Annotated in this window: 39 protein-coding genes and 3 pseudogenes (1 of these 42 running past the window's edge); 18 read left to right on the forward strand and 24 right to left on the reverse strand. The window is 70.4% G+C overall.

Going from position 1 to position 57,671, the window contains the following annotated elements:
* Positions 1-1,088: 1,088 nt before the first annotated feature.
* The 3 genes and pseudogenes from AOK09_RS09460 to AOK09_RS09470 all read left to right on the forward strand — a co-directional run bounded on the left by AOK09_RS09460 (position 1,089) and on the right by AOK09_RS09470 (position 6,447).
* Complete coding sequence (locus AOK09_RS09460) at positions 1,089-1,370, forward strand: helix-turn-helix domain-containing protein (protein WP_245687204.1); 282 nt, start codon at positions 1,089-1,091, stop codon at positions 1,368-1,370.
* A gap of 241 nt (positions 1,371-1,611) precedes the next feature.
* A pseudogene (locus tag AOK09_RS09465) lies at positions 1,612-2,888 on the forward strand (PP2C family protein-serine/threonine phosphatase).
* A gap of 430 nt (positions 2,889-3,318) precedes the next feature.
* Complete coding sequence (locus AOK09_RS09470; RefSeq protein ID WP_107101285.1) at positions 3,319-6,447, forward strand: WD40 repeat domain-containing serine/threonine protein kinase; 3,129 nt, start codon at positions 3,319-3,321, stop codon at positions 6,445-6,447.
* 33 nt (positions 6,448-6,480) lie between these two features.
* On the opposite strand, the gene AOK09_RS09475 is transcribed toward AOK09_RS09470, so the two are convergent.
* The 7 genes and pseudogenes from AOK09_RS09475 to AOK09_RS09510 all read right to left on the reverse strand — a co-directional run bounded on the left by AOK09_RS09475 (position 6,481) and on the right by AOK09_RS09510 (position 15,939).
* On the reverse strand, positions 6,481-6,918 hold the full coding sequence (locus AOK09_RS09475; protein WP_245687197.1) for an HflX-like GTP-binding protein: 438 nt from the start codon (positions 6,916-6,918) through the stop codon (positions 6,481-6,483).
* A gap of 73 nt (positions 6,919-6,991) precedes the next feature.
* A protein-coding gene (locus AOK09_RS37525; RefSeq protein WP_407675381.1) for an IS5 family transposase occupies positions 6,992-7,866 on the reverse strand; the annotation gives its coding sequence in 2 pieces (ribosomal slippage) (positions 6,992-7,509 and positions 7,509-7,866; 876 coding nt in all).
* A 170-nt stretch (positions 7,867-8,036) separates the two neighbouring features.
* Positions 8,037-11,267 carry a WD40 repeat domain-containing serine/threonine protein kinase gene (locus tag AOK09_RS09490; RefSeq protein WP_079062888.1) on the reverse strand — a complete coding sequence of 1,077 codons (3,231 nt, stop codon included), beginning with the start codon at positions 11,265-11,267 and terminating at the stop codon, positions 8,037-8,039.
* A 221-nt stretch (positions 11,268-11,488) separates the two neighbouring features.
* Positions 11,489-11,973, reverse strand: a pseudogene (locus AOK09_RS37530) (transposase); the annotation flags it as partial.
* Between the two features lie 431 nt (positions 11,974-12,404).
* Complete coding sequence (locus AOK09_RS09500) at positions 12,405-13,841, reverse strand: M1 family metallopeptidase (RefSeq protein ID WP_055586686.1); 1,437 nt, start codon at positions 13,839-13,841, stop codon at positions 12,405-12,407.
* Positions 13,834-14,232: a M28 family peptidase gene (locus AOK09_RS09505; protein WP_245687198.1), complete on the reverse strand. Its 399-nt coding sequence runs from the start codon at positions 14,230-14,232 to the stop codon at positions 13,834-13,836. Before AOK09_RS09505 ends, AOK09_RS09500 begins: the two co-directional genes overlap by 8 nt.
* Before the next feature lie 198 nt (positions 14,233-14,430).
* Positions 14,431-15,939: an outer membrane protein assembly factor BamB family protein gene (locus AOK09_RS09510; protein WP_055586688.1), complete on the reverse strand. Its 1,509-nt coding sequence runs from the start codon at positions 15,937-15,939 to the stop codon at positions 14,431-14,433.
* 637 nt (positions 15,940-16,576) lie between these two features.
* On the opposite strand from AOK09_RS09510, the pseudogene AOK09_RS37535 reads away from it, so the two are divergent.
* Positions 16,577-16,873 (forward strand): annotated as a pseudogene (locus AOK09_RS37535) (transposase); the annotation flags it as partial.
* A gap of 7 nt (positions 16,874-16,880) precedes the next feature.
* Here the strand turns inward: AOK09_RS37535 and AOK09_RS09515 are convergent.
* Entirely contained in the window at positions 16,881-17,360 is a 480-nt protein-coding gene (locus AOK09_RS09515; protein WP_055586729.1) for a nuclear transport factor 2 family protein, read from the reverse strand.
* 398 nt (positions 17,361-17,758) lie between these two features.
* On the opposite strand from AOK09_RS09515, the gene AOK09_RS09520 reads away from it, so the two are divergent.
* On the forward strand, positions 17,759-18,613 hold the full coding sequence (locus tag AOK09_RS09520; RefSeq protein WP_055586689.1) for a polysaccharide deacetylase family protein: 855 nt from the start codon (positions 17,759-17,761) through the stop codon (positions 18,611-18,613).
* Between the two features lie 253 nt (positions 18,614-18,866).
* Here AOK09_RS09520 and AOK09_RS09525 read toward each other — a convergent pair whose 3' ends face one another.
* Positions 18,867-19,553 (reverse strand): response regulator, encoded by a 687-nt coding sequence (locus tag AOK09_RS09525; RefSeq protein WP_079062890.1) that lies wholly within the window; start codon positions 19,551-19,553, stop codon positions 18,867-18,869.
* Positions 19,550-20,869: a sensor histidine kinase gene (locus AOK09_RS09530; protein WP_055586690.1), complete on the reverse strand. Its 1,320-nt coding sequence runs from the start codon at positions 20,867-20,869 to the stop codon at positions 19,550-19,552. The genes AOK09_RS09525 and AOK09_RS09530 overlap by 4 nt, the downstream gene beginning before the upstream one ends.
* 132 nt (positions 20,870-21,001) lie before the next feature.
* Between AOK09_RS09530 and AOK09_RS09535 the strand changes: the two genes are divergently transcribed.
* Positions 21,002-21,568, forward strand: coding sequence for a class I SAM-dependent methyltransferase (locus tag AOK09_RS09535; protein ID WP_055586731.1), 567 nt, complete (start codon positions 21,002-21,004; stop codon positions 21,566-21,568).
* Positions 21,569-22,827: 1,259 nt separating this feature from the next.
* Positions 22,828-26,472, forward strand: a complete 3,645-nt coding sequence (locus AOK09_RS09540; RefSeq protein ID WP_079062891.1) for a glycoside hydrolase family 3 C-terminal domain-containing protein — start codon at positions 22,828-22,830, stop codon at positions 26,470-26,472.
* A gap of 528 nt (positions 26,473-27,000) precedes the next feature.
* On the opposite strand, the gene AOK09_RS09545 is transcribed toward AOK09_RS09540, so the two are convergent.
* The 6 genes from AOK09_RS09545 to AOK09_RS09570 form a co-directional block, all read right to left on the reverse strand.
* A complete protein-coding gene (locus AOK09_RS09545) occupies positions 27,001-27,570 on the reverse strand; it encodes a DUF488 domain-containing protein (RefSeq protein WP_175609279.1) in 570 nt (189 codons plus the stop codon).
* Complete coding sequence (locus AOK09_RS09550; RefSeq protein WP_055586691.1) at positions 27,567-27,896, reverse strand: cupin domain-containing protein; 330 nt, start codon at positions 27,894-27,896, stop codon at positions 27,567-27,569. Before AOK09_RS09550 ends, AOK09_RS09545 begins: the two co-directional genes overlap by 4 nt.
* A gap of 218 nt (positions 27,897-28,114) precedes the next feature.
* On the reverse strand, positions 28,115-28,867 hold the full coding sequence (locus AOK09_RS09555) for an ABC transporter ATP-binding protein (RefSeq protein WP_055586692.1): 753 nt from the start codon (positions 28,865-28,867) through the stop codon (positions 28,115-28,117).
* Positions 28,864-29,979, reverse strand: coding sequence for an ABC transporter ATP-binding protein (locus AOK09_RS09560; protein ID WP_063795901.1), 1,116 nt, complete (start codon positions 29,977-29,979; stop codon positions 28,864-28,866). Before AOK09_RS09560 ends, AOK09_RS09555 begins: the two co-directional genes overlap by 4 nt.
* A 2-nt stretch (positions 29,980-29,981) precedes the next feature.
* Positions 29,982-32,231, reverse strand: a complete 2,250-nt coding sequence (locus AOK09_RS09565) for a hypothetical protein (RefSeq protein ID WP_157875844.1) — start codon at positions 32,229-32,231, stop codon at positions 29,982-29,984.
* Positions 32,232-32,237: 6 nt separating this feature from the next.
* Complete coding sequence (locus AOK09_RS09570; protein ID WP_055586694.1) at positions 32,238-35,402, reverse strand: FtsX-like permease family protein; 3,165 nt, start codon at positions 35,400-35,402, stop codon at positions 32,238-32,240.
* A 1,467-nt stretch (positions 35,403-36,869) separates the two neighbouring features.
* On the opposite strand from AOK09_RS09570, the gene AOK09_RS09580 reads away from it, so the two are divergent.
* Positions 36,870-37,454, forward strand: a complete 585-nt coding sequence (locus tag AOK09_RS09580) for a hypothetical protein (RefSeq protein ID WP_055586696.1) — start codon at positions 36,870-36,872, stop codon at positions 37,452-37,454.
* A 54-nt stretch (positions 37,455-37,508) separates the two neighbouring features.
* Here the strand turns inward: AOK09_RS09580 and AOK09_RS09585 are convergent, their stop codons facing one another.
* The 4 genes from AOK09_RS09585 to AOK09_RS09600 all read right to left on the reverse strand — a co-directional run bounded on the left by AOK09_RS09585 (position 37,509) and on the right by AOK09_RS09600 (position 41,200).
* Complete coding sequence (locus tag AOK09_RS09585; protein ID WP_055586697.1) at positions 37,509-38,519, reverse strand: DUF2278 family protein; 1,011 nt, start codon at positions 38,517-38,519, stop codon at positions 37,509-37,511.
* Positions 38,520-38,668: 149 nt separating this feature from the next.
* Positions 38,669-38,938: a protealysin inhibitor emfourin gene (locus tag AOK09_RS09590; RefSeq protein WP_055586698.1), complete on the reverse strand. Its 270-nt coding sequence runs from the start codon at positions 38,936-38,938 to the stop codon at positions 38,669-38,671.
* Between the two features lie 44 nt (positions 38,939-38,982).
* Positions 38,983-40,074 carry a M4 family metallopeptidase gene (locus AOK09_RS09595; RefSeq protein WP_079062896.1) on the reverse strand — a complete coding sequence of 364 codons (1,092 nt, stop codon included), beginning with the start codon at positions 40,072-40,074 and terminating at the stop codon, positions 38,983-38,985.
* 220 nt (positions 40,075-40,294) lie between these two features.
* Positions 40,295-41,200 (reverse strand): DUF6424 family protein, encoded by a 906-nt coding sequence (locus tag AOK09_RS09600; RefSeq protein ID WP_055586699.1) that lies wholly within the window; start codon positions 41,198-41,200, stop codon positions 40,295-40,297.
* Between the two features lie 563 nt (positions 41,201-41,763).
* Here AOK09_RS09600 and AOK09_RS37545 point away from each other — a divergent pair.
* Together AOK09_RS37545 and AOK09_RS09610 are read left to right on the forward strand one after the other, a co-directional pair.
* Positions 41,764-42,387, forward strand: a complete 624-nt coding sequence (locus AOK09_RS37545; RefSeq protein WP_079062892.1) for a lasso peptide biosynthesis B2 protein — start codon at positions 41,764-41,766, stop codon at positions 42,385-42,387.
* Position 42,388: 1 nt separating this feature from the next.
* Positions 42,389-44,209 (forward strand): asparagine synthase-related protein, encoded by a 1,821-nt coding sequence (locus AOK09_RS09610; RefSeq protein ID WP_055586700.1) that lies wholly within the window; start codon positions 42,389-42,391, stop codon positions 44,207-44,209.
* On the opposite strand, the gene AOK09_RS09615 is transcribed toward AOK09_RS09610, so the two are convergent.
* A complete protein-coding gene (locus tag AOK09_RS09615; RefSeq protein WP_107101288.1) occupies positions 44,196-45,389 on the reverse strand; it encodes a hypothetical protein in 1,194 nt (397 codons plus the stop codon). The genes AOK09_RS09610 and AOK09_RS09615 overlap by 14 nt on opposite strands.
* A 1,104-nt stretch (positions 45,390-46,493) precedes the next feature.
* Here AOK09_RS09615 and AOK09_RS09620 point away from each other — a divergent pair.
* The 4 genes from AOK09_RS09620 (at position 46,494) to AOK09_RS09635 (ending at position 51,073) form a co-directional block, all read left to right on the forward strand.
* The gene (locus AOK09_RS09620; protein ID WP_055586702.1) at positions 46,494-47,831 is read left to right on the forward strand and encodes a chloride channel protein; all 1,338 of its coding nucleotides are present in this window, start codon (positions 46,494-46,496) and stop codon (positions 47,829-47,831) included.
* A gap of 165 nt (positions 47,832-47,996) precedes the next feature.
* On the forward strand, positions 47,997-48,428 hold the full coding sequence (locus AOK09_RS09625) for a DMT family transporter (protein ID WP_265736711.1): 432 nt from the start codon (positions 47,997-47,999) through the stop codon (positions 48,426-48,428).
* Between the two features lie 316 nt (positions 48,429-48,744).
* Positions 48,745-49,623, forward strand: coding sequence for a universal stress protein (locus AOK09_RS09630; RefSeq protein WP_055586704.1), 879 nt, complete (start codon positions 48,745-48,747; stop codon positions 49,621-49,623).
* A 388-nt stretch (positions 49,624-50,011) separates the two neighbouring features.
* Positions 50,012-51,073 carry a sulfite oxidase gene (locus tag AOK09_RS09635; protein ID WP_175609280.1) on the forward strand — a complete coding sequence of 354 codons (1,062 nt, stop codon included), beginning with the start codon at positions 50,012-50,014 and terminating at the stop codon, positions 51,071-51,073.
* Positions 51,074-51,188: 115 nt separating this feature from the next.
* Here AOK09_RS09635 and AOK09_RS09640 read toward each other — a convergent pair whose 3' ends face one another.
* The 3 genes from AOK09_RS09640 to AOK09_RS09650 all read right to left on the reverse strand — a co-directional run bounded on the left by AOK09_RS09640 (position 51,189) and on the right by AOK09_RS09650 (position 55,058).
* The gene (locus tag AOK09_RS09640; RefSeq protein WP_055586705.1) at positions 51,189-53,699 is read right to left on the reverse strand and encodes a CehA/McbA family metallohydrolase; all 2,511 of its coding nucleotides are present in this window, start codon (positions 53,697-53,699) and stop codon (positions 51,189-51,191) included.
* A gap of 388 nt (positions 53,700-54,087) precedes the next feature.
* Positions 54,088-54,489 (reverse strand): hypothetical protein, encoded by a 402-nt coding sequence (locus AOK09_RS09645; RefSeq protein WP_055586737.1) that lies wholly within the window; start codon positions 54,487-54,489, stop codon positions 54,088-54,090.
* Positions 54,490-54,551: 62 nt separating this feature from the next.
* Entirely contained in the window at positions 54,552-55,058 is a 507-nt protein-coding gene (locus AOK09_RS09650) for a hypothetical protein (RefSeq protein WP_055586706.1), read from the reverse strand.
* 270 nt (positions 55,059-55,328) lie between these two features.
* On the opposite strand from AOK09_RS09650, the gene AOK09_RS09655 reads away from it, so the two are divergent.
* The 4 genes from AOK09_RS09655 to AOK09_RS09670 form a co-directional block, all read left to right on the forward strand.
* Entirely contained in the window at positions 55,329-56,270 is a 942-nt protein-coding gene (locus tag AOK09_RS09655) for an ADP-ribosylglycohydrolase family protein (protein ID WP_245687199.1), read from the forward strand.
* Positions 56,267-56,884, forward strand: coding sequence for a hypothetical protein (locus AOK09_RS09660; protein WP_055586708.1), 618 nt, complete (start codon positions 56,267-56,269; stop codon positions 56,882-56,884). Before AOK09_RS09655 ends, AOK09_RS09660 begins: the two co-directional genes overlap by 4 nt.
* A 267-nt stretch (positions 56,885-57,151) precedes the next feature.
* Positions 57,152-57,472: a hypothetical protein gene (locus tag AOK09_RS09665; protein WP_055586709.1), complete on the forward strand. Its 321-nt coding sequence runs from the start codon at positions 57,152-57,154 to the stop codon at positions 57,470-57,472.
* A 66-nt stretch (positions 57,473-57,538) separates the two neighbouring features.
* Positions 57,539-57,671, forward strand: partial view of a DUF4240 domain-containing protein gene (locus tag AOK09_RS09670; RefSeq protein WP_055586738.1) — the 5' portion only. Its footprint extends 350 nt past the window's final position; the window shows 133 of its 483 coding nt (coding positions 1-133); it begins with the start codon at positions 57,539-57,541; the stop codon falls past the right edge of the window.

Here is a 57,671-nt window from a genome sequence, read left to right on the forward strand (position 1 = left end):
TCTGCTGACCGCGGTGGTGCCGGGAGCCAAGGGCGTCGCGAAGGGCGTAGAGATCGCCGATGGTGGCCTCCTCGGCGAAGCGGGCCAGGAGCCGGCGAACGGTGCGGTCGTCACCGCCCCGGACAGCCTCGGCGATGGCTTCGACCAGGGCCGACTGCCCACTCGGCGTCACGGACGCACCTCCCAGCTCTTCCCCAGCAGCCTCCTGCGCGGTGCCCCACGCCTTCCGCTGGGCGCGGCGACGGCCGGGGGCGCCGCCACGGCACCAGGAAGATTACCTGCTGGCCCGACACGCCAAAATCTATACCCGCCGAAGTAGACATAGCTTCCGTGCGGGGTTAGTGTTTCTCTCGTAGACAGCAGTCGGCGAGACCGGCCAGACACGAACTGGCCGGGTAGTTGGACAGAAGTTCGCAGTACGGTCCGGCAGTGGAGCACCGAAGCCAGGAGTTACAGGTCGGCGACGGGGCTGACTGCCGGACCAGGCGGCCCGCAGGTATCAGGGGCCGCCGATCAGCAACACCCTCGGCAGTGCACCGTTCCGTGGTGCACTGCCGGCAGCCGCAGAAGAGGCAGGATCTCGGCAAAGGCGTCCAGGCTGCGGCGCGCGTGCCGAGAACTCGTGGCAGTGCGGTTCCGAGCCAGTGAAAGCCCACAGGCGACGGGGTCGGCTGCCGGACCGGTGAACCCTCACGGACACCGGGCAAAGGATGCGGTTCAGCAAGCGCCGCACCTGCAGTACCCGTTGAAAGATCAGTCCAGAGGATGAATGGAGGGCGGAAACGCCATCAGGATCGCCCGGCCCGTGAAGTCCTGCCCGGGCGGACACCGCAGACCCCAACGCAAGGACGGTGGTTTCCGGTCACGCATACGCGATCCCCGCACGCCCCCTCGCCTGGGGCGGTGCGACAGTAGAGGACCGGCTCAGACCGGTGGATGGTGTAATTCCCCTTCGGGGCCCCGGAGCCGACCAGGCACCGGGGCCCCTCGACGCGTTCTCCACGAGAACCCAGAGAGGTGCAGTGACCAGTCCGACCAGCCCCCGCACACCCGACAAACTCGACGACGACGACTACCCCGCCTACACCATGGGCCGCGCCGCCGAGATGACCGGCACCACCCCCGCCTTCCTACGAGCCCTGGGCGAACACCGCCTCATCACCCCGCTGCGCTCCGAAGGCGGCCACCGCCGCTACTCCCGCTACCAACTGCGCCTCGCCCAGCGCGCCCGGGACCTCGTCGGCCAAGGCACCCCCATCGAGGCCGCCTGCCGCATCATCATCCTCGAGGACCAACTCGAAGAAGCACTGCGCATCAACACAGAACTGCGCCGGCACGCCGGGGAGCCGAAGCCGGAAGCGGACACCTGACCTCTGCCCCGCCCCCGAGACCGGGCCTCCACCCGACGGGCCACTCCCGGACCGCAAAGAGCGAACGCATCAGCGGAAACACCGGGCCGCCCTTCACCGCGCACATCCCACGACAGCCCCACCAGACAGGTCGTCTCGTCGAGGCCGCCAGCGGTGCAACCAGTGGATCAACGGCGGCGCCATCAACTCGTGATGCCTACGGTTGAGACAGGAGGGGGTGCCCGGTCCGAGGGAGACCGCCATGGAGCATGATCGGCTCGACATGGGTGAAACCCTCGCCGCAGCCGAGGACGCGGCGCCCGTGGAGTCCATCGATGTGGTCGCCCGCAATCTGCGGGAGCGGTTCGCTGCCAGGGAGGTGTCGTTCCTGTTCCTCGACGTCACGGGCCAGCAGGTGGTGCGGTTCGTCGGGGAAGCCACACCGTCCAGGGACCGCGCCCAGCAGATTCCTCTGGCCGACAGCCTTTACGAGCAGGTACTACGCACGCAGCAGCTGACACGGGCACCCGCCAGCGGACAGAGAGAGCGGGTGATCGCCCCGGTCACGAACCGGGGCGACACCGTCGGCGTGCTGGAGCTGACGCTGCCCGAGGCCACCGACGAGGTACTGGAGCAGGTCGGCGAGGCCGCCCACGCGCTGGCGTACATCATCGTCACCGACCGCCGGTTCACCGACCTCTACCACTGGGGGCGGCGCACCACGCCGATGAGTCTGGCCGCCGAGATCCAGCACCAGCTCCTGCCGTCGGCCAGTTGCTGCGAAGCCGCCCAGTTCACCGTCGCCGCAGGCCTGGTGTCGTCCGACAGCATCGGCGGCGATACCTACGACTACTCTCTCGATCGCGACACGCTCCACCTGTCCATCACCGACGCCATGGGCCACGACCTCGACTCCGCCCTGCTGGCGACCCTCCTGGTCAGCGCCTCCCGCAGCGCCCGCCGGGCCGGGTGCGACCTGGCCGAACAGGCACGGAAGACCAACAAGGCCATCCTGGACCACGCCAGCGAAGCCCTGGCCACCGGCCAGATGCTGCGCATTCGCCTGGACGGCACCCGCACCGAGCTCGTCAACGCGGGCCATCCTTGGCCTCTACGCCTGCGCGACGGCCAGGTGAAGGAAGAGTCCATGAACATCGACTTGGCCTTCGGAGTCTCCTCGGCCACCACCTACCGCGTGCAGCACCTCGACCTGCGCCCCGGTGATCGCATCGTGTTCTACACCGACGGCATGAGGGAACGGCAAGCCGAGACCCTCGACCTGCCCGCCCTCATTCGCAATACCGCGTCCGACCATCCCCGCGACGTCGTGCGGGCACTGTCCGGCGCAGTTATCGACGCATGCGGCGGCCACCTGAGGATGACGCCACCGTCCTGTGCCTGGACTGGCACGGAGCGAATTTGGGTGGCCGCCACCCACGCGCAGGAGCTGACACGTCCCCGCTCTTCGGCATCTCCAAGTCCGCTGCCGACCGAATCGTTGACCACACCGGCATGTTGCTCGCCCTCAGGCAGCGGTAGCGGTGCCACAAGAGCACCATCCTGATTGTGGAGCAGCACCCTGGTGCCCACACACAACCACAGCATCGCCGAGCAGGTGTACGCAGTTCCACCTGACCCCGGGGGCTTGCTCCCGGTGACGGTCGTGGCGCCCGAATGTGAGACGGCCGTCGACTGATCCTTCGGATTGTCGAGATCACGAAGGGGAGATCAGCACAATGACCCCACCCGACAGTCTGCCGTTCGCCGTCCGCCCTGGAGCGCGGAGCACTTCGGGAGTACCGGTCGTCGTGGAGATCGGGGCAGGTACCCGGGGCGAGCGACCACTTGGCGATGGCGAGTCTCGGCCGGTCGTTGAGTTTTGCCGCTTCCTGGGCTTGTCCCCGTACCTACCGCCATAATCGCGTGAGGCCGACTGCGCGGAGGCTCGGCTCTTCGGGGAGGTCCGCTGGTGAAGGCTTTGGAGCCGGATGATCCGGTGAACGTGGGGCCATACCGGATCACGGCGCGGCTTGGTGTTGGAGGGATGGGGCGTGTCTACCTCGGCGAGTCAAGGGCTGGGCGGGCGGTCGCCGTCAAGGTGGTGCGGTCCGAGTTAGCGGCGGATCAGGAGTTCCGTCGCCGGTTCGCCCGCGAGGTTGCCGCAGCCCGGCGTGTCAGCGGGGCCTTCACCGCCCCTGTGCTCGCGGCCGACCCGGACGGTGAGCCGCCGTGGCTGGCTACCCAGTACATACCCGGCCCGTGCCTGGCCGATGTGGTCAGCACACACGGTCCTCTGCCCGAGAGCGCGGTCCGGGCACTCGGGGCTGGCCTCCTGGAGGCCGTCGATGCGATCCACTCCGCCGGTGTCGTGCACCGCGACCTGAAGCCGTCGAACGTTCTGATCGCGGAGGACGGGCCGCGGGTCATCGACTTCGGCATATCGTCGGCCGCCGAGTTGAGCGCGATCACCCGCGCTGGATCCGTCGTCGGTACGCCCGGGTTCATGTCACCCGAGCAGTTGCTCGGTGAGTCGATCGGTACGGCGAGCGATGTCTTCTCTCTGGGCGCCTTGCTGGTGTACGCGGCCACCGGTGAGGGCGCGTTCGGGCAAGGACCTGCCCATGCGCTGATGTACCGCATCGTCCACGAGGAGCCGGATCTTCACGCCGTACCCGAGCTCTTGAGGGCACCACTGGCCGGCTGCCTGGCCAAGGACCCGAGCGCGCGGCCCGACGTATCGTCTCTGCTCGCCCTCCTGGCACCGTCCGAGCCCCTGGGTCCGCACAACCCGTCCTGGCCGCCACCGACCGTCGTCGCGACTCTGTCTACCCATGCTGCTCCCACCATGACCGCCCCCGGCAAGAACAGTGCAGAGCGAGGTGCGAGGGCTCTGTTCGCCGGCCGTATCCGCCTCGGCCGGATCCTGGGCTTCGGGCGCCATCCCTCGGCTCCAGTCGGCCCCGCGGAGATGGCGGGGCAGCCAGCGGTTCGGCAGTCGGCGCAGGCTGCAGCGTCCCGCTCGGCGCGGCCCGCGCCGACGCCCACCCGGCCGGCCTCCGCGCCGCGTGCTCCAGTACCCGAGGCGTTCACGCTCGAGGCCTCCGCCTCGCTCCTCGACTGCATCGTGCATGGCGACCGCACCCTGGCCGTGACCGTCGCAAACGAGGCGACCGACCCAATCGTCTGGGACCTTGCGGAACGCAAGTTGCTCAGAGTGCTGAAGGGCAATCAAGGCCCCGTTCGAGGGTTGTCCTGCGCACGTGTGGACGGCAGGAGCGTCGCCGTCACGGCCAGCATGGACAACACCATTCGCGTATGGGACCTGCAGTCCGGGGCCGTGCTGCGCACCATCGAGCATCCCTCGCATCCGATCTTCGCCGACGAGGTGCGCTGCGGCGAACTCGACGGACGGCCCGTGGTGCTCGCCGTGTTCCGCGGCGACGGCGCGGTGCACACCTTCGAGCTTGAGAGCGGCACCGAGATCGAATCACTGGGGCATCGCATCGATGCGAACCGAGTGGATTCCCTGCGGTGCATCACGATGGCGGACGGCCGCTCCGTGGTGCTGACGTTCGGGTCCGGAAAACACGTGGGCGTCTGGGATCTCCGCACGAGGGAGCGCATCGCCGACCTGGATGCGCCGCTGCAAGAGGCGTGGGCCGCAGTATTCGCCGAGGTCCACGGGCGTCCGGTAGTCCTGGCCGGTGGACGAGGCCCAGGTCGGGAAGTACTGCACGTCTGGGACTTGGCCGCGTCTGGTGGTCCGACGCTCTGCTCCCTGCAGACTGGTGGCGACATCTGGGATGCCGCCACGGCGTCGGTGGATGGGCGGCCCGTCGCCGTCACGGTCGGTCATGCAGGGGTGCAGGTATGGGACCTGGACACTCTCAGTCTGGTGGCAGATCTCACGCTTCCCGACAACGCCCAGTTCGTCGGGAAGCTCCTGTGCACGCACCTGCACGGCCATCCGTGCGCCGTGCTGGCCACAGACGCGGGCACCCTGCGCGTCCTGCCGTTGGCAGGCGAACTCCGGGCGCCGAACTGGCCGGCGACCACTCGAGCACCAGCCACCAGTGCGGGCGCGACCCCACAGCCGCTGCGCCCGGCCTTCGTGCAGTCATCGAGCGGCGGTGCGCGCGTATCCGCCCGCATCACCGCACGGCACACGCTGACCGAGCCTGGCCCGCAGTTCTCGGCACTGACCTGCACGGTTGTGGGCGGCCGCCCCCTTGCTGTGATCGCGACCCGGGAGGGACTGCGGATCTGGGATGTGGCGACCGGCTCCCATCTCGGCCTGTTGATCGAGGGCTACCGGTTTCAGACGGTGGCACTGGCCTGCGGAACCCTGCGGGGCCGTCCGATCGCTGTAGCCGGCGACGACGACGGAATGGTGCGCGTCTGGGACCTCGAACGCCACCAGGAGCGGATGGCCCTGCAGTGCCAGAAACGCGGTGTCCTCTCCATCGCCTGCACCACCCTTGAAGGCCGGACACTGGCCGTCGTCGGCGGCAGGGACGACGTGGTTCGAGTCTGGGATCTGGCCGTACAGAAGCAAATCGCCTCCTTCGGCGTCCGGGACGTGGTGTCGCTCGAGGTCGCCCACATCGACGGTCAGTCCGTCGTCCTGGCCGGTGACGAAGACGGCCGACTGAGCCTGTGGGACCTGGCATCCGCAAGCCCTCGCATGGCCACGCTGCGCAGCGCGAGCGGGCCAGTCGAGTCGATCGCCTGGGCCGACACCCCCCAGGGCCCCGTAGCCGTGCTGGGCGGTCCCCTGACCCATCTGTGGGACCTGACCACCCTGCAGCGCATCGGCTCCCTCGGCGACGGCCGGGACTACCCCCACGCCGCCTGCTGCACGTTGGTCGAGGACTGGTCGCTCACGATGGTGGCGACCCGTCAAGGGCAACTGAAAATCTGGGACCTAGCGTCCCGGCACCTGATCGGGCAGGAATCCTTCCTCGTCGAGGAGGCGGCCTCCAACCAGGACCTGCGTGCGGTGGCAGCAATTCCCCGGCGGCTCGGCGCGATCCTGGTCGCTGCCCGGGCCGACGGAATCGTCGGCACCTTTGACCTCACCCTGGAACCCAACCACTAGGGCCTGTTTCAAAAGCTTGCTTCGAGTGAGCGGTCAGTCGGCGGTGAGGATGTCGGAAAGGCTCACGGCGGGGCGCCCAAGCATTGCTGTCAGCACGCGCTGCTGGCGCTCGGTCAAAGAGGCAACGAAGATCACTGCGTCAGCATTGGCCTGGTCACAGGCCTGGGCCACCTCGCGGACCTTTCCGTAGCTCAGCAAAGTCCGCGACGAGTAGGGCAGACCCATCTTCTGGACCCCGCCGTCCGAGACGCCTCGTCGCTGCACAATCTGCACGACGACCCGAGCGCCCCGCGCTGTCAGTTCTACGGCTGCCGACGCCATGAGCGTTTCGAAGTCCTTCTGCTTTGCCGAGAAGTAGCCGACCAGGACCACATCAGCCCCCGCAGCCGTGAGCTGCGAGGACTGGCGCCGGGCCCGCTCCGGCGGCACGCGGCGAGCAATGCGGCGGTCGCGCCTTCTGGGCTGATGCATGGACCACAGGCTAGAAGCCTGGCCACCTGCAGCGATACCACGTTTCTCGTGGGCCGAGGGTCGGCCAGGAAGATCAGAGCCACTCGTTGATGACGGCGATCGTGACGGTGGCCTCGTAGCGGACGGCCAGCTTGTCGTACCTGGTGGCCACCGCTCGATGGCGCTTGAGGCGGTTGATCCCACACTCGACCGCGTGGCGCTCGCGGTAGTCGGCCTTGTCGAACTTTGGCGGGCGGCCGCCGCGAGCGCCCAGCTTCTTGCGGTTGCGGATCTGGTCGGACTTCTCCGGGATCGTGCAGCGGATCCCACGTCTGCGCAGGTAGTCGCGGTTGGCTCGCGACCCGTAAGCCTTGTCTGCCCGCACCCGACCCGGTCGCCGGCGCGGCCTGCCAACGCCGGCCCGAGGCACCCGGATGCGCTCCAGGACGGGCTGGAACTGGGGACTGTCGTGCCGCTGACCGGCGGTGACCAGGAAGGAAAGTGGTTTTTGGCCGTGCTCGACCGCCAGGTGCACCTTCGTCGTCAGTCCACCGCGTGAGCGTCCGAGCCCGTGGTCGGCGGGCTCGACTGCGACTCCGCCTGGTTTGTCCTGCTGCAGGTCCCCCTTTTACGAGCGCCCGCCGCATGCTGATGCGCCCGCGCGACCGTGGAGTCCACGCTCACGTCCCAGATGATCAGGCCCTTCGCGTCAGCCTCGGCCTGCAACTGGGAGAGGATCCGACTCCAGGTGCCGTCGCGCTGCCAGCGCCGGAAGAGCCCGTAAACGGTCTCCCACTCACCGTAGCGGGCGGGAACGTCTCGCCAGGGCGCACCGGTCCGCGTCCGCCAGCGTATGCCGTTGATCAGCTGCCGCTTCGACCAGACCGGAGGCCGCCCCGGCTTCTTGCCTACCGGCAACAGCGGCTCCAGCCTGGCCCATTGCTCGCTCGTCAGATCCCCACGTCCCACGAGTGGATCATGACAGACCTTGATCCACTTTTGAAACAGGCCCTAGTACTCCAGTGGCGGTTCTCCAGCAGCAGCGACTCCAGTTCCGCCGCCCACCAGACGGCCTCGACATCTGACTTCACAACCGACCAACACCGCATGGGCCGGGAACGCCCGTGCCGTGGGCGAGCCTACTCGTGTCGGACGAGGGTGAGATCGTAGGTGGCGGCTGCACCGTCCCCTCGGACGGCCACCAGGATCGTGCCGCGCAGTCCGGGCACCGTGGTCAATGCGCACAGGCCCTCTCCCATGTGGTCCGCCTCAACGGACTCCAGCAGGGCGGCTTCGCCGATCGGTTTCCGAGCGGCCAGGTTCCACACTTGCAGGACCCCCTTGCCGGGGGTGGCCAGCACCAGCGGCACATCCTCGACCCGTGTACCGTGGACGGTGCGGTATTCGGCGCGGGACAGGTCGCCGACAGAAGCTCTCCGCCGCAGGTCCGTCAGGTCCCACAGATGCAGGCGAGTACCGCCAAGGACCGCTATGTGGTGCCGACCGGCAGTGCTGTGGGCCAGAGAGCCAACGGGCCAGTCTTCGGAGCGCAGGGTGGCTGTGCGTGAGCCGTCCCGCAGGTCCCACAGGGTCAGTCTGCCTTCCTCGTCGCAGGCAAGGACCGTGGGATGACCGCCGATTTCGGCAATTGCAAGGGAGACCACGTCGCGGGCGCCGAACGCCATCGTCTGCTGCTGCGTCGCGAGGTCCCAGACGCGCACCTCGTCGTCCCGGCCACCCACGATGGCCAGGGGCCGGTCCGCGAGGTTTGTGCAGATCAGAGAGAGCACCTCGTGCCGTTGACTCTGCAGGGACAGGTGTTCCTGTCGCTCGGCCAAGTCCCACACCCGCATCAGGCCGCTGGCGTCACCCGCCGCGACGACCGGCCGCCCACTCAGGGTGGCGCACGACAGCGCGTGAGCCTGGAAGAGGCTCCCTGACGTGCTCAGGGAACCCAGGCGGGCCCCTGCTGCAACGTCCCACAGTCCCATGCCACCGGGCCCGCCGAGCACCGCCACGGCACGCCCGTTCACCAGCGACCAGTCCATGCACGTGATCCGGGGGCCGCGCCCAGTGAGAATGTGGCGCTGAGCGACCTCAACGGCGAGCCCCTTGGTGGCAGGCACCTGGGCCACCTGTACTCCGCGGCTTTGCCTCCCTTTCTGAATCGCGGGAGAGGCGATGGCGGGCCAGTCGAGTGTGCTCAGGGCTGCGGTCAGACTGAGCACGTGCACGCGATGTATCCACGGCTCGCCCGGTCCTGTGGGCACCGTTCCCACCGCGGCGACCACACAGGAGTGACCGCCGATCTTGATACAGGCGAGGTCGCGGACGGAGGCGGCACGTCCGGGAAGGGACAGGGTTGCCACCTCGCTGAAGGTTTCCGCATCCCAGACCCGGACATGATCATCGCCTGTGACAGCAACAGGGCGGCCGTCGACCCATGCGGGCCGTACTGCACCCGTGGCGCGGTAATTGCCATCTTGCAGGAGGATCTGCGGCCGCTTTCCCGCAGTCAATGCCCATACCGGCAGTTGGCCGCCCTCGCCACGCCCGCCGCAGATCACGAGCGTGCGGTCGCCGACCTCGATGCAGCATGCATCCCACGTATCTTCCAGCGGAGAGATCAACCTGTGCACCGGAGCGTGGGTGGTCAGGTCCCATACCCGAACCATGCGATCCGCCGCAATGGTGAGCACGACCGGCCGGCCATCGATCCGTGTGCAGCCGATGAGGTCGGCACGAGAGCCGTTGAGCATCGGGCCAGCAATGGGGATCTCGCTGAACGTCCGCAGATCATAGACGCGCATGAGGCGAGAGCCCCCCGTTCCCGCAACAACCGCAGGAATGCCGTCCAGTTCGGTGCAGAAGACTTTTTGGACTGGGAAAGAGTCACGCGGATACAGGATCGTGTTCAGCAGAGTATGGTCGGCCAGACTCCAGACGCGGATCGTCCCGTCGTCTCCTGCCGTGACAGCGGCACTCCGGCCCTCGAGAGTCACGCAGCAGACGTCTCTCACCGCATCGGTATGCCCGGCGAGTACGCCGGTTTGCGCCTGCGCGTTGAGGTCCCAGACGGTGGGCGTGGCGCTGTCCGGTGACACCACCACGGCTAGGGTCCGCTCACCGTCGACAAGGCAGTCGAGGGAGACAGCGTCGGTGTCGAGGACGAAGCCTTCGAACGAGGCAGCCGCTGGCTTGACCCGGGTCGCGACTGGGCCGGGGGGTGTCTGCGTCAATACGGGCGGCACAATGATGTTCTGGCGGGGATCGGGAGCGGCGCCTGGGGCGCCTGCCGGTGGCGCAGGCGGGGCCGCGACGTCCTCAGGAGCTTCCATAGCGCCGGCGGGAGACTCTGCAGGTGGCACGGGCAGCGACGGGACTGTGGGAAGGCGTCGACGAATGCCCAGGACCCGGCCCAGCCACGTGCCCTGCTTCTCCTCACCACGCTCCGGCGCGCCGCCTTCGATACTGATGACCGTAGCGGCATCGGGCCGCGACAACGTCGCAGCAATCGCCGACGGCAGCCACCGCCGCTCACCAAGGCCACCGAGTTCGCTCTGCGACACCCCGTGCGGCAGCAACTCTGCCAATAGCTGAGCCACGCCTGGACGGTCATCAGGGTCCTTGGCCAAGGCGCGGCCCAGCGGAGTGCGCAAGGCCTCGGGCACCGCATCGAGACGAGCCTGGTCATGAACGATTCGGTACATCAACGCTGGCGCCGCGGCTTGACCGAACGCTGATGCACCAGTCGCTGCGAAGACCAGCAAAGCACCCAGAGAAAAGATGTCGCTCGCCGGCCCCACCGGCTTGCCTACCAACTGCTCCGGCGACATGAACCCTGGAGTTCCCACAATCGAGCCCGTCCGGGTGAGCGCACTGAATTCGGGCGCAACCGAGATCCCGAAGTCGATGACCCGCGGCCCGTCCGCCGCCAGCAGCACGTTGGACGGCTTCAGATCGCGGTGCACCAGCCCAGAAGAGTGGATCGACTCCAAAGCCTCCAAAAGGCCGGCACCAAGCAGCCGCACGGAACCTTCCGGCAGGGCACCATGCGCGCTCAGCACATCGGACAGACAGGGCCCTGGGACGTAGAGCGTGGCAAGCCACGGCGGATCGCTGTCCGGGTCCGCACCCAACACCGGAGCAGTGAACGCCCCGCTCACCCTCTGCGCGGCGGCGACCTCACGTGCGAACCGGCGGCGGAACTCCGCGTCTTCGGCCAATTCCGAGTGGACCACTTTGACCGCGGCCCTCCGACCAGCTCTCGAATGACCGACGTAGACACGTCCCATGCCTCCAGCGCCCAGACGTGCAGTGATCCGATACGGTCCCACCTGCTCGGGATCTCCCGGCTCCAGTGCCTGCATCCCACTCACCCCCACGTCTGGACGTCGTACGCGCCAGCATCCATTGTCTTGAGACGCGCAAGATCGTGGCGACAGTTGCAGGCAGAGGCCCGCACCCGCGTTGGCGGCAAGAGCAGTCGGCGACGGCGGGATGGGCGCAATGCAGCAGCTATGCGGACTGATCGCGGGTCACACCCGCTGGAGTGCTGTGTGAGTCGGCCACTCGGTGATCCGTGTTGGGGTTATGCGGTCAGTTCAACGGGTGCCGCACTGTCGTCGTCGGTTCCGTCGATCGGGTGCAGGCGGGCTTTGGCGAGGAGGTCGAGGCCCATATAGCGGCCGCCCTCGGTCCCCTCGTCGTTCTGCTCGGCCAGCACCGCCCCGACCAGGCGAATGGTCGCAGAGCGATCAGGGAAGATCCCGACGACGTCCGTGCGGCGCCTGATTTCCTTGCCAGCCGCTCCTGCGGATTGTTCGACCAGATCGACTTCCAGACGGTGCGCGGGAGCGCGGTGAAGGCCAGGAGGTCTTCTCGGGCGCCCTCCAGGTGCCCGGCCAGCGCCGGGAACTTCTCGTCCAGGGCGGCCGCTCACGGTGGCCATCTGTGCGCGGACAGCGGCGGCGTCCGATTGCTCGAAGATCGTCTCAGCAGTATGGCCACTCAGGGCTGTGCGGACTCCGGCGCCTGGTTGATCAAGTTCCGGGCGCAGTGGGTGTGACAGCGCCGGGATCAGGGCGGTGGCCTGGGCCGCCGCAGCGGTGAGCATGGCGGTGCCCCCAGGAAGCTGCAGACGGCGTTCCAGGCCAGGGGACGGCCACCGTCGTCCTCCGGCTTCGGCCTGGAGGCAGGCGTGGAGCGGCAGTTGGAGGACTCCGGGGACACCCGCACCCGACTCACCTGGGGCCCTTTGCCCGGGTCTACAAGGAGAACGACACCTCGGCGTTCAAACGGTGGCGACCTTGAGCCGGCGGATCTCGGACCGTCCGTGCCCGGTGCCGCGCGTGCGGCCCTGGGGTGGGATGCCTTGCATCAAAGGCGGGGCCAGGTCGGATCCGTCATGACCATGGTGCGGGCACTGGGCGGTTGATCCGTCTCGCGGCGCCCACTGAGGGTGGGCCCGACCGGGGTGGCGGTGCGTGTCCCGGTCGGGTCCTCCCTCAGTGGGCGCCGGGCCTGAGCTTGGCCAGGCTGCCCGGGTACAGATACTTCTGGGGCGGAATGACCGTGCTGTGTGCCCAGGCGCGGAAGAAGCCGTTGAGGTCCTTGCCCGAGACCTGCGCCGCCAGCTTCTCGAAGGCCGGCCAGGACGCGTTGCCGTAGGCGTGATCGGCGGTCCACCGCTTGAGGGTGGCGAAGAAGGTGTCGTCACCCACGTACCGGCGCAGCGCGTGCATCATCAGGGAGCCCTTGTCGTACAGGGCGGGGTCGAGTTCCGTGCCGGGGCCCGCGTCGTAGAGGGGGACGTCCCAGAAGGTCGGGTTGTCCCGGTTCCCTTCGAGTACCCACTGGTAGAAGCCGGTGTCCAGATCAGCGCCCAGGTGCTCGTCCCAGAGCTGGTTGGCGTACTGCGCGAAGCACTCGGCGATGCAGCCGTCCCGCCAGTCCGTGAAGGAGACGCTGTCCCCGAACCACTGGTGGGTGATCTCGTGGACCATCGACACGTCGAAGAGGGCGCCGGAGTAGGTGGGACGGCCCTGGGTCTCCAGGGCGAGGGGCGTGCCCTCGTCGGTGATGCCGTTGATCGCGATGCCGCCCGCCGAGTCGAAGGGGTAGGGCCCGAACTTCGAGGAGAGGAAGGAGATGATCTCCGCCTGGAGCGCGGGGGTGGCCGGATCGGTGAGCGCGCCGGGGCTGTACGCGTCGATCACCGGCGTGCCGTCCGGCAGCGCGTACTTCTGCACGGTGAACCTGTCGATGGCGACGGTGGCCAGGTAGGTGGCCATCGGGCGGTCCTCGGACCAGCGGTACGTGGTGCGGCCGCCGCCGGAGGTGGTCCTGCCCGGGACGCCGTTGCCGATCGCGGTCCAGCCGTCCGGCACGGTCACGGTCAGGCCGAAGGTGGCCTTGTCGGACGGATGGTCGTTGGACGGGAACCAGGAGGTGGCCCCGTGGGGCTCGCCGATGGCGTCGGCGCCGCCGTCCTGGAGTGTGTGCCAGCCCTCGTGGTCGGGTGTGCCGGCGTAGGTGACGCGGACGGTGAACGGGCGACCGGCGGGCAGGCGCCCGGCGGGTGTGACGACCAGTTCATGGGCGCCGCTGCGGGTCACCTCACGGGCCGGCCGGCCGTTGACGGTGACCGTGCCGATCCGGAATCCCTTCAGGTCCAGGTCGAAGCGGTCCAGGTCCTCGGTGGCCCGTGCGGTGACCGTGGTGTCGCCGTCGAGGTGATCGGGGTGCGCGGGGTCGTAGCCCAGGTGCACGTCGTAGTGGGTGACGTCGTAGCCGGAGTTGCCGTCGTCGGGGAAGTAAGGGTCGCCGACGCCTGCTCCGCCGGTGATCGCCGCGGCCGGGAGCGCGGTCAGCAGCAGCGAGCCGGCGGCAGCCAGCGGGGCGACCACCGTGAGGCGGCGGCGGAAGCGGCGGGCGTCAGGCATGGTGGGCGTCCTTGCGGGGGTCGGTGGTGGCCAGTTGCCAGGTCACGCCGAGAACGGCGTTGGCGCTGGCGGTCTCGGTGGGCGGGTCGACGTTGGTGATGTCGTCGCAGGGCTCGTGGATGCAGTCGGAGATGCCGGTGCTGAACCCGCCCACGGGGATGCCGGCGTCGTCGAAGGACTCGTGGTCCGAGCCCCCGGCCCCGACGTCGAAGGTGGGCAGGCCGTGCGCGGCGAAGTAGGCCTGGTAGGCGTCGTACGTCTCCGGGTCGCCCTTGGTGACCAGCCAGAACTGCACGTTCTTGGAGCCGGCCTGGTCGAAGTTGGAGTACACGCAGGACCAGCAGGCGGCGGCGACGGCCCAAAACACCGCGCGGGCAGCGGGAGCGCCCACCTGCCTTCTCACGGCCGGGAGCTGGCGGGTCCGGTCGCCGGCGGATCCGCTGTGGGAGTGGTACGTGGGGCACACCGCCTGTCCTGGCGGTGTGCCCCACGGTTCGCTTCACGTTCGAAGCGTTCGAGCCCCCTGGGCGCGCCCTGGCCCACGCCCCACCGCGTCACCGTCGTCCAGCGACGCGGTCACAGGGGTCACTTACTTTCCGTCGAGCGAGAAGGCATAGAGCTTGTCGTTGTCGCCCTTGTAGCCGAGACCGAGCCCGGCGGTGCGGTAGCCGCTGCCCCAGTAGACGGTTCCGTTGACGACCGACGCGCCGGCCCACACGGAGCCCCCGCTGGGGAAGGCCCACTTGATCTGACCGGTGTCGGCGTCGAAGGCATACATGTTGTTGCCGGTGGGTGCGCTGGAGTCGGCGTACATCACACCGTTGGCAGCGGAGACGAACCCGTCGTCGATGTAGGAGCCCTGCGGGTCGGCGACCTGCCAGAGGATCTTACCGGTGGCCGCGTCGAGGGCCGCCCACAGGCCACCTGTCGTCGTCGTCTTCTTTCCGTCGTACGACGTCAGCGTGTAACTCCTGTGCGAGCCGTTCGCGATCGCGACGAAGATGTGCTTCCCGTCAGTGGCCGACCCCCACTCGATGCCGCCGAGCGCTCCGCCCGGTCCGGCCTGGCTCTTCCAGACCACCTTGCCGGTGGCCGGGTCGAGCGCCCAGTAGATGCCGCTCTTCTGGCCGATACCGAGCAGGTCGGTGCGCTTGCCGTTCACCGTGGTGGTGTACAGGTTGGGCGCGCTGCCGAAATCGTAGTCGGGTGCGTCGTTCGGGACGGGTACGGTCCAGGTGTCCGCGGTCAGCGTCGGGCGGGCCCAGTCGATCTTGCCGCTCTTGAGGTTGAGCGCCAGGATGCTGTCGATGTGGTCCTCGGCGACCGGCGGGGTGCAGTCAGCCTCTCCGGGGTCGGTGCAAACACCGGGCGGAGTGGTGTAGTTGTTGCCGGTGGCCACATAGAGTTCGCCGGTCTTGTGGTCGACGACCGCCTGGCTGCCCCACATGGCGCCGCCCGTGTAGCCCTTGGGAATGGTGTAGGTCTTCCACAGAATCCTGCCGGTGGTGGCGCTGGCCGCGATCACCGATCCGCGGAAGGTCTGCGGCCCGCTCAGGGTCTCGCCCTTCGAGGATGTGCCGAAGTAGACCACTCCGTTGTCCACGGTCGGCGAGCTGGTGACGATGGTGGCCGGGTCCTCGTCGACCTTGGTGCGCCACAGCATCTTGCCGGTGCGGGCGTTGATGCCCACGATGTAGGCGCTCTTCATCGCTGAGACGCCCTGCGCTCCGGTGCCGATCACGAGCTCGCCGTGCCAGTACGCCGGGCTCGTGCGCGAGACGTCACCGGTGATGCCGTCGTAGGAGCTGATGTCGCGGGACCAGATGGCCTTGCCCGTAGTGGCGTTGATCGCCCAGAGCTTCCCGCCCCAGTCCGGTACGTAGACCACTCCCTTGACCACGGTCGCGGTGGCCGAGATGTCACCGGCGGTGGTGAAGGTCCACTTGGGCTTCAGCTTGCCCACGTTCGCCGAGTTGATGGTGTGTTCGGTCGCCGCATACCGGGTGTTGTGGTTGTTCTGCCCGGCGCTGGCCCAGTCCGGCTGCACGGAGACACTTGCCTTGGCCTGACCGCCCGGAGCCGTGCGGTCCCCGAGCACGGCCGCTCCCGCAGGCCAGCCGGCAAGGGCTCCCATTGCGAGCGCGCCCGTGGCCCCTATGGCCCACAGCTTTGAACGCCGGCTGCGTTGACTGGTTCTGGTCGACATACGGATCGCTCCTTCAACGGGCCCACTCCTGCTCCTGCGAGCACCGCTGTAAGCACTCGGGTGGGCAAGGCTCCGCAGCAGATGCGAATGTCTGCTGCTGTACTGACGGCGAGCCTAGGTTTTGCACAGCCGATGGAATGACTGCGAGTGCACAGGGATTAGCCCAGGAGCGATGGCGTTTCGTCGTTCCGTGAACCTTGGCCACAGCGACGGCCAACACCGTTTGGACAATGTTGTTCGAGATCGCTCGGTTCGCGGCACGAGCTGGACGGTTGCTGGGCCTGCGTCGCGGACACCCCGGGTGGAGGGTGGCATTCGCGGTGGCTGCTGCGCTTGGTCCGCTCCGAATGGCCTGCAGGAAACCCGATGCAACCTGACGTATGCCCAAATCCTGTGGGGCGGTGCCGGGACGGCATGCGGAGGGCGCAGCTCTGAGGGCTGCCTGGTCTACCCGCACCCGGAGGACCCGAAATGACGCCACCCCCCTCGCCGGCACCGGATTGCTCCCTAGCCCCCGCAGCCGGGCCGGTTTGGGCGTCCGCCCGTGCACGACCTGCGCCGCCTCATGGACGCAGTTCTGTACGTCGACCGAGCGGGCATCCCCTGGCGTTACCTGCCGCACGACTTCGCGCCTTGGGAAACCGTCTACGGGTACTTCGCCGCCTGGCGGAAGGACGGCGTGTTCGACCAGCCAAGCGGCCTGCTTCGCCGCCGGGTACGCGAAGCCGAAGGCCGCCGAGCCGAACCAAGCGCCTGCGTACTCGACTCCGAGAGCATCAAGACCTCCGCCAATGTGCACCGCACCGGCCAGGGCCTCGACGCGGGCGGTGTCGTCAGGGCTGTGATGCATCCGCGATGGGAAGTCGGTCAGTTTCGCGGCCGAAGGGGAGGAAGACGGTGCGGCTGGCGAGCAACCAGACGCCGTCCACCCTGCGGAAGACATCCTCGTAGTGGCCGACGTTCACCGGGAGCCTGGGCTCGATCATCCCACCTGAGTAGCCGTCGATCCGGTATGTCGTCAGATACGAGACGGACCGCGCTGTCGCTTCGGACTCCACCGTGACCAGGATGTTCGTCATCAGACGGCGCGAGAGCCTGTCCGCCGGGCGTGAGGCGAAGTAGGCGCGCAGGGCCTCGCGCCCCTCGATGCGCCGGTCCCCGAAAGGCCAGTGCCACACACCGTCGGGCGTGAACAGCTCGGCCACCGAACTCGGGTTGCCGAGGTCAAGGCGGTGGATGAAGTCCACGATGATGCGCTCACAGGCGCGTTCGGCGAGCATCCGCGCGACCGGGGAAATGATTTCGTCGTCCATGCCCCTGTCTATCAGCCCTAACAGGTGCCGGCGCAACGGCTTATCCACGGCCTTGTCGATACTGCTGTCCTCGCCCGTGATCACCGCGGTCTTCCCGGCCGGCCTGCCCGACCCCCCATCCACAACACTGCGCTTCAGCCTCTGCCGGCTTCAGCAACCGACGGGACAGCCCCGTGGCACCTGCCCGACCCCCGCCCTGAAGGCTGTCGCCCCCGCAGAGCCGTCCCCGTCCGGCCTGAGGCCTTGCACCGCCTCGATGGGCTTGGAACGTGCGATACCCAGACTTTCATCATATTTTCCGATCATGTAAGCATGTCCCTCCGGGACGCCGTCGTTTCGCCGGTTAACGTGCCCGTCGACGATCAACACCAGCAGGACAATCACAGGAGAAGCACGTCATGCGCCGCAGCCGGATACGGGCTTCCGCAGCCGCAGTAGTGGCCCTCACGTTCCTGTCCACCGCGTGCACCTCCTCCGGTGGCAGCAACACCGGCAGGTCCCCCTTCCCGGAGCCCAGCGGCACTGCCCAGGCCGTCGTCCGGCCCCCTGCCGGCACCAAGAGCGCCGCTGCCGTCTGGCGGGCCTGGGGCCTCAAACCTCTGCCGCATGCCCCGCAGCCGCCCGCCGGGCCCGTGGTGAGGCTCGCAGGCTCGGGCGCCGTACCCGTGATCAGCCGGGTCCCGACCAAGGACAAGGTCGTCTTCATCACCATCGACGACGGCGCCGAGAAGGACCCCAAGTTCGTCCGCATGATGCGAGAGCTCAAGGTGCCCTTCACCATGTTCCTGACCGACGCGGCCATCAAGGACGACTACAGCTACTTCAAGCCCCTCCAGCAGCTCGGCAACACCATCCAGAACCACACCCTCACCCACCCGAACATGCCGGCACTCGGCGTGGCCGCGCAGCGTGCGCAGGTGTGCGGCCAGCAGGGGAAGCTGACCAAGGAGTACGGCAAAGCCCCGGTGCTCTTCCGCCCGCCGTACGGCAACTACAACACGGCCACCCTGCAGGCGGTGAAGGGCTGCGGGCCCGGAGCAGTGGTGCTCTGGAAGGAGACCATGCAGATCCACCGCCTGCAGTACCAGTCAGCCGACCACCGCCTGCGCCCCGGCGACATCATCCTGGCCCACTTCCGCGGCCCCTCCGAGCTCAAAGGCGAAACCATGACCCGGATGTTCGCCACCCTGCTGCGTCTGATCGGTCAGCAGGGCTTCGCGGTCGCCCGGCTCGACGACTACATCGCCCCCTGACGGTCACTTCGGCTGAAGGCCGTCCCGCCCTGCTGCGGGAGTCCTCCAACTGCCGCTCCACGCATGCCTCCAGACCGAACCGGTCGGAGGAGTGTGCCCCGGGCCGCTGCGGCACGGACGCCGACAGCTGGTCGTCGATGTCCGAGAAGATCGCGGCGCATCCCGGGGTGGTACCCGATGGCAGGAGGGTCACCGGTTGATCCCTCGGGATGTCCGAGGGCACGGAGCGGAGACCGGCACGGCTGTCGTCTGTTCAGTCCCCGGCTCGTACCAGCCCGCTCTCGTAGGCGAATATCACTGCGTGAACACGGTCGCGGAGGCCGAGTTTGGTCAGGATGCGGCCGAGGTGGGTTTTGACGGTCGTCTCGCCCACGAAGAGGCGCTCGGCGATCTCGCCGTTGGCCAGCCCCCGGGCGACCAGGGCGAGGACTTCCCGTTCCCGGTCGGTGAGCGCGGTCAGGAGCCTGCGCTGGGCGGGCTCGGACGCGGGGGCTTGCAGGACGAAGCGTTCGACCAGACGCCGGGTGAGTGAGGGTGCCACCATGACCTCTCCCCGCAGCACCGCCCGGACGGTGACCAGGATCTCCTCGGCGGGGGCGTCCTTGACGAGGAAGCCGTTCGCACCGGCGCGCAGGGCGGCGTAGGCGTACTCGTCCAGGTCGAAGGTGGTGACGACCAGGATCCGGGGTCCTTGCGGCTGCGCGCAGAGGTGTTCGGTCGCGGCGAGCCCGTCCAGGCCGGGCATGCGCACGTCCATCAGGACGAGGTCCGGCGCCAGGGCGGCCACGCCCGCGATCGCGGCATCCCCGTCGGCGGCCTCGCCCACCACCGTGAGGTCGGGCTGGCTGTCGATGACCATGCGCAGTCCCATCCGGATCAGCTGCTGGTCGTCGCAGATCAGCACCCGCGCCGACGACGCGGTGGAGGTCGGGCCGGTCACGAGGCTCCCGTCGTGGAGTGGGGCGTCGAGGGCCGGGGCGTTGTGGACTGGGACGTCGAGGGTTGGGGCTCCGTGGAGCGCAGCGTGGCGGTGACCCGGTAGCCGCCGTCGGGTGTGGGTCCGGCGTCGAAGCTCCCGCCGTACAGGGCGGTGCGTTCGCGCATGCCGGTGAGTCCGTGACCGGGGAGAAGCAGCGGGGTGGGGTGCTCCTGGGCCGCCCGCACTCCGGATCCGGACGAGTTCTCCACCCGGACGCTGACCTCCCGCCCGGGTCCCTGGGTGCCGGTGTCGACCCGGACCCGGACCGCGGCGTCGGACGGCGCGTGTTTGACGACGTTGGTGAGCGCCTCCTGCACGATGCGGTACGTCTGCGCGGTGAGATCCGCCGGAAGGCCGCCTCCCTCGCCCCGTTGGTCCAGCCGGGCGCGCCTGCCGTTGGTGTTGAGGCGTCCGACCAGCCGCCGGAGATCGGTGGCGAGGCAGTCCCCGGCCCCGCCGTGGTCCGATGCGGGGCCGGGGCCGTGGGCCGGGGTGTCCGTCCCGGCGGTGCGCAGCACCCCCAGCAGCCGGCGCAGCTCGTCCAGGGCCTCACGGCCGGTCGCGCTGATCACACCGAGGGTGCGGTCGACGACCGTGGGGTCGGTGTGCCGCATCAGCCGGCCGCCCTCGGCGTTCAGCACCATCACGCTCACACTGTGCGCGAGGACGTCATGGATCTCGCGGGCGATGCGCGCCCGCTCCTCGGCGGCGGCGACCCGGGCCAGGGCGAGGCGCTCCGACTCGGCGAGCGCGGCCCTGCGTTCGAACTCGGCGATATAGGCGCGCCGGGCACGGATGTACTCGCCGAACACCCAGGCCCCGGCCAGCAGAAGCCCCACGGCGAGCGCGGTGAGCCAGGCACCGCGGGCACCCGGATCTCCGTGGGTGCGCTGCACGCCGGGAATCCACAGCAGTGCGCAGCCTGCAGCACCGAGAACCGTGGCCGCGGCGGCGCGGCGCAGGCCGCGTACCGTGAGGGTGGCGAGGATCGCGGCCAGGGCGGTGGCGCCGCGTCCTGGTTCCTGGCCCCATACCTGGCCGAGGTTCTGTGCCCAGAAGGCGGTGGTCACCAGCGCTGCGACGAGGACCGGCCGGTGGCGGCGCCACAGCAGGGGCAGTACCAAGGCCGCGTACACGACCACCTGTACCCGGACGGGCCGCCAGCCGGACTGGGGGCGGATCACCGGGGGCACGGCCACCAGAGCGAGGAGCAGGACGTCCGTGAGCCACGGATGTCCTTGCCGCAGGCGGGACAGGGTCTCGATCAGCCGTTGCACCGCCTCAGGCTATGGTCGGGGCCTGTTCCCCGGCATCGTCCTGGCGGTGGTCACGGGGTCCTCCCGGGGTCGTACGCACACCGGCCGGGGATACGACGTCCGGCCACCCGGGGCCCTTCCAGCATGGCCGCCATGTCGATCACCACCGAGTTCCTCCGGCGGCCCCTCATGACCGGTGCCGTTGCCCCCAGTTCACGGCAACTTGCCCAGGCGATGACCGAGGGTGTCGGTCTGGAACGGGCCCGGCTCGTCGCCGAGCTCGGTCCGGGGACCGGGGTGTTCACCGACGCGATCCTCGCGCGGCTCGCCCCGGACGCGCGGCTCGTCGCCGTCGAGCTCAACCCAGTGCTCGCCGCCCGGCTGTCGGCCACCCGGCACGACAGCCGGCTGACGGTGGTCCAGGGCACGGCCGCCGGGCTGGCCGCCGCAGTGGGCGAACCGGTCGACGCGGTGATCTCCGGGCTGCCCTGGACGGTCATGCCGCAGGACCGGCGCGGGCGCATCCTGGACGCCGTGACCGAAGTCCTCGCACCCGGCGGCCGGTTCGCCACCTTCGCCTATCTGCACGCGGCCTGGACCCCGCCCGCCCGCCACTTCACGGCCGAACTCGCCTGCCGTTTCGACCGGTTGGAGCGCTCGAGGGCGGTGTGGGCGAACCTCCCGCCCGCCTTCGTGCACCGGGCCACCCGGAGACGATGACCGCGAGCAGGCCCACGACGGCAGGGCCGGCCCGAGGGGGCGGAGGGGCGAGTTCGCGGGGCCGGCGCGGAGGCTGCCGTCTGCGGCGCGACGGCCGCTACCGCTCCCGGCGCGCTGCGTCCGGTCGCGGCGGTCGCTGATGCCGTCCTAGCCGTACGGCGGGCGCCATCCCGTCCCCCACCAGGGAAGGCGCCGGCCCAGCCGGCGAAGAGGTTCTGGCGCGGGCGGCGGACTCCGCTCCGGGTGACCATCACCGGGTCCATCCACGCCGCCGTGCTCCTGATCCCGGAGTCTGCTTGGACGCGGCCGTGGAACCCGTCGGCGAGTTCTCGCGACGGGGCCTGGGGGGCCGAGCTGGCCGGTGACGTGCCGGGCGGCCGGTGGCTGATCGTCCCCGCCGAACACGACAGCCACCGTCCGCGCAGGCCGGCAGTCGAGGAAGGCACGGGCGGGTGCCGCCCGCAGACGACCTGGGGCTCCTCCTCCAGGCGGTGGCACAGAAGGGCATGTCCCCGACGAGTGGAAGTCAGGCGCGTGCACTTGGCCCGGGCCTCCCCCGCGCCCTCAGCGTCAGCCGGCCCGCGAGCGGACCGGACCCACTCCGGGCACACACTCCGGGCAGACACTCCGGCCACTGACAACGTCGGGTGCGGCCGGAGATCAGCGGTCAAGGGCGCCCGAGGTGTCGGCGCGGCGGGCTCACCGCACTTCTGCTGTCCGACGCCTTGACTCCACAACAGTGAGCGCTAACACTCTTTTATCGGATGAAGGCACTGCTTCGCCCCTCCTCGTGGCGGGGCGCTTCGTCATGCATTCTTCGGAGGTCGAGGGCCCACAAACCAATAGAACAGCACACGGATCCGGCGGTACACGCTCATGGGCCGACCCATGTCGGCCGGTGAGCGCCGGCCCCTGTCATCAACGCTAACAACTGGCTGTTTCCTCCGAACAGGATGTTGCTCATGCGTGATATGCCGTCCGACGGTCAGGGCAGCGCAGGTGCCGCCGCCCCAGGCGTGTCAGGGACGCCGAGACGGCCCGACAGGCGGCCCCTCCCCCGCGCGACGTCCGCTTCGTGAGCAGCTCATCCCCTGACGGACGATCAGGTCCGATCGCAGGGCCGGCCGTGGCGAGCGGGCCGGCCCGCACCTCACCGCCTTCGCAGGGCGCCTGCCGCGCCCGGATCGTGCGGTGCCCGCGCGCCCGGACCCGCTCCCATCTTTCTCCGAGTCACCATCCACCACGTGCAAGGAGAGGCAATGCGCTGGAGTAACGCACCCGTGAGGTACGCGGTCATGGCGACCGTGTGCTCTCTCGGACTGGTCGGCACGATCGCCGGGACCGCGCAGGCGAAACCGCCTGCCGCGACGCAGGCGTCCGTGCCGATCTACCTGGACACCTCCTACTCGTTCCAGGAACGGGCCGCGGATCTGGTCTCGCGGATGTCCCTCGACGAGAAGGCCCAGCAACTGCGCACCAACAGCGCACCGGCCATCCCCCGGCTGGGCGTGCAGCAGTACACGTACTGGAGCGAGGGGCAGCACGGCATCAACGCGCTGTTCGCCAACACCAACCCCGGCTCGGTGACCGGTGGTGTGCACGCCACCAGCTTCCCCACCAACTTCGCCGCGTCCATGTCCTGGGACAAGAACCTGATCTACCGGGAGACGACCGCGGTCTCCGACGAGGCCCGCGGCCTGCTGGACAAGTCGCTGTGGGGCACCGCGCAGAACAACCTCGGCCCCTCGAAGGACGACTACGGCATGCTCACCTACTGGGCGCCGACGGTCAATCTCGACCGCGACCCGCGCTGGGGACGCACCGACGAGGCGTTCGGCGAGGACCCGTACTTCACCGGGCAGATGGCCGGGGCGTTCGTCAACGGCTACCAGGGGCAGACCCAGGACGGCAAGCCCATGGGCAAGTACCTCAAGGTCGCCTCGACCGCCAAGCACTACGCGCTCAACGACGTCGAGCAGAACCGCACCGGCATCAGCTCCGACGTCACCGACAACGACCTGTACGACTACTACACCGCGCAGTTCAGGAGCCTGATAGAGAAGGCCCATGTCGCCGGCCTGATGACCTCGTACAACGCCATCAACGGCACGCCGTCGGTGGCCAACACGTACACCACCAACCAGATCGCTCAGCGCACCTACGGCTTCGCCGGCTACATCACCTCCGACTGCGGCGCGGTCGGCACCACGTACCAGAGCTTCCCCTCCGGCCACGACTGGGCCCCGCCGGGCTGGACGACCGACCGCAAGGGCGGCAACGCGACCTGGACCAACGACGCCACCGGCGAGAAGGTCTCCGGCGCCGCCGGCGGCCAGGCCTACGCACTGCGGGCGGGCACCAACGTCAACTGCACCGGGACGGAGGCCACGACGCCCGATCTGGAGCAGGCGATCCGGGCCGGCATCCTCAGCGAGGGCGTCGTCGACAACGCGCTGGTGCACCTGTTCACGGTCCGGATGCAGACCGGTGAGTTCGACCCGGTGGACAAGCAGCCGTACACGCGGATCACCAAGGACGTCATCGAGTCCCCGGCCCACCAGGACCTCGCACGGACCGTCGCCGACAACTCGCTCGTCCTGCTGCAGAACGACAAGGTCGCCGCCACCGGCAAACCCGTGCTGCCGGCCGACCCGGCGAAGCTGGGCAAGGTCGTCATCGTCGGCGACCAGGCGGGCAAGTTCACCCTCGGAGGCTACTCCGGCGACCCCACCAAGAAGGTGGACGCCGTCCAGGGCATCACCGCCCAGCTCAAGGCGGCCAACCCCGCCGCGCAGGTGGTGTACGACGCGGCGGGCACGTCCACCACCGCTAAGGGCGAGGCGACGCTCAGCGACCAGACCCAGGCCGACATCAAGGACGCCGACCTGGTGGTCGTCGCCGTCGGCACCGACGACGCCACCGCCGGCGAGGGCAAGGACCGCAGCGGGCTGGCGCTGCCCGGCAACTACGGCAGCCTCATCGACCAGGTCACCGCCCTGGGCAACCCCAGGACGGTGCTGGACATCCAGTCCGACGGGCCGGTCGCCATCGAGGCCTACCGCGCCAAGGTCGCCTCGATCGTCTTCGCCGGCTACAACGGGGAGAGTCAGGGCGACGCCCTCGCCGACGTGCTGTTCGGCAGGCAGAACCCCGGCGGGCACCTCAACTTCACCTGGTACAAGGACGACTCGCAGCTGCCGGACATCTCCGACTACGACCTGGCCCCCGGCGGGACGGGCGGCCTGGGCCGCACGTACCAGTACTTCACCGGCACCCCCACGTACCCCTTCGGCTACGGCCTGAGCTACAGCTCCTTCGCCTACTCCCACGTCCGGGCCGACCGCTCCTCGGTGGACGCCGACGGCACGGTGAAGGTCAGCTTCGACGTCACCAACACCGGTACCGTGCCCGGGACCACCGTCGCCCAGCTTTACGCGGCCACCGACTTCTCCGTCGCCGGCCGGGAACTGCCGAAGAAGCGGCTGGCCGGCTTCCAGAAGACCAGGGTCCTCAGGCCGGGCGCCACCCAGCACATCACCCTGCCGGTGCGCGTCCCCGACCTCGCCTTCCACGACGGCCAGAAGGCCAGGCAGGTCGTCTTCGACGGCAGGTACCGCTTCCAGGTCGGGCCGGACGCGGCCACCACCGCCGGATCCGCCTCGGTCACCGTCCACGGCGGCCTCACTCCGCACGTGCAGTACGTGACGGTGCAGCCCGAGTCCGTGGTCTACGACGCCGGGGCCACCATCGACCTCACGGCCCGCAACCAGTGGATCAAGGATGACACCGACCCGGCCGCCCAGCCCGGCCGGAACCTGAGCGTCACCGCGGACCACGTCGTCGAGGCGGTCAACGACGACGGCTCCTTCGTGGACCTGTCCAAGTCCAGGGTCCACTACTCCAGCAGCGACCCGTCGGTCGCCACCGTCAGTGCGAAGGGTGTCGTCACGACGGTGGGCAACGGTGCGGCCACCATCAGCGCGACCGTGAACGGCGTCACCGGCTCCGCGGTGATCCGCGTGCACCACACCTTGACGATCGCCTCGACGCCGATCGTCAAGCCGGGCTCCACCGTCACGGCGACCACCACGTACACCAACTCCGGTCCCACCGCCCTGCCGAACGCGTCGGTCAGCGTCGACGTGCCCGACGGGTGGACCGCGGTGGCGACCTCCCCGGCCACCTTCTCCAGCGTCCCGGCCGGCGCCTCGGTGAAGACCACCTGGACCATCACACCCCCGGACGGCGTGGGGCCGGGCTCCTACGCCCTCGCCGCCTCCGCCACCTACCAGGGCGCCAAGGCCAGTGACGACGCGGCCGGGCAGTTGCTGGTCCCGTACTCCTCCCTCAGCGACATCATCACCAACATCGGCGTCAGCGACGACGCCAACCCCGGCGCCGGCAACCTCGACGGCGGGAACGCAAGCCTGTCCCAGCAGGCCCTCGCCGCCCAGGGGATCACCTCCGGCGGCACCGTCACCCACGACGGCCTGACCTTCACCTGGCCCACCACGGGCACCGGCAAGCCCGACAACATCGTGGCCAGCGGCCAGACCGTCCCCTTCACCGGCAGCGGCACCAAACTCGGCTTCCTCGGCACCGCCGACTACGGCAACGCCTCCGGCACCGGGATGATCACCTACACCGACGGAACCAGCCAGACCTTCAGCCTGTCCTTCTCCGACTGGTGGAACAACAGCGCCGCCGACGGGAGCGACATCCTGGCCACCACCGACTACTTCAACAACGCGGGAGGCAAGTACCAGCAGAAGGTCAGCGTGTACGGCGCCACCGTCCCGCTCCAGGCAGGCAAGACCGTCGCCTACCTGACCCTGCCGAACATCGGCCCGAACGCGGCCACCAACCAGGTCGCCATGCACCTGTTCGCCCTGACCATCGGCTGACCCCCGGCCAGCGCGACGCGGCGCGCCGCCATCGTCCGGCCGGCCACGGCCCGGACGGTGGCGGCGCTTTGCCGCCATCGCTACGCAACTCAGCGCCCGCCGCCGGTGAGGTCACGGGCTGGTGCGGGTGAGGGAGGAGCTGCCCGCAGCCGTCGCGGCAGGACGGCTCGGCCACCGCAGCGGCCCCGACCACCCGTCACCTCCTGCGGCGGCCGAAAGGCACGGACGGATCCACCCCGTCCGCCGGCCGCAGGCTGACACTCCGGGCTCCGGTACATCGTCCGTCCTGATCAGGCGGCATGGTGGTGCCCATGGCGGTCCGCCGAGCCGGATCGGTGCGGGCGGTGCTCGTTGGAGAAGGTCTGGAGACACGGCCGTGCGACGGCTCGTCGCACGGTACGGGGATGGCGGTCACCGGGTCGTGACTCGCCAGGAGGAGACGGGCGACTGCTCGGCACCCGATGCTCCGGCCGGGACGTCAGGGCATGACCCGCACGCAGCGTGCGCCGCGCAGCCGACGGGGCCCGGTCAGCGGTCGTAGACGAGCAGACCGTCCGCACGGACCCTGGCGCCCGAGGTCGGCCGATGTTCCGTCAGGTGACCGTCATGGCCGAGGTGCTGGACGCAGTCGTGCCGGACGAGGACCGCGAAGTCGGCGATGATCCGGCGGTGGCAGCGCCACCACAGCGTCTCGGCACACATCACGGCGGTCGGGGTGGTGGCGGCCTGGCGCAGCAGGTCGTCCATGGCCGCGAGGAACTCCGGACTGCGCGTGTGCCCGGCGTAGCCGCGGAAGGAGTCGTTCTCCCAGAACGTGTCGGGCGAGTCCGGAGCCGGCTTGCGGAAGCCGCCGAGCCGCACCTCCCACCGGTAGTCGATGCCCTGCTCGGGCATCCAGACGGACAGTGCCTGCCGGTTCGCGTCGGGGTTGCGCCTGCTGCCCGGAGCCGTTCTGACGTCCACGACGGCGCGTACGCCCGCCCCGTGCAGCAGCGCCGTCAGCTCGTCGCGGTCAGCCGTCCCATGGCCGAAGGCCAGCAGCCTCGGCGTGGAAACGGTGCTGGGCGGGTCCTCCGGCCCCGCCGGCGGCGCTGTCACGCCTTCCCGGCGCCGGTCAGGACGGCGGCGTCCCCGAGGGCCTGCAGGCTGCGCCGGGCGGGCGGAACGGCCCACAGGTCCCCGGCCGCGCCGTCCCAAGAGGTGCTTCCACCGTGCAGCCGGACCCGGCCGCCCGGCACCTGCACGGTCGCCTCACCCGGGTTCTCCTGCTCGGCTGACCCGGTGCCCGCCTTCGGCGCGACCGGGGTCCGGCGCAGACGATGCCCGTGACCGCCGTGGGCCGACGCGGCGCTGCGCCCGGTCGGCGCGGTTCCGGCCCTTGCGCGGTGCTCGCGTGCGGATGCCTCCCGGGAGAACTTCTGCATGCGGCGAGTGTGGCAGCCGGCCGGACGTCGCCGCGGCATCCGTGGTGGCGCGTCGCCCGGCGGCCGACCGTGGGTCGCCGGGAGCAGGACTACGGGTGCCGACGAACCCTCCCGGCAGGTCGCGACCGTGACCGCCGATCTCCGGCTGTGCCCGGCGCCCGTCCCCCTGTCGGGTTCTGCGTATCGGCGCCGGCGCGGGCAAACCGCCTGATCAGGCTCTATGGTGCGGTCGGCGAAGCCCGCAGGTCCCCTCTCACCTGTCCGTCGTGCAGGTTGAGAACCGTGTCGGCGAAGTCGACGACCCGCTTGTCGTGCGAGCTGAGCACGATCGAGGTGCCCTCGCTGTCCGCGATCTGACGCAGCAGGCCGAGGATGCGCAGGCCCTGCGCCGTGTCCAGGTGGCCGGTCGGCTCGTCGGCGATCAGGATCTGCGGGCTCTGCGCCAGGGCCCGGGCGATGGCGACCCGCTGCTGCTGGCCGCCGGACAGCTCGGCCGGCTGGTGCTCGGCGTGGTCGGTCAGTCCCACCAGGTCCAGTACCCGCATGACCCGCTCGTCGCGTGCCCTGGCCTCGGCCCGGGAGATGCGCAGCGGCACGCCGGCGTTCTCCGCTGCGGTCAGGAACGGGATCAGTCCGAAGGACTGGAACACGAAGCCGACCGTGGTGCGCCGCAGCAGTACCCGCTGTCGGTCGCTCATCGTCCCGAGGTCCTGGCCGTTGATCCGCACCGAGCCGCCGGTGGGCAGGTCCAGCCCGCCGAGGATGTTCAGCAGCGTGGTCTTGCCCGACCCGGACCGGCCGCGCACCGCCAGCACCTGTCCGGGAGTCAGGTCCAGGCTGACCCCGCGCAGCGCCTGCACGGCTGTGCGTCCGCGCCCGAACTGCCGGGTGAGCTCGCGAGCCTGCAACAGCTGCGGTGCGGCCAGGTCCGCGCCGCCGGCGCGGACCGTCTCCGGAGAGGAGGCGGTCATGATCGATCCCCCGATTCTGTGATGGGTCGCCCGCGGTCGCCGCCGGCCACGCGCTCGTCCGCGGCTTGGGCCGAACCCGCTGGGTCATCAGCACTCCGTGTCGCCGATCCGGCGGCACCACCGTCCGAGCCGCCGTCCGCGGTCGCCGCGCCGTCCGCGTTCTCCGGCCCGCCCGCGCCTTTGCCCGGCTCCGGCCACACCCCGACGTGTCCGGTCTCGTGGGTCAGCCGGACCAGGTCCCGGATGCCCAGCGGCTCGGTGAACTCCGGCGGCAGCTGCAGCCGGCCGGAGCGGTCCACCACCGCGTACTCGAAGGCCTCGTGCTCGTCCGGGTCCTCGCCCGGGCCGGCCGGGCGTGCCCCGTTGGCCCCGGGGCGCAGCGTCTCGGTGGCGGTGCGCCCGTCCCGGATCGCGATGGTGCGCTGCACCTGGCCGGAGACGCCCTCGTCGTGCGTGACGATCAGGGTGGTGACCCCGTGCTCCGCGCCGGCCTCGCGCAGCGCGGCGAGGACCTGCGCGGCCGAGTCCGAGTCCAGTTCGCCGGTCGGCTCGTCGGCCAGCAGTACGGCCGGCTTGTTGGCCAGAGCGACCGCGATGGCCACCCGCTGCTGCTCGCCGCCGGACATCTGCCCCAGCACGCGGTCCCTGCAGTAGGCCACGCCCATCGTCTCCAGCAGGTCCAGCGCCCGGGTCCGGCGCGCCTTGCAGGAGACCCCGAGGTAGGTCTGCGGCAGCGCCACGTTCTCCAGCGAGGTCAGGTGCGGCAGCAGATTGCGCGGCGGGCTCTGCCAGATGAAGCCGACCGTCTCGCGCCGGTAGGCCAGCCGCTCGCGGCGGCTGAGCCCGGCCAGTTCCCGGCCGGCCACCTTCACCGAACCGGCCGTCGGCGAGTCCAGGCCGGACAGAATGCCCAGCAGGGTGGACTTGCCGCTGCCGGAGGCGCCGACCAGCGCGGTGAACTCGCCCTCGGCCACCCGCAGGTCCAGGCCCTGCAGTGCCTGTACCTCCAGCTTCGCGGTGCGGTAGATCCGTACCAGCGACGCGCACTCGATCGCCGGCACCCCGGTGCCGCGCAACGTCGCAGTGTCCTCATCCGTTTCGGTGACGCTCACCGTCAGGCTCCTTCCGTCGAGTCGCCGAGGCGCAGGGCGCGGGTGGTGCCGCGGCGCGCCGCTGCGGCGGCGGCGAGACCGGCGGCCAGGGCGAGCACGGTCATCGCGCCGAGGGGCAGAACCAGGGTTTCGACCGTCACGTGCGCGCCGGCTCCGCCGAGGGCCTGGGCCAGGGCGGGGCGTACGGTCCACAGCAGCGGCGCGATCGCGGCGGTGCCGCCGACCGCGGCCAGCGCGATCGGGCCGAGCAGTTCCACGGCGGTGATGGCGCGAGCCTGCGCGGCGGTCAGTCCCATGGTGCCGAGCCGGGCGGTGGTGGAGCGCCGCTCGACCGCGTCCCCGGCCACGGCCAGCGCGACCACGAGGCAGCCTGCTGCGACGGCCAGCGCCGCGAGCACGGTCAGGTAGTCGGCGGTGGCGCCCTGCAACGGGTCCGGGCCTTGGAACGCCGGACTGTGGAAGGTGCTGCCGCCCGCGGCGGAGACGTTCGGCGCCGTGGTCGAGGCCGCGGCGGCGGCCTTCCACACCGGGGTGGTGTGCAGGGCGACCGCGATGTCCGCGGTGGCCAGCACCAGGGTCAGGATGACCACGGTCACCGTGGCCGAGGCGGGGGTACGCGCCGTGCGGGCCAGGCCGAGCAGCCCGATCACCCCGCGCCGCCCGGCGGTCAGCCTCACCAACTGCTGCAGTAGCGGCGGGCCGACGGCCAGCGTCACCAGCGCGGCGAGCACCGCAGCCAGCAGCGGCGCGCCGGCCGTCAGGAGGTTGATCCCGCCGGTGGGCGAGAAGCCCTGCGACCGGGCCTCGTTCAGGCCGAGCAGGCAGAGCACCACCAGCGCGATCTGCGCCGCGGTCCGCCGGGCCCGCTGCTGGGCGACGCTGCGCACCCGGCGGGCTGTGGGCGCTCCGGAGTGCCGGTACCGCACCACGGTCAGCACGGCGGGGCCGAGCACCGCGGCGGCCGGGAGCACCAGTTCGTCGCGCCACAGCCCGGCCGGCGTGGCACCGGGCAGGCACGCGGCGATCAGCAGGCCCAGCGCGGTCAGCGGGATCACCGTCACCGGCGTCTCCGCCAGGGACGACCAGGCCAGCCGCCACAGCGGCGCGCCCCGGGCGCGCAGGAGCCTGAACTCACCGTCGCGCCGGTCCACCACGGACCGCGCCGCCAGCAGCAGCGCGAACAGGCCGATCGCCGCCAGGCTGACCGCCGGCATCGCGGTCTCCATCTGTCCGGCGCGCTGCTCGGCCAGGAACTGGGCCAGCGTGTCGTTCACTTCGGTCTGGAAGAACAGCGCCATCGGCGAGGCGCTGTCGTCCGGCATGATGGCCAGCAGGGCATCGGACAGCTCGGTGTCGATCCTGTCCTCGTACCGCCGGGCGTTCGCCGAGGTCAGGCGGGACAGGTCGATCGGCACGTTCCACTGCGCCACCATCCCCCTCCTGCCGAAGGCGGTCGTCGAGGCCAGCCGGGTCGCCTCGACGGCCGAGAGCAGACCGCCGACCAGGTAGAACGGTTTGACCTTCGATGCGTTGAGCTGCGGGGCGAAGCCGGCCGGCTCCTCCTGCCAGTACGGCGAACCCGGGTCGAGCGGGGTGAACGCCCCGGTGATCAGGATCGTGACCGGTGGCGGCGGGAACTGGTCGAGGTCGGACACCGCCTGGTAGCTGTCGCCGACCGACAGTCCGAGCCGTTGCAGCGTCGCCGTGGACAGGGCCACTTCGACGGTGTAGAGGCTGGGCGTGGTGTCCGTCATGGTGATGTGCTGCGGCCAGCGCCCGGCGGTGAGCCTGGCGTGCTGCTGCTCGTTCTCCAGGTAGTAGAACTGCGTCTGCGCCGGGGCACCGCCGCGCGGCCGGGCGGTGGGCCCGGCGCCGTCCACCCGGTAGACCGGCGAGATCAGCTTGGACCGGGATCCGGCGGGCTCGAGGGGCAGGTGTGCCGTGGAACTGTCCAGCGCGTCGAGGACGTCCTGCTTCTCCGACTCCAGCGCGTCGTTCAGCTGCTGCGGCTTGGTGTTGTCGCCCTCCAGCTCGTTGACCGCCACGAAGTCGGCGTAGTTGGCGCTGGCAGTGATCATCCGCCCGTTCTGGTCCAGATTCCGGATCACCTTGGTCAGCGCGCGGTTGCGTCCGGCCAGGTCGGCCCGGGCGTCGGCGGCCGAGGCCAGTGCGAAGCAGCCCGCCAGTACGGCGAGCACCAGTGCGGCCGGGCGCCGCCAGGCGTTGCGCAGTCTGCGCATCAGAGTTCGCATGCTGAGTCAGCCTCCCAGGCGCGACGCGGCGGACGGGTCCCGGCGGCGGGCCGAGGCGGCGAAGGCCGCCAGGGCGGTCAGGCCGACCAGTGCGGCCGCCGCCGCGGCCGGCCAGCCGGCGGCGAACAGCACCGTGGCAGGCGGCTGAGGCGCGGCCGCCTGCGGGGACAGGACGAACACCGGCACCAGGACCCGGGACAGCAGCAGGCCCAGACCCGCCCCGAGGACCACGGCCGGCAGTGCCACCGCGGTGTGCAGGATGCAGGCCAGCGCGGCCCGCTGCCCCCGGGTCATGCCCAGCGCGGACAGCACCGTGTCGCGCGCGCTCGCCTCCCGCGCCGTGGCCAGCAGCGAGACCAGCAGGCCGAGCAGGGCCAGCAGCACCAGCGCCGCGGGGCCGACCACCAGCACCCGCTGAGGGACCGCGGCCAGCGGGTCGGCCAGCAGCGCCGCCCCGGTCTGCCGGGCGGCGGCGGCCCGCGCGGCCACCGGCAGCGTCGGCGGCACCGCGCCGTTCGCGGTGTGCAGCCACCAGGTCAGCGGCGGCGTCAGCGGATCGTTGTGCAGTATCGCCTGGTCCGACAGGGCGCCCAGGTCCACGATCAGCACCTGGCCGTTGGTGATGTCGCCGAGCGCCGGGAAGGCGGACACGACGCCGACGATGTGCAGTTGGAGCGTGGTCCGGTCGACCTTCGCCGAGACGGTCGAACCGATCTTCCTGTGGGCGGCAGCCAGATACTCCGAGGTGGCCACCGCGGGCAGGACCGCCTCGGTGCCCGAGCTCCGGGAGGTCGTGGTCTGCCCCGCATCCGTCCCGTAGGTGCCCGACTTCCACGACTGCATCGCGGCGCGGGCTCCGGGCACCGGGGTGAACGCGGCCGCGCCGGTCTGCTGCTCGGCCACCTGGCCGACGGTGAAGTCGGGGGCGCTGCGCACCCTCGAGGACATCGGGTAGTGCAGCTCCACGCCGACCAGCCGCAGCGGATAGGGGAGCCCGTCGGCGTCCGGGGCGAGCCGGGCGGTCAGGGCGTGCTGCGCCCCGTCCGCAGGCAGTGTCCCCAGGCCGACCGGGTAGAACAGGCCGGACGCGTCGGCCACCGTCACGGAGACCGTGGCGCCGGTCAGGTGGGGCGCGGTCAGCTTCGCGGCCAGCCGGATCCGCTCCGGTCGGCCCGGCAGCGCGATGCCGACCCGAGCCGACGGGGTGATCCTGGCCCACAGCGCGGCCGGCGAGCCGCCTACTTGGTCCGGGCGCAGCAGCGAGGTGCGCGCTGCGGTGGCCGCGTCGAGCCCGACCACGGCCGGGCCCGTCTCCGGCAGGGACCGGTACACCGGGGTCGCGTCGAGCACCCCGGCGGCCCGGGTCAGCCGGCCCGCCTCGTCCAGCGCCGCCGCCCGGCCCAGCTGCAGCGCGACGTCGGCGCCGACCTGGAATTCGGCCTGGTCCTGCGCGGAGCGCTGCCAACTGGCGTGCTGTGCCACGGCGTACCCGCATCCTGCGACGGCGGCCACCGACAGCAGGGCCGGGACCACGTGCCGCAGCGGGGTCCGGGCCAGTTCCCAGGCGGCCAGCCGGGCCGGCAGCGTACGGGCGCGCGCGCCGAACCGCTCGCTCAGCAGCGCCGCTCCGGTCACCAGCCGGCCGCACAGGGCCGCACCGGCCGCCACGGCCAGTGCCGGGGCGCAGGCCGTGATCAGCACCACGCTGGTGCCGCCGTCCGTGCCGTCGGTGGCGAGGCCGGTGTTCGCGGCCTGCCACAGGGCCACCGCGGCCAGGCCCAGCAGGGCCACGTCGGCCCCGGCCCGGACCATCCCGGTCACCGCCGCCTGCCGCCCGGCCGCGGCCGCCACCTGGGCCGGAAGCGCGGCGCGGACGGCGCGCAGCAGCACGATCGCGGCGGCGACGCCGGCCACCGCGGCGCCGGCGGTCCAGCCGGCCGTGGACTGGCCGAGGCCCGGTCCGGGGAGCCCGGCCGGCCCTCCGGCCGGCGCCGCCAGGCGCAGCACCGCGCGGCCCAGCAGTGGCCCCTGGGCGAGGATTCCCGCGGCCGCGGCAAGGAAGAGCACTGCGATGTCGGGCACGTAGACCGCGGCCAGCTTCCAGGTCGGCGCGCCCCGCGAGCGCATCAGCGCGGCCTGGGCCGCGCCGCGGCCGACCAGGTTGCCCGCCGCGGCGGCCACGGACAGTCCGGCCAGCAGGCCCAACAGCACTGCGGCGGCCAGCAGTTGCGCTTCGGCGGCCGTGGTGCGCCGACCCACGTCGGACAGCTCGTCGGCAAGCAGCGGGTTGCGTAGGTAGCCCTGGTCGGAGAGCCGCTTGTCCGCGGCGATCGCGGTGATCGCGGCGTGCAGCGTGCCGGTGGAAGGCGCACCGACCGGCACCAGAGTCCACTGGATCTTCCCGTACGGGAGCGCTCCCACGGCGAACGCGCCCGGAGCCACGGCCATCGGTCCGAAGGTGGTGACCACCGACCCGTAGTGGATGCCGGCCGGCGTCTCGTTCCAGGCCAGCGCCGGCTGAGCGGCCGCGGAACTCAGCTGGTACTCGCCGACGATCGCGAAGGTGACCGGCGGATAGCCGGGCGAGGAGGAGACCGTCAGGTGATCTCCGACGTGCAGGTTCAGCCGGCTCGCGACGGCGGTCGGCAGCGCGGCCGGCACGACGGCGCACGGCGGCGGCGCGGCACCGTCGATCGTGCTGCCAATGTCCATCACCTTGGTGCAGGCGGCCGGTGAGCCCGTCGGGGCGGCGCCCGGCCCCGCGACGGTCGCCGCCTCCGGCCAGACCCCGGCGGACAGGACCGAGTGGTCCCGGACGGCCGGCACGTCGACCGCGTAGATCTCGGTGATGTCGTCGTTGGTGCTGGTGGGCAGTTTGTACGCCTTGGAGCTCGCCACCTCGGCGATGGTGAACACGCCCGGCGCGTCAGTGCTGACGGCGTGCTCGAGGAAGGAGTTGAGCCGGGCTGGGTCGACGGTGTCCGACGCCGGTTTCGTGATGACGATCACATCCGCGGCGGAGCCTGCGACATCGGCCCGGGCCCCCATCGGCAGCGCGACCGCCCATGCGGTCGCCACCAGTGCGGCGAAGCCGGCGGCGACCCCGACCGTCGTGGCGACGGCGAGCAGCGCCCACAGCCGCGCACGAAGGCCCCGTATCCGAGATCTCACCAGTACCGCCGATCCATGGTGTGAGAAAGGAGCGAAGGGCAATGCGTGACCACAGGGGAGGACCGTAGCGTAAGCCAGGCCAAATCCGTGTGGCCGTTCGAGACTTGACCAACATGCGGTTCTCTGGGCGTTCCCGTCGTGGGGCGCCGTGGCGAAGCTGGTGAACGCGACCTTCGCCGCCCGTGACATCGCAGGGTGGGGGCGCCGCACCGCCTGCGCCTCGGACCCGAAGAAGTTCGGAGTCCTGGTCCAGCAACTTCATGACCGAGCACCACGCCCGCTACGGCGGCAACGGCGTGATGGTCCGCTGGCACGTCGAGCGCACCATGGCCACGCCCTGGCGTCGGCAGCGGTCCAGGACTTCGCGCAGGTCCGGCGAGTACGTCGATGCCTTCGTGCAGGTGGCGGTAGCAGGTGGCCCTGGGAGACGTCGGCATCGCAGGCCAGGCGGTGCACACAACCGCGCTCACGGAACCAGCGCAGCACCAGCACCGCCTGGCGGAAAGGGCCGAGCGCCCGGCTGCCGCGCGCAGTGCCGACTCGCCGCCGGTGCACCGCCAGCAGACGGGACAGGACAGGTACTCCACGGCGTGGCGCGGAACGTCGAGCGAGGCAACACGGGTGACCGAAGTGAAGCCTCTGGCGGTTGCGGACATGATCTTGTGGAGAGACCTGTCCTACCAGGGGCTTCACACCTGATCGCAACCGGACCCGCGCTGGCCGATCCACGGTGGGTCACTCGACGCCATTTCACGAGCACGTACCGTCAGCGCGCGCGAAGGCCGCAGGCTGCGAGGACGAGGTGCAGCCGCTCCTCGGTGACCCCCACTTCGGGACGATGAGAGTTCCGACCCAGTCGAAGAGGACGGCTTTGAAGCAAGGCATGGACTCCCCCGTGACCAGACCGTTTGTGATCGCCGGCAGGCTGCCACCCGCACCCCGACGAGTCAACGGCCGGCAGACGTGGTCTCCGTTGAGAGAACCTCACTCGTCGCCTTCACCGACGCGGTGCGGGCCGTGACGCTACTGACGGACCGGAGGCGTCCCAAGCGATCAACAGAGGTTGATTGCGACCCGGCCGAGGAGGCAGATACCGCCACCGCACTGGCCACTGGCGAATACTCCAAAGACATGGACACCGACGATGAGGCCCAGAGGAACGAGAGCGGTTCACGCAGGCCCGCCAAATCCCGGAATGCCACCGGAACCACTGGCGCCCAAGTCACACGCAACGGCCAGGTCACAGCCAACTGCACCACGCTCTGGCCGTGGCGTCACCAGACCAGGCCCCGACGTGGTATCGCACTGGCGGGAGTAGTCTGGAAGGGATCCCGTGCGCGAGACCTGCTTGCGTAAGGCGGGTGTCGTGACTGTGCGGGTAATGCCACTGTCCGAGCCCGGCTGGCCGGTCCGACCGCTGTGATTCACCCGCGGAACCGCCTGCCGGAGGCATCACTGGGGTCCGCCATGTCTGTACTGTTCATGCCCGCTGCGGTGAAGGTCGACCTGGGAGATCACGCTCCCACCGACCAGGGCTTCCCGCCCAAGGCCATCGCCCACTTCACCGGAGATTTCGAGGCCAGCGCCGCGCATCCGCACGACCTCAAGCCGTTCGGCGAGCTCAAGAGATACTTCTCAGAGGAAGCCAAGAGCATAGCGCCGCACATCCTCTGGGACCCGTTCGAGGGCACCTTCGCCCAGTTCTTTCCCGCTGACTCCCGCGCCAAGGCCCTCAAGGACTCCGCTGGTGGCACCCGGACCAACCGGGCGGGCAAGGTCGTGGTCCAGATCGAGGCACTCTTCTTCCCCTTCTGCCGCTGGCACGGTCAGGTCTTCTCTCGACTCGTGGACACCCCGTGCAAGGGATGGCCGGAGTTGCATGCCTGGATCAGCTCGCTCGGTGTGCCCGACACCTTTCCCATGGGTGTGCCCAAGGACCTGACCTCGCACCGATCCGAGTCGGTCTGGGAAACCAGGGGAGGATGGTACGGGCACAGTCAGGTGCCCGAGAACGACCACGTCGACCCCGGCTCCTGGCCGGCCTTCCCCTGACGAGGCGTTCGGCGGCGACGAGCGGCAGTACGTCAACTGTGCCGGGAACAGCCGTCAGAAGGCGATGGTCTGCCCTTCGCGGGCGGCTTGTCGTCCGGTGTATGCGACGCCGTGGACCTTCAGCCCTGCGGCGTCGAGAAGGGTGATGGCACCTCCGTGGTTGCCGAGTTCGAACCCGTCGCTCACCGGGATGGTGACGGTGGCGCCGGCGTCCACCTGGCCGGCGGGAAGGGCGGTTCGGCGCTTGTGGCCGTCGGCCAGGCACCAGCCTGTCAGATCGACTGCGTCTGCAGACGCGTTGAGCAAGGTGATGGTTCCCGGCTTGGGAGCCGGGCCGACAGGATTGACCCGAGCGGCCATGATTCGCATGGTGCCCTCGCCTTCGCCGGCGGTCGACGGCGCTACGGCGGCGAGAGCGTGGCCGGTGGTGTCGTCGGTGTGCCAGGCCTGCGACTGGAAGGCGAGGAAGATGGCGACCCACCGGGACTCGGAGGGCAGGTGGAACAGTAGCCCTCCGTCTTGCCACACGCCGTCGTCGCTGACGAAGCGCCCGCGGTTGCCCTGATTCATATGGACATCGTGGACGCCGTTCCCGGGAAGGAAGTGGAAGACCTTGTCCGGGATCCCCGGTTCCGGTCCGAAGCGCTGGCCGAAGATGTACACGGCGATGGTGGGGTCGGCGACGGCGCGCAGCACGTAGTGGTCCAGCAGATCAGCCAGGTCGTTGTCGAGCCCCGGCAGGTCAGGGGCAATGGGCCGCATGGCGGCGGGATCGAACAGGTTGCCGCGGATGAAGTCCATCGCCGCCCGGCCCGGTTCCGAAGACAACCCGGTCCAGCCGCTGCCCGCGGGAGGCAACTGCTGGGTCAAGGGGTGCCGGAAGTTGTCGTCCACGAGGTACAGCAGATCTGGGGGCGCCTGCTGCGACAGCACGTTGACCGCAGCCCGGAAGTCGGTGCCGCTGTGGTCACGCAGCTGGATCTGGTAGTGCGGGGTGTCGTGGGCTCCCTCGCGGCGGCGTGCAACGGCGCCGGCTGCCAGAACCCCGTAGTCCTTCAACGGCATCGGTCATCCTCCAGAGATCACGGTTCGGTGCTCAGGCCGCGGGCCGCCCAGCATCAGTGAGTGCAGCTGGACGAGGAACAGTGAGGGATCACGGGCTGGCCCGCCCCGACGCGTCTGACTCGCCCGGGTCACGGACGTCGAGGTGGGCGTTACGCCCCCTCCCCCAGTACGCGCTCGACCAGCTCCCGCTGCGCATCGCTCAGTCCCGGGTCGGCAAACTGAACGCTGCGACGGTCGTCCACCGTCACGATGTACTGGTATCCGTCGGGCACGCCTGGAGCGGCCCCGGAGGGCGTTTCAGTGACGACTTCGAGTGCGAGGCGCTCCAGCTCGGCCGAGTCTGGTAGGCCGGACGTGTCCACCTCGGCCCGGCGCGGCATCCCGAGCAGCCCACCGCTTCTGATCACCCGAATGCGCATGTCATCAGCATGGTGGACTGGCACAGCCGCGCGGGGAGACCAGATCAGCCATTACCGTTGACGCCCACCTGCGACCAGGCCTTGAGAACCGCCTCGTGCTCCGGTCCCTTCCCATAGCGGCTCTGTGCGGCGACGACCGTCGCCCGGGCGAAATCCTTGAAATCGGCGTTCGGGGACAACCCACCGGAGGTGATCGTGTCGTACCAGATCTGACCAGCCCGCTCCCACGCAAATCCGCCGATGGCGCTCGCGACCAGGTAGAAGGCGTGGTTGGGGATACCGGAGTTGGTGTGAACGCCCCCGTGATCCAGAGGGTCGTCCACATAGCCGCCCATGTTGTCCGGCTGCGGGTCCTTGCCGCCCAACCGGGGATCGTTGAAGGCCGTGCCCGGAGCCTTCATGGAACGCAGAGCCTGGCCGTGCACCGCCGGGGTGAAGATACCGGCGCCGATGAGCCAGTCAGCCTCCTCGGCTGTCTGGCGACGTGCGTACTGCTTGACCAGGGAGCCGAAGACGTCAGAGATCGACTCGTTGAGGGCACCGGACTGGCCCTCGTAGACCAGGCCGACGGTGTACTGCGTGACACCGTGAGTGAGCTCATGGCCGACGATGTCATGGGAAATGGTGAAGTCGTTGAAGACCAGACCGTCGCCGTCACCAAAGACCATGCGTTCGCCGTCCCAGAACGCGTTGTTGAAACTTCGGCGGTAGTGGACGCTGGCATCCAGCGGGAGGTTGGCGTCGTCGATCGAGTGGCGGTTGTACGCCTCCTTGTAGAAGGCGAACGTGAGGCCGAGGCTGTCGTAGGCACGGTTCGCGGTCCCGTCCGTGACAGGGTCGGCGCCTTCGTTCCTGACGACGTCGCCGGGCAGCGCAAGGCCGTGATGGGCGTCGTAGACCGTTCGCTTGAGGATGAAGTCAACGGCTGGGGCGGGCGCCGCCAGACTGGGCACGGCCAGCCGGTTCTCCCGGAACTCGGTGTCGATTTCCAGGGTGCGCTGAGCGGCCTCACGTACCCGGGGGTCGTCCGCCTCTGCGAGTCTGTCGAGGATGTACGGCGGCAGGATGCCGCACAGGCATCGACCAGCCGCAGGCTCCGGGCGATTCCTGCCGCCCGCGATTTGGGTGGTGTACATACTGAAGACGGTGGATGCGCCCGGCAACAACGGCCATCCGGGAGCCGGGAGTCTCACCCAGGCGGCTGCCGCGCTGGGCCGGATGGCCGGACGCGGTGCTCGGCGATCCGTTCCTGCCCCGACATCGCGCGCCGCCGTGGAACGCGCCGAGGGCTCGGCAGACAACCCGGCGTAGGCAGAGCACATCAAGCGGTTCTGTACGGTATGTCAGCTCCTCGCGTCAGGAGCCTGGGGCCCGGGCACTTCCCTGGCCGTTACCGCGTGACCGGCGCCCGACCGGCGGCCCGGCCGCACTGCGCCGTCCTGACTCGATCTGCCCGGCGAACGCCTGGAGCGCGGCGGAGCTGTTCGGCGGCAGGACTGCCATCAGCCCGAGCTCCTGCGCCTCAGCCAGTGTGTCCGCCGCCCGGCTGCTCTCAGGGGCGTGCACCAGGCGCACATGCCCGTCACCGGACCCCCGCCGGTCCACTGGGGTCACAGCTCCATGCGTTCCGTCGGGCAGGACCACCCACAGCTGGAAGTCGCCGTACCGGAAGAAGTCCGCACCCTTCACGGGCCAGGGGTAGTGGTGCTCACCGGGCACCTGCGGCAAGATCCCCTGGTGGTTTCCGTGGCTCATCGGCACGCACGCGTTGAACAGGGAGTCGGTCCACGCCTCCACGTCGTCGGCGTCCGTGATCGGCGTGCGCAGCAGCTGTTCGGCCTCCTCGTACCCAAGGTTCGCCAGGGCAGGCAGGGTCAGCGGGAAGGCCGCCACGAGTTCGGCCGCGTCCTGACGCAGCCGGTCGATCTTCGACGGCTCGGCGCAGAACTGCATGCTCCACTCGATGCCCACACGGGCCCGGTACATCCGCCAGCCACCCGCCGTCTTCACCCACAGGCTTCCACCGTGATGCATCTCCCAGTGGTCGGGTTCGACGGGCCTGGGCCCGTACGGCAGGTTCGCGTCGTTCGTCTCGTCGAGGATTTTGTGCGCCGCCTGCTTCGCGGCGCGGAAGAAGGGCGACTCGAAGCGCTCGGGATGCTCGACCAGACGTATCTTCCAGGGATGGTTCTCCGACTCGACGCCGCCCGGCTTGAGAGTGCCGGGAATCGAAGGCGTGACGACGGAATCGGTGCGGGCCATGATCGACCTCCTCTGCCGCGGAGTTCTGCGCCGACAGTCCGCCGGGTGTGCACCGGGGCTGCACCGGGTCTGCTTCCACCCGCAGTGGGCCGTCAGGCCGGTGCTCCCCCACGGGAGTCCTGGTCCGTACCCCTCTCACGTTACGCTCCCTCACCTGCGGGACAAAAGGGTGGGACAGGTTGGTCATCCCCGCCTTCCCGCGCTCGGAAGGTTTCTCGGCGCGGCAAACAGGCCAGGCATTGGTAGCGCGACGACAGGCGCGGCCGCATCCTCCTCGCGCGCGCCGGGACGTGGCGTTCCAGTTGCGCGCCGGGCGTCGCGCGATAGCCTGAAATCGCACGCTGCCCGATCCGGGAGGTAAGCGATGATTCTTCGCCTGATGCGGCGTCGCCGGCCGCGGCGGCTCGTCTGTCTCGGTGATGGTCGCCTGATCCGAGGGTTCTCCGGAGGCCATTACGACGGCCATGGGTACCAGTTCTGAAAGAGGACGAGGAATTACTCTGTGAGCCCGTCGCCGGAACTGGTGGCGGGCCACAGTCCAGTCCACCTCCGGAGGATTCACGGTGGCAGAGAGAACTGATGCACTGACTGCGATTGCGGAGATCCTGTCACCGTACTGCCATATAGTTGAGGTGTCCGGTGGCGCGCTGATCGCCGACTGGAGCCGAACGCGTTTCCTCGGAGTGTCGACGGCAGACATCCTGCGGTTCGCTGACGGGAAACCCGAAGACCGGGCAGAACTCCTCGACGAACTGGTCCGCGCCGGATGCGCCCGACCCAGGCGGAGAGAGTACTCGTACCGTGAGGTCGGGGCCTGGCTGCGCGGAATCGACCTGCTGACCCGGACCATCGGGTTCGGGCGGACCCTTCGGGTCCTGTCACTGCTCGCACCGGACTACGCACGTGCGGACACCGCGTCCGCCCCATGCCTGGCCTCGCTGAAGCGAGCCGTGCAGTCCCACGGCAGGAGAAGCTGGCTGGTCGGCGACGACTGCAAAACCCAGGCTCTTACGGCTTACATTCTGCTGCGGCGCCGTGGTTTGAGGGCCGCACTCCACGTCGGCATGCGGGAGCATCCGTTCGCGATGCACGCATGGACATCCTGCGGCGGGGTGTGCATTCCTGACGCGGATCCGGGCGGTCATGCCTTTGCACGCGTGCTCTCGCTCAAGGGCGGAGGGCAGTGAGATGGAAGCCGTCCACCTGGAGCTGACCGACGGAGCGCCGTCGCTCTCGGTCAGCAGCTCGATGGTGCGGCGGGGACTGGTGACGACTGTGCACTCCCCGGTCGGCACCGCGGCGGTCGTCGGCTGGGTGGGCTCCGTATCCGGTCGGGAAGCAGGCGCACGCCGCCTCCTGGACGACTTCTCCCGACCTGGAGCCGACCGCTCTCCGCCGACCGGTGACTATGCGGCTGTGCTGGTGTACGGCGACCGCGTTCAGCTCGTACGCGACGGGCAGGCCCGTATACCGCTGTTCCTCAGGGAGTCCGGAGGCCGCGTCACGGGCGTGAGCACATCCGCGCGCCGACTGGGCTGTGGCGCGCGACTCGAGCCGCGCTACATGTGCCGGTACCTGACCGGGAACATGGCACAGCTCCACACACGGCTCACCCCCTTCGCCGGCGTGCAGCGAGTCCTGGGCGGGGAGGTGGTGGAACTCTCGGTCAACGGACGGATACGCAGCCAATCGCTGCGACGCCACGCCCTGGCCGGCGCCGTCTCCGCACCGGGCACGGAAACTCGACGCAGCGCCGCAGAGTGTCTCCGCGCGGCGCTGGAGCGGGCTGTCGACCGCCGGGTGGGTGGGATGACCGCATGCCATGTCTCGGGGGGTACCGACTCCACCAGCGTGGCTCTGCTCGTGGCGAGGAGACTGGCGGCCCGGCAGGATGAGCCTGGAAGTCTGGTCCTCGTCGCCGGGCGCTTCGGTGCAGGGGAGCTGTCCCAGGAGCAGCCCTATCTCGACGAAGCCGTGCTGGCGATCCGCTGTTATGCCCCCTCGGCCCGCTTGCTGATCATCGAGACCGGAGACATCGCCGACTTCGACGACTTCGAGCACCACGCAGGCGACCCGGACGAGCCTTACGCGCATGCTTTCCGTGCCCCCTTTTGGGCCAGGCTCCACACCGCGGCCGCAGAACTGGGCTGTGAGACTCTCCTGACCGGCTGCGGCGCCGATCCGATCGCGGACGCCAACCTGTTGCACCTGCACAGACTGGTGCGGCAGGGACAGTTGCGAAGCATGGTGGTACAGGCGCAAGCCTGGGCGGAGGCAAGCGAACGCACGCTACGGGAGATCGTCCTGCGCTCCGTGGTGGAGCCGAGTCTTCCGCTGACCGTGGAGCGCGTCGGCAGGTTGCTCCGCGGCCGGGGAACCGTCCTTCGGGGCCTCGGGAACTTCACCCGCCCGCGATGGCTGAGGTCCGACTTCGCCCGGGCGTACGGGTACCGGGGCGCAGGCAGGGCGGAAAGCCGTTTCATGTTCGGACGCAAGCCTGAGGAGTCCTGCTACGAAGCGGCCAACTACATTGCCGCTCCGGATCCCCTCTCCTGGTTTCGTGCCGAACGGGACGGATTCTTCCTCTCCCATCCTTTTCTGGACCCCGACGTCATCGGAACCATGTGCCGCCTGCCGCCCGAGGTGACCTTTCAGCCAGGCCGCCCCAAAGCTGTGCTGCGTGAGGCAATGGCAGATCTGCTCCCGTCACGGATCCGCGACCGGACCGTTAAAGTCCCCTTCGACGAGCTCCACACACGCGGCCTGCAGACCCACGGGGCCGAACTCATTGATCTGTGCCGGTCCGCCAGCCATCCTCTCGTTCCCGAGATTTTCGATGTCGAGACGCTGTGTCGAGCCCTGACAGAGGCCGTACTCGGCGTGGGGAACCCCTACGCCTGGGATCGCTTGAACGCCTCTCTCGCCCTTGTGGCCTGGCTGGAGCGCCTGGGCTGTTACTCGCGCAGCGTGCTGGCACCTCTTCCGGTTCCGGTGGTCACGCCTGCTTGATGTTCCAGAGCGTCTGATCGAGCCGGCCCGCGACGGCGTCGACGATGCCGTACCGGTTGTTCAGTTCGTACATCTCCGAAGCAGGAAGGATGCGGTCCTCCTCCCCCAGGCGTTTGATACTGGCGTAGAGGTCGACGCTGTGGGGTGAGAAAACCCACCAGAGGGTGACGTAGCGCGGGTCTCTAGTGTGCTCGGCGATCGCATTGTTCTCGCGAATCCGGCCGTGGTAGATGACGTAGTCGCCCTTGCCCTGCTGCCACTTCGGTACATGGTATGTGCGATCCCAGGAGTACCCGCTCCGAACTTCCTGCTCCAGACCCAGCCGGTCCTTGCGCGCCAAGTTCGCTGTCGCGTACAGCGACAACTGGTCGTAAGGGGTGCTGGCGGGCAGCTCCACAAGCTCCTGGGTGGCGAATGTGCCACCCGGCTCGATCCATTGGCCGGCGGACATCCACTCGCTCGCCTCGACCAGTTGGCCGGGCTCATGGATCTCCCTGCGAGAGAGCGGGTTGGAGGACCGCACGTCGCTGCGCCACTCAAGGGCAAGCCGGTCCGTGAGACTCAAAGGCACCCGGTATCCCATGACATGGAACTGCGTGCCGAACACATAGAAGCCCACTTCGCTGTGGTTCTCAAGCGTGATGTCGACCGGCAGGGCGAACGCGGTACCGTCCGGCTTCTTCACGGGCTGTCCCACGGCCATCCGGATGACCGGACTGGCCTCCTGATGAGACGGCTGATAGAGCTCGGTGTAGCTGAAGTTGGCGAGGGCGATACCCGTGGAGATGATCACTGCAGTCGCCACCCGCTTGGGAGCCGGGATCACGGCGGAACTCCGGTACACCATGACGGACGCCCAGACGGAGCCCGCCATGAGCAGACACCAGAGCGCCAGGTAGGGAATGGAGTCCCCGTCCGTGACCGTGGTGACCAACAGCAAGGCGTTGACCGACGCTGCTGTGACCGTACCGAAGAGCGCCACCATTCCGGACGAGCCACATCTGCGCCGGAACCAGTGGTCCACCACCGCGACGGAGCCCAGCAGTATGACGGCCGAGGCAAGGAGAAGGAGCGCGCCCGAAATGCGACCCGCGTAGGTCAGCGCCCCGGTGAGGTCCTCGGTGCCGAACCGGGCGAGGAACACCGTCGTCACCAAGAGGACGAGCAGGATCGGCAGCACCGTCGCCAGTGAGCGGACACGTCGCGAGGCCCATGGCACCCGTGGGTGCCGGCGAGGCCTGTCAGGGGTCTCCACGCCATCACCTTCCGCTGGAGCTCAAATGCCGCAGAGGGTCCCGCCAGCACAGGCGATCAGGCTGTGGAGCGGCCAGCCACAGGGAGGATCCGCGGAGCCGGGACGGGCGTGGATGGGCAGGGCACACAGGCCATCTCCTTCAGGTACGTATGCGAACCGGTGGCAGGCACCATCTTCCGTTGGGGCCCGGAGGATCACCACCCAGAAGCCTCCGGAAGGCCGACCTCACGTCCGACACCGGCGGACCATTCCCGCCGACCAGAAAACGGATCTCTCAACTCCTCGTCGCGGCGGATGCGGAAGGCGTCGTTGGCGCGGCCGGCCTTGTGGGAGGAGGTGGCGAGGGCGGCGCGTCGACGGACACCCAGTGACGCGCCCCGGTTCTTCGCCCGGCACCACGGAGTACAGGGCGCGTGCATCGTCACGGGCCGCTGGGTGGGGGCCGGGCGCAGCGCAAAACAATGCGAAACCGGTGCGAGTAGCAAGCTGGGGAGAATCGCTGCACCTTGACCGCATGACGCTTCCCACAGTTTCGCAGCCCGTTGCGAGGTCCTCCGCTCGACAGATCGCGTCGGCCGACGAGTTGGCCGACCTGATGAGGTCGACGGCCCGCGGCGACCACGATCCCCTCCGATCCGCCGGGCCGGCCCCTGGGACGGGGCCGTCCAACCCGGCGCACATCCCTCATTCGGAGGATCAGCGGTTGCGGATTGCCCCGCGATCGTCGCGGTTGCAGGCAGCGGTGGGATCGGTGTCCGCCGTGGCCCGAGGCCATGGGAGTGGCGACCCAGGCCGCCCTTGCGGAGCAGGCGCCGGGCTTCAAGCTGGCCATCGCCTGCTCGCGGACCGCACGGAACCGCTTCCGCCCGGGAGGGGGGACCAGCCGGGCGCAGACACTCATGGCCCCTGGAGGCCCGGCCTGTGCGGTCGGCGCGACACGCGAGCTGGGCACCCCTTCGGACTGCCGGCCCGGGAGACGATGCCCGGCGAGGACCCAGTGGCGCCCGGCTTCCCGAGGAAAGGCAAGCGATGGATGGCGGACCAGGCAGTGACCGCGGGAGGGACGAGTCCGGCGACGCGGGAATGCTGGAGCAGCCGAACCTTGTCGCGCCGGCGGACGTCCCTGCGCTGTCCGCGCGGTTCTGGATGCTGGTCGCGGCCACAGGTGTGCTCGCGGGGTGTGCGGGTGCCGCCCTGATGGCGCTGCTGAACGTGGTCGCCCACGTGACGTACTCCTCCCGGTCCGGCAGCTTCCTGACCGCCGTCGAGCAGGCTGGTGCGTCACGCCGGGTGGCGGCCCTGGCCGCCGCGGGGGCGGTGGCCGGGATCGGCTGGTGGCTGCTGCGGTGGTGGACGGGGCCCGGAGGCTCGGAGGTGAGCACGGCACTGTGGCGGGACAAGGGGCATCTGCCCCTGCGGCGGAGTCTGAGCACCGCGATCCTGTCCGTCGTGATCGTCGGCATGGGGGCGTCACTGGGGCGCGAGGGGGCACCGCGGCAAGCCGGCGCGGCGCTGGCCTCCCGGCTGTCCGACTGGGCCCGTCTGGACACCGCGCACCGCCGGCTGCTCGCCGCCTGCGGTGCCGGTGCCGGCATGGCGTGCGTCTACAACGTCCCCCTGGGCGGGGCGCTGCTGACGCTGGAGGTGATGCTCGGCGTCCTGTCGCTGCGGCTGGCCCTGCCGGCCCTGGCCGCCTCCTGTGTCGCCACCGCGGTCGCCTGGACGGTGTTGCCCACCGGACCCACCTACCACCTGCCCGAAGTGGGACTGTCCACGTCCCTGACCGTGTTCGCCGTCCTGATCGGGCCTCTCGCCGGGCTGATCGCGGTCGGCTGGGTGCGGATGATCCGGATCGCCCACGAACACCGGCCCACCGGGCGGTGGCTGCCGGTCACACCGCTGCTGGTGTTCACCGCGGTCGGCGTGCTGGCCGTCCCCTACCCGCAGTTGCTCGGCAACGGCAAGGACATCGTCCAGCTCACCCTCACCTCGCACCTCGCCGCCCCTCTCCTGGTGGCGCTGCTCCTCCTCAAGCCGATCGCCACCGCCGGGAGCCTGGGCAGCGGGGCCAGCGGCGGACTGTTCACCCCCACCATCGCCACCGGTGCCCTGCTCGGCTCCCTCGCAGGGCAGGGCTGGGCACACGCCTGGCCCGCCCCGGCCGCCGGCTTCGCGGTCATCGGCGCCGCCGCGGTCCTCGCCGCCGCCATGCAGGCCCCCATCGCCGCCGTCGTCCTGATGCTGGAACTCACCCGCACCATCGACGCCCTGATGGTCCCCCTGCTCTTCGCAGTCACCGGCGCCATGCTCGTCTCCCGCAGGCTCGACACACCGTCCATCTACTCGGTGCGCCTCCCCGCCCAATGACATCCCCGCACACGGCCACCCTCGCAGCAGTGTGCCGGGACGGCCGTCACCGCCGGAGGGCGGCGCGTGTGACGGCGAGGCCGGGGGTGCCCGGGCGGGGGCCGGTTCGACGGTGGTCTGCCGAGCGTACGAACCCGCCCCGGCATCTGGGAATGGCTGCCGCGCCTGGCAGTGGTCGCGGCCTGCGTCACCGTGCTGGTGCCGGCGGGGCTACGGACCTCCGGGCGGGTCCGCGCGGGTGTGTACGCGGCAGCCGCCGGGCTGCTCTTCGCGCTGCTGGACGCGCTGACGAAGAGCGCGGCAGGTCTGTTCCGGGACCGGGGCCTGGCCGCGCTGGTGCACTGGGAGCCGTACGCGCTGCTGCTCGTCGGCGGAGCGGGGTTGCTGTTGGCACAGAGTTCGTTCCAGGCGGGATCCCTGGCGGTCAGCCTCCCCCTCATCGACACCCTTGAGCCGATCGGCGCCGTCCTGATCGGTGCCGCCGTCCTCCACGAACGCCTGGCCACGTCCCGATACCTGGCCGTCCAGATCCTCGGCGCGGCACTGGCCGTGACCGGCATCGTCATCCTCGACAGGTCACCGCTGGTGCGCACCTGAACGGGACGCGTCGGCCGGTCACTCACCGCGCCGGCGCACGCGCTGGTCATCCTGGCCCGGTCCGGCAGCACGGCCGCGAACCCCGATGCGGCTGACGACCCCGCGCATGCCCGTCCACGGTGCCCGACGGCGCCCGGCCGGTCTTCTCCGGGCCGCCGAGGACATCGGCAGCGCGGCCGCCTCGCGCAGGCGCACCGGGCGCCGCCCGCTCGGCCGGAGAGCCCATGGCCGGATGCGCCGCGCGGCATGGTGGCAGAGGCTGGAGGAAGGCCGGAACCGGCAGACAGCAACGGCCCTTCGACAAGGAGGCGCGGCGATGGCCGACCCGGTCGTTGTGGGAGTCGACGGCTCACCGGCCAGTCTCGAAGCGGTCCGGACGGCCGCACATGAGGCCGTACTGCGCGGGACCGCCCTGCGGCTGGTGCATGCCTTCGGGTGGCCCTCGCTCCGTCCATCGCCCGATGTGCCGCCCTGGAACCCTGCCGCGGCGGGGGTGCGCGAGCTCGTGGACGGCACACTGGCCGGCGCCGAACAGCGGGCCCGCCAGGTCGCGCCACACCTGGACATCACCCGCGAGGTCACCGTCGGCGAGCCGCTGACGGTGCTGGAGATCGAGTCGCGTACCGCCTCCCTCGTCGTGGTGGGCAGCCGCGGCCTGAGCGCGTTCGGCAGCCTGCTGCTCGGCTCCACCGCCGTGCATCTGGCCGCCCACGGCCGTTGCCCGGTGCTCGTGGTACGAGGCGGACCCAACCCGACCGGTCCTGTGCTGCTCGCGGTGGACGGCTCGCCGGCGGGCGCAGAAGCCGTCGCATTCGCCTTCGCCGAGGCGGCCGTGCGCGGTGCGGGCCTGCTCGCCCTGCACGTGTGGAACACCTGGGGCAGACGGGCCTACGAAGGGCCCGGCGACCCGTTGACCATGCTGGTCGACATCGAGCGGCTGCGCACGGAGGAGCAGCAACTGCTGGACGACGCCCTGCCCCCGTGGCAGAGCCGCTATCCCCGTGTCACCGTGGAGCGGCGCCTGGTGCGCTCCCGGGTCCGCGTGGCCCTGATCGACGCAAGCCACGACGCGCAGCTGGTCGTGGTCGGCGCACGCGGACGCGGTGGCTTCACCGGCCTGCTGCTCGGCTCGGTCAGCCAGGCCCTGCTCCATCACGCGCACTGCTCCGTCGCCGTGGTTCGGGGCGAGGCGTAGCCAGGGCTTCCCGCGTCCGGCCACAGGGACGCAGCTGACCACAACGAACCCGATCCGGCCGGTGGTTGCCTACGGGATGTTCCCCCGCGCCCCGGAAGCCATGGGTGAACGAGCGTGGCGCAGAGGCGGGCACGCACCTGCGGCCTCGGCGGCGGATCGGACCCCCAGCGCTGACAGCAGGTCGTTGGCGCGCTTCCGCGCTACTGCTGGGGGGTGAGGCCGGCGCCGCCCCCGTCACGCCCCGCTCCACTTGTCCCCCACCTCCGCCGCCCGGCTCCGGGCCGGACTGCCGCCGGGACCAATCGAGCGAGGTCCGGCGACGGCGCGCATCCCCGGCGCACCGACCGGGTACCCGGCGGCAGTGGGACTGTGGGGAAAACGAGACGACATGCTGGTGCACGAAGACCAGCCCTTCAACGCCGAACCACCGCGACATGCGCTGGCAGACGCACTGCTCACGCCGTTGGACGCGTTCTACGTCCGCAACCACGGGCCGGTCCCGGAGATCGACGCCGAGCAGTGGAGACTGACGGTCGACGGCCTGGTCGCGCGGCCACTGCAGCTGTCGATGGAGGAGCTGCAGGGACGCTTCCCCGTGTCCGACGTGACAGCAACCCTGGCGTGCGCAGGCAACCGGCGTGCCGCCCTCGCCGCGGTGCGGCCGCTCCCCGGGGAGCACCTGTGGGGTCCGGGCGCGGTGTCCACAGCCCGCTGGACCGGTGTACGCCTCGCCGACATCCTCGCCGCCGCCGGTCCCCGGCCCGATGCCGCCCATGTCGCCTTCGGCGCTCCCGACCTCGCATCCGATGTCGACCCGCACCAGCCGTTCGGCGCCTCCGTACCCATGGGCAAGGCCCTCTCCCCGGAGGTGCTGCTGGCCTGGGCCATGAACGGACAGCCGCTGCCGACCGTGCACGGCGCCCCGCTGCGCGTGGTCGTCCCCGGCTGGATCGGCGCTCGGAGCGTCAAATGGCTCTGCCACATCACCGCGGCCCCCGAACCCTCCGACAACTACTTCCAGGCCGTCGCCTACCGCCTCCTTCCGCCGGACCCAGAGCCCTCCACGTCCCGCCCCGGTCTCGGAATCCCCCTCGGGCCCGCCCCGGTGACCTGCGACATCCTCTCCCCGGACGACGGCGCCCACGTCCCCGCCGGCCTCACACCGATCACCGGCTACGCGTACGCCGGCGAGGACCGCACCATCGCCCGCGTCGATGTCTCCCTGGACCACGGCCGCACCTGGACCCAGGCGAACCTGGACCCTCCGGCCGGGCCCTGGGCATGGCAGCACTGGCACAGCCTCCTCCAGCTGCCCGCGGGCACCACCGAGGTCACCGCTCGGGCCTGGGACACCACCGGCACCACCCAACCCGAAACCCCGCAGCAGCTGTGGAACCCCAAGGGCTACGCCAACAACTCCTGGGCACGGCTACGCGTCCACAGCACCTGACCCGCGCACCGGCGCCGTCTCCGCGGGAGCCGTGCGCCGGCTTCGCCCGCCACACCGCGGGCGCCGGGATGCGGACGCCCCCACCGGGCGGGCCGGCGGGGGCGTCCGGGACGGGTCAGGCGAGCCGGGCCCGGTAGACCTGCTGCGTGACGTCCCGCTGGAGGCGGGTGGCACCGCGGTCGGTGGTGAAAACGACCGTGCCGGCGTGCAGGGCCGGCCAGGTGTTGTTGCCGCGGGTGGTGACCTGCTCGGCGGCCGACCAGGAACCGCGGGAGAGGGTGGCGGTGAACACCTTCCAACGCCAGTCCGCGGACCGCGAGTCGTACCAGACCGCGCGCACCCGGCCGTCCGGGTCCTGGGCGAGCCGGGCACGCTGGCTCATGGCGTTCGGGTCGAGGGCGACCTGCTGGTACGGGCTCCACGTCGCGCCTCCGTCGGTGGAGGTGCTGGAGCGCAGCTGGAGGTTGGCGCCGGAGCTCTGGAGCGCGCCGGACTCCCAGCTCGCGACCAGGGTGCCGTCGGCGTCGGCCGCGACGCTCGGGTGCCGGTCGGCCCGGTCGGTGACCGCGCTGACCTTGACCGGGGCCTCCCAGCTGCGGCCGGGCGCCCTGCGGACCGCGGCGAGGATCTGCCAGTTGTCGGGGTCGGTGCCGCCGCTCGCGGGCTGCCCGGCGGGCGGGGTGTGGCCGGTCCACAGCGGGTCCGGGTCGTAGCGGTCGTCCTGCCACGTCACGACGGCGTGCCGCCCTCCGGTGACGGTGACCGCGGGGAAGAGCGAGGCGGGGAAGCGGGGCGAACGGGAGTCGTCCGGGGTGCCCGGGCTGGTGGTCTTCCCCGCCGCCGAGACGTTCACGGCCGCCTTGTCCACGCCGACGATCTGCGCGTACACGTCGAACGCGCCGCCGCTGTTGTCCGACCAGACGACGAGCGGGTGCCCGCCTTCCAGGACGGCCACCGCGGGGTTGATCGCCCGTCCGCGGCCCTTGCTGATCTTCTCCGGGGAGCCGAAGGAGGAGCCGCCGTTGCGGCTGCTCGCCATCAGGATTACGGGCTGGTGCGGCTGCTCCCTGCCCAGCTCGTCCTGCCACACCACCCACACGTCGTCACGGTCGGCCGCGATCCGCGGGAAGCGGGCGGTGGCGGACGTCCCGGACAGTACGCGTGCCTTGCCGGCGCGGCCCTTGCGGTCGATCTTGACGTGGACGATCCGGGTCGCCTGGTCCTCGTGGACCTCGGCCACCACGTGGGTCTCCCCGTCGACCACGGCCACGTCGGCGAAGCCGGCGAAGCCGCCCAGCTCGCCCACGGCCGGCTCCGCACGGTCGGCGGCGGTGTCGGCGGCGGGCAGCGGGATCTCGGGCTGCGGTTCGGCCGGGGCCCCGACGGACAGGAAGATCGGCGAGGTCGCCGCGCGCAGCTGGTCCGGCAGGTTCGGGTCGGCCTCGGAGCCCGAGGCGCTGCCCGGCGAGCGGACCTCGACCCGGTACCAGGTGTGGTCGGCGTGATCGAGCGTCAGCGGCAGCACGTAGGTCTCGGTCGCCTTGCGCGGGGTGAAGGTGGCGATCGGGCCGGCGCTTCGGCCGGGGGCGGCGTAGACGGAGACGGTGGTGCCGGCGCCGGAGGTGACCTTCACGCGCAGGCTCGCCTTGCGGGGCAGCGTGCGGGCCGGGACGACCACCTCGTCGCCGCCGATCGCCTCGTAGACGCCGTCGCCGTCGGCGTCGGCCTCGATGGTGGCGAAGACCGCGCCGATGTTCTGGGAGACGCTGGTGCGGCCGGCGCGGAAGCCGTCGAGGATCGCGCGGACCGACCGCTCGGCGGCGAAGACGCGGGTGGTGGGCTCGCCGGGGCTGTCGATGTCCCAGTACTCGCGGAAGTGGCAGTCGCTGGCGCCGGCCACACCGAAGCGGAAGCCGCGGTTCCAGCGGTTCTCCGCGTACTCCATCTCCACGTCGGGATCGCTGGCGACGTTCAGCACCTCGACGAGGTCGTGTCCCTGCACGCTGGCGTTGTCGTTGACGCCGCCGGCCCGGGTGTACTCGCCGTCGTCCGGGTGGGCCTGCGACCACACCGCGTTCTGGGCGTGCACATCCCACACCGACTGCTGGACGTGCCGGTAGGAGGCCGAGCCGGGCGGGTTGGCGCCGTCGACGAGGACGTCCACGTTGCCGAGCACGATGGCGTGCGGCGAGCCGTTGGCCTCCTCACCGGGCAGCAGGAGCAGCGCCGACGACTTCCACTGCGGGTCCCACACCTGGTCGTAGGTGCGGTGGTCGGTGAGCGGCATGAAGTCCAGGCCGACCTTCTCGCCCTGGCCGATCTGGTCGCCGACCGGCAGGTTGCCCGGCAGCGTCTGGTGCGAGACCTGGCGCGGCCCGCTGCCGTCGGACGAGTGGTCGTCGTGCACGTGGGTGTCGCCGGCCAGCCACTGGCCCTTGGGCGCCTTCGCCTTGTTGGCCATCGCCGCCGGGGTCACCGACGTGGACTCCGCCGCGGACGCCAGGCCGGTCTGGGTGCCGACCGCCACCGCGGCGACCGCCGCGCCGGTGGCGATGAGGAGGTTCCTGCGAGTGAGGGAGCCGGTCCCCTGCCGCGGCGAGGTGTCGGGGAGGGTCTGATCGTCCATCTGGCCATGTGCCTTTCGTTCGTCGGCCCGGGGGGGCCACGCGCCGACGCTAGGCAGGCCTTGGTGCGGGCGCATGAATTCGCGGCGAAGTTCTTCCCCCTCCGGGCGAAACAGCCCAGGTCAGACCGGCCGAGGACCACCAGCGGGACGGCGACCGGTCGCCGGCGCACCTCAGGCGCGGCACCCGCTCCGCACCGCCCGCCGAGCGGCGTCCGCAGTGAACTCCGGTACCGCGGGGCGTAGTTGCCGTCCCCCGTCGTGGGCGGACGACCGCGGGCAGGCCGATGGGCGCGCAGAAGAAGGCCCAGGCGAAGAAGACCACCCGCAAGCGCGGCGCGGGGTGAGGCGCAGCCCCACCCGCACTGCGAAGTGGGGTGTCCTCGGGCCATCACCATGTGCGCCACGTGTCCGTCAGCTGGTACCGCCCGAGACCGTGCCGGGCGGTGAGCGCCACGACATCGACGCCGTGCTCGGTGATGGCCTGGTCGATGTACTCACACAGTTCCTCACGCTCGTCGGTTTCGAAGGCACACCCACCATGGGTGGCGTTGACGGCGTTCAGGGCCAGGACGACGCGCTCGACCACGGCGAAGACCTGCGCGTCGTCGGCCTCGGCCAGCACGGGCAACTCGGCCTCGAAGGTGTCGAGGACCGCGTCGGTCGCCACCAACAGCTCTTCGGGAAACAAGCCGGCCATGCAGGCGCAGTCAGGATCCAAGGTTCCGGCGGCAAGCTCTTCGGCTTCCTCGGCTATGCCCCGTCGCCAACTCGTCGTCGGTCTCTCGGTCATGGAGCGGACCGTACAGCGCAGGTCTGACAGCGCGGAGGCTGCGGACTCCTGCCGATGCCGGCTCAGGCCGGAGGCCGCCACTCGCAATGATGCACGGGACGGTACACGCTGACGACGTTGAGGTGCACGGTGCCGTCGTCCAGCACGTCGAAAACGAACCCGGTCGAGAACGGCCCGGCCAAGAGGGCGCGCTGACTGCCGAAGGTGAGCTGCGGGTGCGGCTCCCAGGCGCAGCCTTCTGTCACAAGGGCTGCGAGGACCGCCTCGTAGGTGAGACAGGAGCGGTGGGTCTCGATCGCGCCGGTGTCCGGTGCGGGGAGGTCGATGTGTTCCCTCCAGGTCTGGATGCAGATCATGTCGACGTGGCGGCAACGGCAGACGGAGACCTCGATGTCGCCGTACGTCAGCAGTTGCGGCCAGGCCCGGTTCCTGCGGACCGCCATGGCCCCGGTCGGCTGCCCCCACACTCGGGTGATCTGCTCCAGCGGCCGGTTCATCGTGAGCGGTCCCCAGTCGCCGGTGCAGGCGAACCGCGCCAACCGGTTGCCGAGGTCTGCCGGTGACGTCATACGGCCATCCTTCCAGCCGGTTCGGTGAAGTTGGCCAGCAACTCCAACACCCGTGCGGCCCGCTTCCAGTCGTCCTCGTCATCGGCCGGCAGGGCCCAGGGTGCAGAGACCACAGAGGCAACTCCGGTGATCGCGATCGACGGCCCCAACCCCACCACAAGGGCTGCACAGTCGGTGCTTTGGGACGATGTACGGCGCACCGGTGCAGCTGCACAAAGCGGCGGGGAAACGGCTCGCTGCCGCGGGTGCGCGCCTGGCAGCATGCACGACATGGGTGATCGGCGGGCGGCGGCCCGGGACAGTGTGCAGGGGCTGGCGCTGGGTGATGCGTTCGGGGAGCGGTGGTTTCCGCTGTTCCGAGCGCCCGAGGCCGCGTATGCGCAGATCAGGGCACGGCGCATGCCGTCGGAGACACCGTGGTGCTGGACCGACGACACCGCCATGGCTCTGGGCGTGCTCCGGACGCTCCACGATCTGGGGGAGATCGAGCAGGACCACCTGTCCTGCGTGCTGGCCCAGACGTACCTCGCCGATCCGGCCCGGGGATACGGGGCGGGGATGCACGAGTTGCTGCCCCGGCTCGCCGAGGAACCGGCCGCGTGGCGGTCCGCGGCGCGGGGCCTGTTCGGCGGGCAGGGCAGCCTGGGCAACGGCGCGGCGATGCGTACGGCGCCTCTCGGGGCCTGGTTCCACGACGACCTCGACCGAGTGGTCGTCCAGGCGGTGCGTGCGGCCGAGGTGACTCACCGGCACCCGGAGGGGGTCGCGGGCGCGGTGGCCGTCGCGGTCGCAGCGGCGGGCGCTGCTGCGACGAGCGACCGGGCGTGTCCGATCGGCTCCGACTTCCTGCGCACGGTCGCCGAGTGCACGCCGCCCAGCCTGGTGCGCGACGGTCTTCAGCAGGCTGCCGACCTGCCCGGGGACGCCGCCGCGTGGAAAGCTGCCGACCTGCTCGGCAACGGTCAGCGGATCCGCGCCGACGACACCGTCCCCTTCGCCCTGTGGTCCGCCGCCCACCACCTGGACAGTCTCACCGACGCCCTGTGGACCACCGCCGAAGGCCTCGGCGACGTCGACACCACCTGCGCCATCACCGCGGGCGTCGTCGCTGCCCGCACCGGACTCCACCACATCCCTCACGAGTGGCTCGCCCGACGCGAACCACTCCCCCACTGGGTCGACACCCGGACCGAGCCGGGCTGCACGCCATGAGCAGCTTCCACACCCTCCGCGCCCGGGTCCACGACACATCCCTCCCGCCCCGTCGCCGCCTCTCCGCACTGCGCTCCTGCCTGCAGATGTTCGCCCCGTACGGCTTCCGGACCACCTACCACCACCTGGTCCACAGCGTCGGCATCCCCCGGCACCTCGACCGGGATCCCGACTCCCTGGTACGGGCCGTCGACGAACTCCACACGGCCCGGGAGCTGTGGCTGGCAGCGGAGCGCGAGTACGCCGAGCGCCGCCGACTCGAGAAACGGGCCGGCCAGCGCACACCCGCGCCCGCGGACGCCTGGCGGGTATGGACCCGGGGCTGGGGCAACGTCTCCTACTACTGCCCCGATCCGCGCCGACACCCCGGCTGCCACCTGACGGACGCCGTGCGACGCGGCAACCACCGCGCAAACCCGGCATCCCGGGGCTCCTGCCCGTTGTGTCAGGGCGTCGCCACCGTGGCATGGGCCGACGGACACCGCACCTACCAGCTCTGCGCCCACTGCGGCATCGCCCTCAGCCGGCAGCAGGCAGTCCACGACAGCGACCAGGCCGCCCAGGCCGCTCGCCAGTGGAGGGCCACCTGGCAGCGCCGGGACACCTCGATGTAGACGACCAACGTGGCACAGCCCAGTGACAGTCCTGGCCCGGCTGCACCTCCGCTGGACGACTGTCACCCCGTGGGGTGCGCCTCGAGGAACAGGACGGCAGCGGACAACAGCTCCGCCGCCCGCCCGGACGCCCGCCCGGACGCCCGCCGCTCCCGGCCGCGCCCACCGGAGATCGTTTCCCGCTCCCACATCAGCTCCCGATGTCAGAGCCGTCTGACATGCTGCCGGGCGACGAATGACGGCAACGGACAGCAGGGGCTGAGCGCGATGAGTTTCGAGGGCCAGGTCTGGCGTCTGGTACGCCAGGAAGAGCTGGTGGGCGAGATCCTGGTCGAGGAGGCCGACCAGCCGTGGCTTCGCGGACGCTTCGTGCCGAGTACAGCGTTCTTCGCAGTCGAGCCGCTCTTCACGCGGTCGCACGCGCTGTCCGAGGCCGAGGACTGGGAGGCCTTCGAGGAGGCTTACGACGAGATCACCAAGACCATGTCACTGGTCTCCCCCTCTGGCCCGGTCGCCGAGTTCCTCCTGCACATCCATGACGAGAAGGCCTGGTTCCGCTGGAGCGACGAGCAGTTCGACGACGAGTAGGCCCATCACGTGACGGGCGCTTCGAGTTCAGCTGCAAACAGTGAAGGCGACCCGGGACTGCCGGTGATGACCTGGGCACAGTTCTGGCACCTGATCGACGTGCTCGGCGGCGAGGCCGGCGTGGAGACGTGCGAGCGCTTCGAAGAGGCCTGCGCCCGCCTTACCGACATCCTCGCGCACAAGTCAGCGGGCCAGATCA

Origin of the sequence: Peterkaempfera griseoplana (assembly GCF_001418575.1) — a bacterium.
Lineage (GTDB): Bacteria > Actinomycetota > Actinomycetes > Streptomycetales > Streptomycetaceae > Peterkaempfera > Peterkaempfera griseoplana.

What these genes read in the sequence shown, in the direction of transcription:
- AOK09_RS09460 (WP_245687204.1), top strand. Translation starts at nt 1,089, where the DNA reads ATGGGCCGCGCCGCCGAGATGACCGGCACCACCCCCGCCTTCCTACGA.
- AOK09_RS09475 (WP_245687197.1), bottom strand. Translation starts at nt 6,918, where the DNA reads ATGCATCAGCCCAGAAGGCGCGACCGCCGCATTGCTCGCCGCGTGCCG.
- AOK09_RS09490 (WP_079062888.1), bottom strand. Translation starts at nt 11,267, where the DNA reads ATGCAGGCACTGGAGCCGGGAGATCCCGAGCAGGTGGGACCGTATCGG.
- AOK09_RS09500 (WP_055586686.1), bottom strand. Translation starts at nt 13,841, where the DNA reads ATGCCTGACGCCCGCCGCTTCCGCCGCCGCCTCACGGTGGTCGCCCCG.
- AOK09_RS09515 (WP_055586729.1), bottom strand. Translation starts at nt 17,360, where the DNA reads ATGGACGACGAAATCATTTCCCCGGTCGCGCGGATGCTCGCCGAACGC.
- AOK09_RS09520 (WP_055586689.1), top strand. Translation starts at nt 17,759, where the DNA reads ATGCGCCGCAGCCGGATACGGGCTTCCGCAGCCGCAGTAGTGGCCCTC.
- AOK09_RS09535 (WP_055586731.1), top strand. Translation starts at nt 21,002, where the DNA reads ATGTCGATCACCACCGAGTTCCTCCGGCGGCCCCTCATGACCGGTGCC.
- AOK09_RS09540 (WP_079062891.1), top strand. Translation starts at nt 22,828, where the DNA reads ATGCGCTGGAGTAACGCACCCGTGAGGTACGCGGTCATGGCGACCGTG.
- AOK09_RS09550 (WP_055586691.1), bottom strand. Translation starts at nt 27,896, where the DNA reads ATGCAGAAGTTCTCCCGGGAGGCATCCGCACGCGAGCACCGCGCAAGG.
- AOK09_RS09555 (WP_055586692.1), bottom strand. Translation starts at nt 28,867, where the DNA reads ATGACCGCCTCCTCTCCGGAGACGGTCCGCGCCGGCGGCGCGGACCTG.
- AOK09_RS09565 (WP_157875844.1), bottom strand. Translation starts at nt 32,231, where the DNA reads ATGCGAACTCTGATGCGCAGACTGCGCAACGCCTGGCGGCGCCCGGCC.
- AOK09_RS09580 (WP_055586696.1), top strand. Translation starts at nt 36,870, where the DNA reads ATGTCTGTACTGTTCATGCCCGCTGCGGTGAAGGTCGACCTGGGAGAT.
- AOK09_RS09585 (WP_055586697.1), bottom strand. Translation starts at nt 38,519, where the DNA reads ATGCCGTTGAAGGACTACGGGGTTCTGGCAGCCGGCGCCGTTGCACGC.
- AOK09_RS09590 (WP_055586698.1), bottom strand. Translation starts at nt 38,938, where the DNA reads ATGCGCATTCGGGTGATCAGAAGCGGTGGGCTGCTCGGGATGCCGCGC.
- AOK09_RS09595 (WP_079062896.1), bottom strand. Translation starts at nt 40,074, where the DNA reads ATGTACACCACCCAAATCGCGGGCGGCAGGAATCGCCCGGAGCCTGCG.
- AOK09_RS09600 (WP_055586699.1), bottom strand. Translation starts at nt 41,200, where the DNA reads ATGGCCCGCACCGATTCCGTCGTCACGCCTTCGATTCCCGGCACTCTC.
- AOK09_RS09610 (WP_055586700.1), top strand. Translation starts at nt 42,389, where the DNA reads ATGGAAGCCGTCCACCTGGAGCTGACCGACGGAGCGCCGTCGCTCTCG.
- AOK09_RS09620 (WP_055586702.1), top strand. Translation starts at nt 46,494, where the DNA reads ATGGATGGCGGACCAGGCAGTGACCGCGGGAGGGACGAGTCCGGCGAC.
- AOK09_RS09630 (WP_055586704.1), top strand. Translation starts at nt 48,745, where the DNA reads ATGGCCGACCCGGTCGTTGTGGGAGTCGACGGCTCACCGGCCAGTCTC.
- AOK09_RS09635 (WP_175609280.1), top strand. Translation starts at nt 50,012, where the DNA reads ATGCTGGTGCACGAAGACCAGCCCTTCAACGCCGAACCACCGCGACAT.
- AOK09_RS09640 (WP_055586705.1), bottom strand. Translation starts at nt 53,699, where the DNA reads ATGGACGATCAGACCCTCCCCGACACCTCGCCGCGGCAGGGGACCGGC.
- AOK09_RS09645 (WP_055586737.1), bottom strand. Translation starts at nt 54,489, where the DNA reads ATGACCGAGAGACCGACGACGAGTTGGCGACGGGGCATAGCCGAGGAA.
- AOK09_RS09650 (WP_055586706.1), bottom strand. Translation starts at nt 55,058, where the DNA reads ATGACGTCACCGGCAGACCTCGGCAACCGGTTGGCGCGGTTCGCCTGC.
- AOK09_RS09655 (WP_245687199.1), top strand. Translation starts at nt 55,329, where the DNA reads ATGGGTGATCGGCGGGCGGCGGCCCGGGACAGTGTGCAGGGGCTGGCG.
- AOK09_RS09660 (WP_055586708.1), top strand. Translation starts at nt 56,267, where the DNA reads ATGAGCAGCTTCCACACCCTCCGCGCCCGGGTCCACGACACATCCCTC.
- AOK09_RS09665 (WP_055586709.1), top strand. Translation starts at nt 57,152, where the DNA reads ATGAGTTTCGAGGGCCAGGTCTGGCGTCTGGTACGCCAGGAAGAGCTG.